This window comes from Shinella sp. BE166 (assembly GCF_051201095.1).
GTDB classification, from domain to species: domain Bacteria; phylum Pseudomonadota; class Alphaproteobacteria; order Rhizobiales; family Rhizobiaceae; genus Shinella; species Shinella lacus.
Window position 1 is genome coordinate 107597 of sequence record NZ_JBPEHL010000007.1, and the last position, 54884, is coordinate 162480.

Genomic DNA, 54884 nt, shown 5'->3' on the forward strand with positions numbered 1-54884 from the left:
TGATGGCTTACAGCGCGAGTGGCGACCAAGAAGACAGATGTTCAGAGATCACGGGTGAGGCATAATCGAGGAGCTTTCGGCCCTCAGACTATCCCCCACCGAAAGTAGTCGAGGCCCGGCGGTGTGCCCCATGCCGGGTCTCGGTTACATAAAGGACGCTGCCAGATGCTTGAAATTTCTCCAGCCTCAGGCAAGTTTCGCATGGAAAGGCATACCGCCGGACGCTCTAGCGGATTCGGCAACCAGCGATGCATGAAGCACCTCGGAGGTTACCTATGGTCTATGAATGGGACCCTGCCCGCGCCGACCGCGCGCGGAAGATAAAACTTGCGTCGCACGTAGCGCTGACGATTTCGGTTTTCGCCATTCCTGCCGCATTTATCCTCGCGGCGATTGCAGTGTGAACCGGCTACCGCTATTTTTGTATGGGCGCACGGCGGAGCTTGACGCAAACGGGTTAGAACGTGGAACAAAAGATATCTTTGGGAATTCGAGCTTCTGATTCTCACCCGAGCGAGGCCCGCGATGTACCAACGTATGAAGCGTCTCCGAGATAATGACAAAACGCTATTAGCTGCTGCAGCGCTGATTGCGGCTGGCCTTATGGCAATCGGCATTCCGCCATACCTGCTCTTTGGGAGCTAAAACCTTGCTTTTTGCGTGCAAGCAAAAAACTTGCGGTAATCTGCTTTCGTGACATGCTGCGTGTACTGCCGGGCTGCCCCATCACCGGCAGTCTCTCCTGGACCCGATAAGCGAAACGACACGCTTATCGGGTCTTTTCGCGTTTATAAACATTACAGGAGCATCGCGCTGTAGCGTGGTTGAGGAGAGGCGACAGTGGGATCTTTGCCAGGCTGTTAATGCTTGTCCTTAGTTGTGAGTATTGAGGGCGTCCGTTAGCGCCCAAACGCAAAAACGCCCCTGCCCGACTAAGGGCAGAGGCGTATATCGGCTTATGCGGGTCATGCCCGCGCAGCGCGGCTTCGAGGCTGCGCTTCATAGAGCCTATCTAGGCGTTCATTGAGTCCATCGATGCGGTTGCCCACCCCCTCGATCGAACGTAGGATTTGCGAAGTCTGTTCTTGCATGCCCGCCTTCGTAACATACGTCTCAGCGGTATGAAGCCGGTGGTCGGCAAGCTCCTGCCGCGTCAGGGCGGCTAGTGCATTGGCGGCAGAAGCAACCGCAGAGGCTTCGGCCTTTGCCTTGTCGACCTTCCCCTCGATCCTCCACCAGATACCCCAGAGGGTGCCGGATACGAGGATGAAGAATCCGATACCGCCGACGAGTTGCGCCCAAAGTTCAGGTGTCATTTACGGCCCCCTATCGCCTTCGCGATCAGTTGGGCACCGGCGACACCACCACCCACATAGAAAATGTTGGCGAACACGATGTCCGCATATTCTTTAAGTTGCGGCGGCAACGCCGCAACGTTGGGCAAGGAGCCGCCAAAGGCGGAGTCCATCATTCCCCAGCCGAACCAGCCGGCGCACGGCACAGCCGCGATGAGCCAGGGAATCCAGAACGCCTTGTGCTGCATGCCCTCGCGCACGACGGCGGCGTTCTCGACCTGTGCAGCCATCTGAGCCTCGATGGCCTTGATGGAGACTTCGGCCTTGATACGGTCAGCGTCGTTGTCTGCCCGGAGTTTCGCTTCCCATGCCCTGGAAAAGGCGGAGGCAAGATCGCCCCCGAGCAGTTTGAGAATCCATTGCAGGATCACGTTGCCCAGCCGAGCTTCTTGGCCGCCGCGTAGGCCATTTCGACGCCAAGGCCTACGCCCGTACCGACCAAGACGAGGAGATCAGGATCCGCCCCAATCTGGCCGGCGATGTCCGGATCCAGCAGACCGGCCGTCACAAGCGCGGCCGCGGCATATCGGAGCAGGATGCGCGCGATTACAGAGGTCATTTCTTGCCCCCCTTGATGAATGCGACGAGGATGGCGATCAGCGCCGACCAGCCGGAAGCGGCCGGTGCGGGGGCCGGAGGGGGAACCGGGATCGGCGCCGGCGCGGCAGGGGCCACGACAGGCATGCCAGCAGCCCTCACGGCGGCGAGGAACTTCGCGTGATAGCCCGCGATGGTCTCAGCCTTGTCCAGCACATTCACGGTGCGGCGCGCGCCGGTCACGTCGCCCTTATCGAGATAGAAGCGAAGCCCCTTCCTTGCGCCGTTCCAGCGACCGTCGAGCAGCCCCTTGATGAGAACGCGCGAGGAGATACTGGGATCGAGCATCTTGTCCGGATCCTTGACAAGATCGACACCAGTGTCGGCGCTCGATTCCTCGTAGTTATCCAGCCACGTGATCTGCACTTGGCCTCGCCCATAATAGACGTGGTTGTACGGTCCTGCCGGCTTCGAGTATTTCGCCACCGCGCTCTTCGGCCCGCGCTTGACAGCGAGCTTGTTGACTGCGGCCCGTGCGCCAGCGTCCGTGGAGGCAAAGCCCTCACGCACCGGAACCATGCGGGTGCCGGTCTCGTGGTAGGCCGTCGCGAGCGCATAGGCCAGCGTGTCCGGCTTGCCGTCGCCATGGGTGGCGAATGCGTCGAGGATTCCCTCGATGCCGTTTACCTGAGTCTGCGACACGCCGCCCTTGAACAGCGACGTGCGCAGCGAAGCGTAAAGCTTGCTACGGTCCATGATAAATCCTTTCAGGAAATTCTAATTCTCGTCCGTGCGCCCATACCGACGCGTGTTCGTCCACTCGGTCGGCGTTGCCGGCGTGCCGTCAGGAGCGTTGTCGGCGACCTTGTCCTGCGATGGCGTGTTGTCGTTCGCCGCGCCATCGGTCCCACCCCCGCTTTTCTTTTTCGCGGACGAACCGTCGTAGAGCTTGGCGCTGATGGCAGTGCGATAGCCCTCGCCCTTGGAGTAGGAGTGCGTGGCCGTGTCGATAATGTACGGCACGCCATCCAAGCCAGGACGCACGCCCTCGAAGATCAGTGGAGCGCCGGCGACGATCGCAGTGTCACCGATGACGGTAACGGATGCCGCACCCTCGCCGCGCTTCAGTTCCTTCGCCTTCGACTGAGCAGCCTTGTCGGCCTCCGCCGCGTCGGCATAGGGCTCGGCGATGCGATAGACGCTATCGCCATCGGCATCGCTGTCCGCCTCGACCTCGACACGCTTGGCCTGGTCCTTGTCCTGGTAATACGAGACGACCTTCTGATATTTCGTCCGGTCGTTCGCCTCGAAGGTGCAGGTGCCTGGGATGATCTTGGGCGGCGAGACGACAACCGAGCCCATGAACGAGCCGGAGGCGGCGTTGCCTGAGCCTCGCTTCGAGAAGACGAGCTTGCCGTCTTTTACCTTGAACAGGCCGTTGTGGCGCTCGGCCAGGCGGCGGAGAACGTGAATTGGCGTCTCGTCCTGCTGGCCAAACCACTCATATTCGTGCTCGCCGATCTCGCTGTCCACGGAGGCAGAAAGGCCGGCATCCGAAGCGAGATCGGACACAATGTCCTTGACCTTTTTGTTGTCCCAGTGCCGTTCCTTGCGCTCTTTCAGCTTGCCGGAGCGCATGTCTCTAGACTTGCCGGAGATCGACATGGAGTACGGCAGGCATTTGGGGACAACTTTGTCGACAACGTAGGTGCCAAGACTGCGCGCGGCGCCGTAGCCGATCCGGATATCAACGATGGCGCCCTTGCGCGGGATGGCGAGAAACTGCGGCGGCCCGTCATTCAGCTCCATCTGGAACGTATCGGACGCCAGCCCCTCCTTGTCCGTCACCGAAATGGAGACAAGTCGCTCGTAAAAGCCGCCGGCAACAGGGTTGCCGTCGACCGTGATTTCGACTTTGGGGTTCATGCTACCTCGAAGGGGGTAGTTGACCGTCACGCACCGACGCTGTTTTCTGGCGTCGGTGGGAGATCTTGTGATGAGTTATGACTGGACCGGGGAACGCACACGCCGCATGAGGATTGCGAGGACGGTTGCTGCAGGAGCGTTGCTGCTCATGCCGCTCCTGGCCGTCGCCGTGACATTGATCAATCCCACAGGCTGACGAGCTTGGAAGCCGTCGTCTTCTTGGCTATGTCGGGCATCACGATGGTGGTGCCGATCGGAAGGACAGGGCCGCGCGCCGCAAGCCCTGGATTGGCGGACAGCACGGTCTCGGTCACCTCTGCCGTGCGGCCATAGTGGGCTCGGCAAGCGAGATCGACCGTCTCGCCCTGCTTGGTCGTGTAAGTCGTTGGCATTTGCACCTACCCGAACAGGTCAAAAATCGGCTTGAAGAACGACGAGCCGCCGCCCGTGTCGCCGTACCGCTTCAGCGTGATCGAATAGGAATTCTTTCGCGGTGCCCCTCGGTGATCGATGAAGCTACGTTCTTCCGACACACCCTGGATGGTGAAAGAGCCGTGGATCACGCCCGCCGACTCGCTGCCTGAAACGAGCATTAGCGGCACGCCCGCGTTTGCCGCGGCGATAATGCCGTCCAGCGAGTCCTGCCCGCCGAACTCCTCGTTGAACAGCACGCCGCTGATCGTCACCTCTTCCGAGGTCGGGCCGGTCCATTGCTGCTGGTTGAGCGTCTGCGCAACGGCGATGTCAGCCCATGGTGTCTGCACGCGGCGCTGAAGGCCGTTGAAGCCAAAGCCGATCGCCTCGAAGGCGAACGACCCCAGCATCATTGGGGTAGGTCCGGACATGGGGGCTCCTGCCTTATCGCAAAACGGGTGCGGCCCGCCGACGGGGGTCGGCAGGACAAAAGAACTGGTGAGTGGCTTTACTTTAGGTGCTGCACCACGGTTCGCGGCGGCCAGACCACGTTCGGGCTAGGCCCTCAGCTACGAGCCTGTCGCCGATCGACTCGGCATTGCGCACCAGGATGCGAAGCGAGCGTCCATACTTGTCGGTGTCCCTGTCCGGCAGCCTTTGCATTTGAAACGGCCCCGCGCTTAGCAACACTTGCAACCGCTTCTTGGCTTTCTCCCCGAGGGCACGCTCGCTTGAGCATTTTGCCTCGCCGATCTCTGGCGTATCTATGTCCGCTATGCGGACCTTCTCACCATCGAGCCAAAAGGTGTCGCCATCTACGACGCAGGTTACACGCTTCGAACCAGTGCATGCCGGGAACGCATCAACGACTCGCCTTTCCGGCGGCTTGGCCTTGTGGTTCAATTGCAGAATAGTGGCATCGTTGACGACGGCAGAGACCTCGGAAGCATTTACCGGTCCAGCGGTCGTTGCCCATTGCCATGCTGAAGCGAGATGATTCCATCCGGCCCCCACAACAATTGTCACACAAAATGCGACGGCTGACACCTTCGCGACCAGCGAGACGAATTTGCGTCGCTGGCGTCGCCGCCCCTCCCCAAACTGCACGATCCCGCTCACAATGCTCTCCCTGTGTCTCCGTCAGGCACCGTCCATGGTAGAGGTTACAAAACGCTGAATCTACCGAGGCGGCAGCTGCGAATGTCGTGACGGCCCGTCTCAGGGCCGTCACTCATCGTCAGTCAGTGTCCGCAGCCTCGATCTCAGCCTTAATCCGCTGACCGAGGCGAGACGCCGCCGCGTCAACTGCATCCTGCGGAGACGAGATGTTAGTGATGGTGACAGGGGCATGCACCGTGATGTTGGGCCGCTCTTTGTTCGTGACCCGAACATCCGATACGCCCCTAGTCGGTCCAAGTAGTTGTCCGATTGTGCCGGCGTCGAGCGACATCGGCTTGCCCTGAAGGCCGGCGAGCAACTGGTCCACCCTGACGGGGGACCCAGTGGTCGCGGCTGGCTTCGTCTCCGGCGTTCGGAGATACGCGTCCATGGACGCACCGCGCCCACCGTCGTCATAGTTACCATCCCGATACGGATGGCTGGAATTATCATTCCCGCCGAGGCCGAGGAGGCTCTTGAGGGCCTGTATGTTCTGCGCAGACTTTTTGTTGTCGCGCTCTTGGCGGGCGGGGTCGTTCTTGAGGTTTTCCGCCCCCCACCCCATCAAGGCCGCGAATCCGGTCACCCCAGCCAGCCCCATGGTCAATGGCGAGAACGGCACGCTTCCCTTAAACTTCCCAGGTGGCTTACCGCCTTTCGGCTTTTTCTTTCCGTCTCCGTCCGGAAGATCGACGCCAGCCAAACCCAGCGCACCTGCAATACCTGCAAGGGCCTTGATCGCGCCAAAGACTGTCGAAGCCCCAGACAATAGCCAGAGAGCCCCGGCGAGCTTGCGTATAGCGCCAGCAACCAGTGCGAAGCCTATCGTCCATTTCAGGACGTCCAGATAATAGGGCGAAAGGTCAGAGAAGAATTTGACGATCGGGTTGTCTTCAAAGTCCTTTTTCATCTGGCGAATCGACTCGCCGTAGCCCTCAAATTGCTTGAAGACCCGTCCGAGCCGATCGGCCGATCCTTCTCCATCGACCTTGCCGAATAGGAGATCGCCGAGGCTCTCGATTGCCTCCTTGACACCGCCATCAAAACCGAGGCCCTGCATGAACCCTTTCAGGCCATACTTCATCTCGTCAAAGATACCGGCGCGAGAGCCGAGCGTATCAAGCACGCTGCCGATTGCGGCAACGCCATCCTTGATGGTGGGAAGCCATTCTGCGCCCATGTCCTCAAAGACATAGGCGATCTTATTCCTGAGAATCTGAAGGGCGTTGGCCGTGGTGCCAGCTCTCGCCACATACTCACGGAAAGCCGAGCCGGAATAGTTCGTCTTGTTGGCGACGGAATCGAGCGCCTGATCGAGCAGCCCGATATTGCCGATGAGCGGCGCGAAGGCCTTCGCCTCGTCACCGAAGAACTGCGAGAGCAGCGCAATCTGCTGGTCCTTCGGAGCCTTCGCAAGCGCCTTAAGGACAGTCTTGAGGGCGGCAGGTGCGTCCTTTTGCATCTGCTTGGCGATGGTCGGGAGATCCAGGCCGAGCGCCTTGGCGGCATCCCGCTGCTCTTTTTTAGCAAAAGACCCCGCCGACATCTTCTTCACGACGTTCTGCATTGCCGTGCCGGCCGTCTCGGCCTGCGCACCAGCTGCAATCATCGCGGAGCCGATCGCCGCAATCTCTTCCTTGGCAAAGCCGCCCATCTCAGCGAGCGAGCCCACCCGGAGCATGTACTCCGTGATGTCCTTGGCCTTGCTGGCCATATTATTCGACAGGTGGTTGATCGCATCGGCCATGTCGCCGGTTTCAGCAACCGAAAGGCCAAGCTGCGTCTTGAGCTTCGCAAGGCTCTCGCCAGCCTCACCGGCCGACATGTCGAAGGCGATACCGACCCGCGACGCCATCTCGGCGAAGGCCTTCAGATCTGTCGTGGCCACGCCAGACTCGCCGGCGGCCGCAAAGAGCTGCGCGATCTCCACCGACGTCATCGGCAGTTCGCGGGACATCGATTTGATGGTCCGCGACATATTCTGGAATTGCTCGTCCGAAGCATCGACGACCTTACGGACATCGGCGAATGCGGACTCGAATTCGATGGCGGCTCCGACAGTTCCGGAGATGCCCTTCGTTACGCCGAGGTAGCCGGCGCCGAAAGCCAGCAACTGGCCGCCAATGCCGCGCATTGGCGCCATCATGGAGGTCTGCTGGCGCTGGAAGTTAGAAAGGACGCCCTGGATGCGGCGAGCCGGACCCGTCACGCCATCCAGAAGAGTAAGTTTGAGGACGCTACTCAGTGAGGCCATTATGCGCCCTCGTCATGGTGGCCAGCAAGGAGGTTGCGCACCTCAATGGCCTTTTCGAAGTAGAGGACAGCCTTCTCAGGAGGCCACCCTTCGATGATGTCCGGGGACGGCCCGGTTATCGCCGCGATGGTGCAGGCGATTAGGCGCCAGTCGTCCCCGCGTCGTTTCCCAGAAGGTCGCTGACTTCGGCCATGATGCGCGTGATGTCGCGGACCTTGATCTTCTTGAAGGCGGGCAGCGGAACCTCGGAAATCGACGCCAGCACGGCCATCGTCTGCGACGTGTCGTCCTTGAACATCGCGGCGGCCATCATGTCGCCGACGGTAGCTTCACGGAAAGTGAGCGTCTGATAGGTCGTGCCGTTGTGCTCAACGGGCGCGGACAGCGTGACGGTCTTCGTCATGGAATTCTCCTCTGGTAAAAGAAAAGGCCCGCCGTGAGGCGAGCCTGAGGTGTCGGTGGTGTCGGTGGTGGTTGCGACTACAGAAGCATCGCACGCTGAATGCCGGCGTACTGGGAGACGCCGCCGATCTTCACGTCGAAGTCGTCCATCTCAATGATGGGGTCGCCGTCGATCTCGAGCTTGTAGTAGTGGACGGCCACCTGATAGTCGTTCTCAGCCTGGTCGCCAGGCTTCCAGCTGCCGGCGTCGCCCTGCTTGAGAAAGCCGCGGATGGTCATGACGGCAGAGTGCTCGTCGCCGTCCTCATCCACCAGCGCGCCGGTGATCATGAACGGGTTTTCAGCGCCAGGCTTGAGGCCGAACAGTTTGAGGACCTGCGGGTCCATGCCGGGCATCTTGAAGCTGAATTCCAGCTTCTCGTAGCCCAGTTTCACCTCGCGCGGCTTGATCATGCCGCTGTTGCGCATCTCCTCCAGCTTTTCCTGCGGGACCGGCGGCGTGATGTCGCCGATCTGGCCCAGCTTGGAATCGCGGTCAGCCCAAAGGGTGCAGTTCCTGAGAAGGAACCGCGGTAGATTGCGGGTAGCCATTTAGGGAATCCTTAAAAGCGGGGAGCCGGTAGCGGGCTCCCCGTGCCATTGGGCTTAGGCAGCCAGCGTGAGCGGGCCGTTGTCGATCTGCGCGCGCACGCCATCCAGCAGCTCCAGGTAGTAGCTGATGTTGCGATGCGTTGTGATGTTGATCTGCTCCATGATGCCGACCGGCTCGAACTCGACGTTCAGGAACACTTTGCCCTGCGCATTGAGCGTGGGGGTGTTCAGATCCGAGAGCCAGACGCGGCCACCAAGGATGTCGTCGTTTTTCGCGAAGACGCGGAGGGCGGCGTTGCCGTCCTCGATCATCATCTTGAGGTTGGCTGCGGTGAACTTGCGGTCGACATACTGGAAGTAGAGGTCTTCCAGCGCCTCGTTGATCATGTCGGCAGTCGCACGAACCGAATCGAATGCCCAGACGAGGTTGTCCGTCGCAAGGCGCGAGCCCCACGTACGGAAGCCGCCACGTTCGTTGATGATCGTGTTGACCGCGTTCTCGTTCAGGTAGTTCGAGTCAGCCGGATACTGGATCGTCCGTGCGACACCGTCGATGGTGCGGATGATCTTGTTCGAGACCGAGCCGGACACGCCCTCCGCCGATGCGACAACGCGAGCGCGGACACCAGCAAAGACCGGGGCGACAGGCTTGGTCACCGGGACGCCGTTGACGTTCTTGAGCGTCTTCGGGTCGATGATCAGGACGCGGCCGCCATTGATCGTGTTGCGGTAGCGGACGGCCTCAGCGTTCGTCGTGTTCGGACCTTCGACATAGGCACGCGCAGCGATCTGCGGGGCAACGGTCGCAAGCGCGGAGATGAAGGCGTTCGCCACGTCGCCGACGTTCGCAACAGCCGCCGCGCCAGTGCCGCCGCCGCTAGAGAAGGAAATGGTCGGCGTCGAGCCATAGTCCTCGCCGGGCTCAGTGACGTTGACCGCGGTGACCGGGCCGCCAAGCGCTGGCGTCAGGATCGCACCGCTGCCACCACCGCCGCTCAGAGTCGCCGTCGGAGGCGTAACGTAGCCGCTGCCCTGGTTCGTGATCGAGATCGCGGTGATCTCGCCACCCGTGACGGTGCACGTCGCAGTCGCCTGCACGCCGCCAGCCGGAGGCGCGGAGATGGCGATCGTCGGGGCCGTGGCGTAGTCATCACCAGGATTGGTGATCGCGATCGAGACGACCTTGTGCTTGTTAATGACTGCCGTTGCGGCAGCATCGCCAGAGCCGGAGATGCCGACAGTCGGAGCCGAGGTGTAGCCAGCGCCGCCGTTCGTGACGGTGATCGAGACCACGCCGTCTTCGATATAGGAGCCGGTATCGCCTTCGGTAACGAGGACGCGCGGCTGAACCCGAAGGAGAGCCTTGGTGCGCAAAGCCGCGTAGATGCCGGTCTTGGCCGAGGCGTCACCGATCAGGTTGGCCTGCGTTTCCTGTGCGTTGGCGCCGACCGCTACACGGTTCACAACGGCATACGAGCCGCCCTCGCCGAAGTAGGTCTCGAGCGCCGACTTCAGCCAGCTTTCACCGAGCAGATTCGCCTGCGACAGGGACGTGACGAGCGTGGGCGTGTTCAGCGGATAGGTGGCCGCATCGGCATTCGGGGCCGTGCCGTTGAACTGCGTGATACCGAAATTGGTGATGCGCAGAAGAGACGGCGTGTCGGGGCTCTCGTTGAGCGTCACGCCGTGTTTGTACGAAAGATCGACCACGCGGGCCTCCTCCTTGAGTGGTGGCGCCCGGCTGCTGGTCGGCAGCGGGCAACAAAAAACCCGCCTTGGTGGGGCGGGTTAGTGCGGTGGGTGATGGTGTCGGGTGGGGCTAGCCGGGTCGCTAGCCGAGTAGGTAGGCGGCCCAGACGGCGGCGTAGGCCAGGATCGGCCCGGCCACGTCGGTCAGGTTCGACCAGCGGATCCACATGAGATACCAAGCCTTCGGCGAGCCGGATGTGAGATCGAGCCCCGTCTCCGTGTCGCGCTTTTCGCGGCCGACGTAGAAGGCAACGCCGAGGGCGCCACCGAGAAGGTAGGCTGGCCAGAGGGCGAACCACGGGCTGAGAATGACCGCCATAACGACGGCGATAAGCTGCGCTTCGAGAATGTGCCCGAAGAAGCTCTTGTCGATCTTGAAAGTGCCGATCATTTAATTTCCTTCTTGGACTTCATGTATTCGAGAGCGCCCTGATTGGTGTCGTACTGCCGGTCGCGCTGGCGTTCGGAGAGCCAATCGGCCGTACCGCAGGCGACGAGAGGCAGGCAGCACAAGGCCACGGCGATGATGCGGGTCATGGGGATGTCCTTCGGCTACGGCCAGTAGGCGTCGTCGGTGAAGTCGAGCGGAGGGCCGTCCTCGAAAGGCGAAACGCCATCCTTCATGTCCCACGAGCGCTGCATCGTGGCCTCGATCCAGTTCATTCCGCTGGAAACCAGCGAGATCATCTGATCCGGCGTCAGGATGTGATTGGCGTCCGCGCCATCGCGAATGACCATGACGGGGGCCGTTATGCCGGCCGCCTTAGCGCCCTGCGCCTTGACCAGTAGAGCAAGAAGAACCGTCTGGTCCCTCACCCGCCCCGTGAGCGGCACGTCGCCATAGCCTGGCACGGCGAACGTTGCGCCTGCCGAGATGCGGCGATCGCGCTCAGCGTTGATCTGGTCGCCGGTGGGCGGTGGAGCGTCTTCAAGCTCGTCGACCCATTGAGGCAGGCCGCCGAATAGCTCGACATGGCGATCGATGGCCACCTTGCCGTCGGGCGTCGGATCGGCTGGCTGGATCGGCCAGTACCCCACACCAACGTACTCGGCAGGGCACGGATCGAGGGCCGCGGAGAGGTCTGCAAGGCTTTCATCCGAGAGCCCCACAAGAGCGTCTGGCACGCCCGACTCGCCGTCTATGGTCGGGCCGGAGAGGATGATGCGTTGGTAGTCCATAATCACCCCTTCAGTCGGATTTGGGCAACGGATCGGTCACTCAGAGCTAGATACAGAAATCGCCCGTCAAGAGAGAAGCAAAAGCTCCCGCTGATCGTTAACGAAGTTAGAAGATTAGAGTAATTCGCAAAGAATACGTTGACAGTTTCATCAACATCTAGCCCGTACCTTGTCGTTAGACGTTCACGTCGAATCCCGTTGTCGTTGCTCTTCCCGCAGCTGAAACGATATCTTCCGTCCGGGGTTTCGAAGAACACTCTATCCAGATCCAGACCGCCGTTGCTTCCAGCACCCAGATCCCGCCAATTTGGGCTTAGAGTAGAAGCAACCTGGCCGTCGTCGCCAAGAGCTCGCGTACCGTTCTGTATGACGCCCAAGAACCTCTCGGTAACGCCCGTATTCCCATAGTTTCGCGAGCTGATAAGAACGGCAGTCTTCAGGTCCCACGGGGTCGTGAGACGGTATGAAAACAAGAAACCGCTGGTGGAGGCGCCTTCTCGCATTGCAACGAAGTATCTTCCATCAGGGCTGAAAGAGAACCCGCCAACATTTGTTAGTGAGGCGACGGGTATCGTTTCAAATTGGGTAAAGTCTGCGGAAGAGAGAGCAAACGGCGTGCGCAAGCGAGCGCGGTACATGTCGTTTTGATAATTGCTGCCACACCAGTACAGAAATGTGCCATCAGCCGATAAGGCTGCTCGTCCAGGGACGACGTTCAAAACATTGGACGCCGTTATCGCAATCAGTCTCGCGCCAGCAACACTGATGTCCCAAGAGCCAACCGTACGCGCTTTTTTCGCTTTGGGTGCAACCCCAATTAGCCGCTTATCTTGCGCAAATTGAAGGCCATGCCGGCTGACGTAACGAGGACGCATGCTAGAAATCCTCAACCTGCCCCGTGAATACGATGCCGCCCGCGAGAGCTACACCGGAGGCAATCCAAATGCTCCAACTGCCTGGGATCCGCAGCGGCGAGCCCTCTGAGAAGTCGGTGAAATATGTAGTCGCCGTCGCCGTCGTCACGGCCAGAGTATGGGCCGCCATGAGGGCGCTCGAGACCAGATACATCGTCACGCCATTATCCGGAGAGACGAACAGCATAAGTTTGCTTGCCGTTACCGTTGCCAGCGGCATGGCCGAGAGAGCCTTGAGCAGGGAGCCGTTGGTTCCTGCATCACACAACTTCACAGCATTGGTGGCATCGTTATAAGTAGTCTTCGCCGCCGTGGCGGTTGCGCACACGGTTCGGCCGCCCTGTGCGAACACAGGTTCGTGGCTGACTGCCATGACAGTCTCCTGAAATTTAGAGGGCTACAGCGAGGGCAATCGCCTGCTTGCGGGCCGTGGCGGCCTGGGTGGTGATCTGTCCGGATAGGACCGTGTCGGCGTTACCGCGAGCGGTTGCCTCGTTCGAGACTGCGGTGGCGCGGGCAGATGCCTCGCCACTAACTGCGGCACTGATCGCCGAATTCGCCGCCGATATCGTGTAGTAGCCGGAAGGATCCCACGTCGCAGCCGCAGCGGCCGAAGCAGCCGCTGAAATCTTCGAAGCCTCGGCGTCTTCGGCCGCAGAAACTGCCGTGTTCTTGGCCGTCACGGTCGTGGCGCGATCGGCCGCAACCGTCGCCTTGTCGGACGTCACCTGTCCGGCAAGCGTCTGCACCGTTCCGAGGAGGGCCTGCTGCGCGACCGTAGCCGCTGCAAGTCCACCGATCTCCCAGTCCGTATGCGGACCAGGATTGCCGGCAACGCTGATGATTTCGACCGTCAGCGCGCCTGTCGTGGAATTGTAGGACAGCAGCCGGGCCAGCGCGTAGTCGGCGATCGTCGCCAGCCGCGTGATCGCAAGGAAGGCGGTCGGCTGGAACAGTTCGCGCCGCGCGCCCTCGTCCACGATAAAGACGAGCTCGTCATTCAGAGCAAGCGTGTGCGAGGTCGATGAGGACGCCGTCATGAAGCCGAGTTCGAGAACGTCTTCAATTTTTTGGAACGCGGGAGCCAGAACCTCGTCAATACGAGCCAGGCCCTGCCGCGTCAGCGTGTCGGTTGCGCTCTCCCAGGAGACCCGCAATTCCTCAAGCGCGGCCAGGCGTTGGTCAACGCGACCGTGGATGAGATTGAAGTATTTCTCATCCAGGTCGGTTTTGCCGTCGACCATCTTCGGCATATTTGGCGTGCCGTGTTCCAAGGACATAGGCTTACTCCGCGGTCTCGGCGATCTTGCCGGCGGCCTTCAGTTCTTCGCGCAGCGCCGGCGACACCCGAAGGCGCCCCGGCACAAGCTTCATTCCAGGCAGGTCATGGGTCTGGGTGAGAACAACCCAGACCATTCCTTCAGAAGGCTTCTTCTTTGCGGTCATGTGGATTTCCTTAGCTGACAGCGACGTCGACGCGCTCAAGGACGAGGTACGGGGGAACGTCCTCTGTGCGAGCGCCGGTGATGTCGATCTTGTAGGTGCTGATGTTGCTGCCAACCGCGAAGGCGAAGCGGGCGCGCTTGGTGCCGGCCGTGTCGTCCACGACCTGACCGGCCGTGCCGGTCGTCGTCGAGGCAAAGCTGCCGCCATGCTTCAGCTTGACTTCCAGATCTTGATCGGGGTCGGTCGGATCGTAGTTGTCGAGCCAGAGATCCACGATGAAGTTCTGCTTGGCCGAGCCGAGCGTCCTTGCCGTGGAGAGGTGGTGGAGTGCCAGACCAGCGCGGCGAACCGTGATGACGTTGTTGCCGAGCTTGATCGCGGCCTGCAGCGACGATGTTCCAATGAACACGCCGCGGAGCTCGATCGTGTCGGGCCGAGACGCGAGAACGTCCGGCTCCTTCAGATCCCGCCACACGCCAGCGATACGGCCTTCCAGATAGAAGCCCGTGCCGTCCGGTTCGTCGGCTTGGATATCGTACTCAAGGGCGTCGATGCCGCCGGCCAACGTGATCGTGGCCAGCGACACTTCGGTGCGCGTGCGCGTGAACTTGTCAGCATAGAGCTTGATCTTCAGGTCGCGGCCGGTCGTCGGCGAAACCCAGTCCTGATCCTGGCCATAGAAGAGCGTGCCTTCCGTAAAGCCGACCGGCGCCGTTTGAATACGGTGGTTGCCGGTTGTGATCAGGATGAAGCTGTAGAGCTTACCCGCCTCAAAAGAGCCGGGCGGAAGGTTCGCCGTGGTCTCCAAGCCGCCGGTCTTCAGGTCGGCGTAAGGCACGGTCACCTTGGAAATGACCTTGAGTTGGTCGGGCTTGGCGTTGTTGGTCTCGCAAAGCAGCACCGTAACGTCGCCAGAAGTGTCAAGCTGGGTCAGGTAGAACCCGACCCGCGAGATCTTCATGGCGCGCGCGGTGCGAAACGTCTGCGCGATGGCGACGCCAGTATGGGTAACAGTTGCCATGGTGGCCTCTCAGTTATCGGACTCTCTTGGCCACGTACTGGGTCTTGTAGGACCCATCAGCCTGCTTGACCTTGGTCTCGCTGATGATCGTTCCAGACGTTCCGCCACCCTTGATCAGCGCGGCCTTGGCGGCAGCGATGGACGTGTACGTTCCGACGGTCGTTTGCTTGGAGCCGCTGCTCTTGACCTCAGTCACAACGCCTTGCGTCTGGTAGGACGAGGCCGACAGATCGCCATTGGAACCCGGCACTTCGAGAAGGATTTCGTACTCGTGCGCCGGCGTGATCCAGTCGGTATCCCAGCGGCGAACCAGCGGGTCGGTCGGATTGAGAAGCTGCAGGTTCTTTTGCGCGGTCGTGCTTTCGAAGCCCAGCGCACCGTTCGCCAGCGTGTGGCCGGCAGCCGAAGACGGGTCAGTCTCGTCATCGGTGGCAAAGTCGTCCGATGCGTAGGCCGAATAGCTGTCCGGAAGGTTTGCAGCTTCCTTGACGCGCGCCAGGTCAACAAGCGCCTCGATGAGATCGCCACGGTTGGCCTTGCCGTTCGTGGTCTCAAAGAGCACCGACATCTGCGTCGTGAGGGCGCCGATCTGCGGCTCCGCACGCTTGCGGAAGTTTTCCAGCTCGATCAGCTGCTCGCCGTGCTTCTTCAGCGACGGGAGCTTGGTCGACTCTTCCATCACGATGGACTCGACCTGGGTCGTGCCGAAGAGGATGCGGGCAACCAGCACGCTGTTCGGCGGAAGGGTCGGAAGCTGCGGGTCGATGTTCGGCGTGCCGACAACTTTCGTGAGGTTGCCCTGGCGAAGCTTCCGCATGGGGACGGCCTGCGGCTCGACCTGATCGCTGTCCGCGTCGATAAGGAAGTCGCGTTCTTCAACCTGGTCGTTGACGTCGTCTTCGCCCGACGCGACGATCGCGATGTACCGCTTGTACTGAACGGGGAGGTTCTCATACAGGTTGAACGGAACCGGACCATCGACATAGTAGACCTTGCCGCCGGTGACAAACGCACCGGCCGCGACCGAAATTGCCGTTGCGCTGGTTGCTGTCGTGGCGAGGCCGGCGTAGCGCGCCTCGTCCGTCACGGCTTCCTTGACGATGCGATCGAGCGACGCGCGGACAATCTCCTGAATGCCATTCAGGTCGGCGGGGTCAAGCTCCTGCCTGTCGCGAAAGACGACTTGCTTTTCCATATTAGCTCTCTACGAGTTGGCCGGCGGTGATGGACCCGGCACGGTGTTGCACTCCAGCGCGTGCCACGCCGGTCGTTTTCGTTGAAATCAGGATCTTGTCGGACAGCCGCTTGTGCGACCGGACCGCACCCTTGACGAGCGCGAGCTCATCCTTGGGCTTGTGCATCAGGAAGCCGGCGACGAACTGCGCCGCGGCAAACGGGTGACGCTTGTAACGAACCTTGATGGTGAGCTCGGCGTGGTGCGGCGGCATGCCCAGCCGGGTATGGCCAAGGAACGTCGAAGCACCCTTCCGCTCCAAGGCACGGCTTGGGTCGTACAGATAAGTGCGGCGATAAACTCGCTCGCGAGCGCGGGAAGCCTGTGTCATGCCGGCGAACCAGGTTGCGCCGGGAAATGCCCTGCCCGCAACAGCCGTGCGCCTCTGCCCGACTTGTCGGACCATCTGCGCCACAACGTCGATGGGCGTCATGGACGGGTAGACCATCCGACGCGCCAGCTGATCCTGGCCGGGGACGACGAGCGTCTCGCGGGTGTGAATCGAGAAGATGCGCTTAGGTGCCGTAGACTTGAGGACGAAAACCTTGCGGTCGCCCAGAGGCCGGTAATGGTTGTCCCTCGCCGACGAACGCTGGCGCAGATCAAGCCGCTCCTGCGTCTCGGCCGTCTCCGTCGAGTACCGCCGCTCCAGAACCGTCAGTTCCGTCTCGTTGCCATGATCCCAGATGAAGGCGCGTGGCAAAGCCCGGAAGAACGCTTCGGTCGGCAGCGGAAAGCGCCGCTCGACAAAAGCATGTTTGGAACCTGGATAAAGGCCCTTCGCCGTGCCCCGGTCTCGGCGGGGATAGATTCGAAGCTGCGGGTAGCGGGCGAGAAACTTCGCACGCTGCTCAGGAGTCGTATTGGGCGACAGGAACGTCTTGGCCGGAGGCACAATCGCTCGCTTGAGTTCACCGCCGGCAATCTCGATCGCCAGCCGTAGGCCTGCCTCTGTGCCCTTCAGGCGGTGCAGGCGGACAGCGGCGTCGATGGCGCGGCGCTTCTGCGCTTCCGACCATTTGTCGTTCCAGATATCCACCGACCACTCGTGTGCCAGAAACGGCAGCAGGTGGGCCGGGCAAGTCCACGGGTCTTTCGACCGGCGGATGATATCGACGTCAAGGGCCTCCCAGCGCTCTGCCGATCCCTGCTCTATCGCCTTTTCGAATGGCTCGGTGGACGCGGCCGGCAGAAGTGACGCTGTCATATCAACTAGCCTTCGTGTTCGAGAACCTGGACGTTGATGCTCGTGCAGATGGCAAGGTCGCCGTTTCCGATGACGAGATCAGCGGCTGGCGAGATCAGGCTGACGCGATCAACCGGGCCGACCGTCGCGGCGGCGATAATTGCCGACTTGGGGACGTCACGCGCCGGGGCGCGGCGGGCAGCCGCCATCGAAGCCAAGCTGGTCTCGATCGCGGCCTTCACGGCGACACGATCAGGGCCGGGTTGCACGTAGGCAATCAGGTCGATCGAGTACGGGACCGTGTAGACCGACCGCACCGCCACCTCGTCGGTGAGTGGCTTGATATCGGGCCGGCTGAGGTAGGCACGGACGGCTTCCACAACTTCAGACGGCGCCGTCGAAGCGCCCTGACGTGCCTGCACCGCGACGCTGACCTTGCCGGGAGCGGGCGACCAAACGTCGACATTCAACACACGGGTGTCGGATGTCAGCGCATGGAAGGCATAAGCGCCGACCGGGCCAGCGGCCGCGAAGGCCTCCGGCGCCAGCAAAGTGCGGCGGCGAAGTTCAGCGTCATTCTCCATGACCGCCGGCATCGAGCCGGAAGCCGCGGTTATGACGCGACGGACAACGCCGAAGCGTGCTGCAAGGTGCTCAAGATCGGAACCAGTAGCGAAAGCCACCATGACGGCGCGAACCGCGTCGTTTACACGAGCATAGGCCAGCAGTTCTCGGTAGGCGTCGTCCTGCGCATGAATGATGGCAGGGTCGGTCTCGAGCGAGGCGACATCGAACTCGATTCCGATGGCCTCGAAGAGTTCAACGAGGCGCGTCTTGCGCTCCGCCATGATCACTTCGTAGTCGATGCCCTTGATTGCCAAAGGCGCCGGGAACCTGGAGAGGTCCAGCGTATCGGCGGAAAAACGGGTCGCCATGGCTACCTCTCAAAGACAACCCGCGCCGTCGCATCCTCCGCGACCGAATAGTCACCGAGATGCCCGCGCGGGAAATATGTGCCGTAAATGACGAGCGCCAGGACGCCGGTGGGCTCGGCGCGCTCTACGGCACCACCGCGCATGCGGAAGCGAGGCTCCCAACGCGCAATGGCCGTGGCGGCTGCCGAGTAGACGGCCAGCACGTTGCGCTGGATCATCTTCGTGTCGACGAGGTCCGGAAGATCCGAGCCGAACTCGCGGCGCATGACGCGCGAGCCGATCGGCGTCGTCAGGATTTTCTTGATTGACTGCTGGACATGCTGCCAGCCCGTGAGCGCAGCGCCAGTGGCCGCGTTCACGCCGGTTGAATCGGCCATGAGGGGTGTCCTTTTTGGACGGAGCCAGGCTAGTGCGGTGTGCTCGTGTCCGAGCCGCCGACAACAACGCCACCGTGAACGTGCGTATCGCCGATGTTCTTGCCGTTGTGCGTGAGCGTGCCACTCTCCAGCGTTATCGCGCCGGCCGAAATCGTCACGCTATCCCCGCCCGCCTGAATGACAGTGGAGCCGATCTTGAGATGAAACGGCGTGTTCCCGGTGTTCTCGCGGGCGTTCGCCTCGGAATAGGTCGACATTTCGATGACGGCGTCCGTCAGATCGCCACTCTCCGAAACAAGGTCGATCTGCTCGCCAGCGGTATAGACGACGTCCATCTTGACGCCGCCCGCCCCGTAGGTCTTTGGCTTCACCCAGGGCGACAGGTACGGCGTGCCGCCCTGCTCCGAGATCTTCACGCGGTACTGGCCCTTGTCGTTGGGGCCTTCGGCGATCGTGCCGGTGCGCTTGCGATTGCGAGCTCGCCGCTCAATCTCAGCCAGGCGGTGGTGCAGATGAGCAATTTGCTCCGGAATCTCTTTCGGGATCATGGCGTACCACCATCCGCAACCGCCGGAGTCGCATCTGACGGAATCACTTCCGAAATCTCGATATCGTCCTCAGCGCCAGCCGGCGGTACGAGAAGCAGATTGTCGGCCTCCGTGCGCGTCATGCCATAGCGGGCGATGTCGAGCTCCCACGAGAATGGCGTGCCGGCAAGCTGCGCCTGCATCAGCGCCACCTGGGCCTCAACGACCGGGTCATCAAGTTCGGCGGCCTTGGCGAAGAACATGGCCAGCGGGTGCTTTGGATTCAGGGTATCGCCACTCGGCGGATCTGGCTTCAGGTCGACAGTCAGTTTCAGCTGGTGGGCAGCCATGCGGGTGCCCTTGTTGTCGCCGCTCGCTCGAGACCGCTCAGTGTCAAGAAAGGAAACGCAAAGCTTGCGGAAGATTTCCGCCCATTCATTCTCAGGATCGACCAGCGCATCGCCGATCTGGCGCATCGTCATGTCGAGCGCAAATTCAAAGCTCGCGTCGGTCGACGGCATGCCCGGAACCACGAAGGACTCGTCCGTTTCAGGATCAACCTCCGTCATGGTCGCCGCGATGCCAGTCTCGAAAAAGAACACCGTGCTGCCGTTGGGCAGTAACGACCGCAGAGCCTGCTGCGGCTGCGAGTCCTTGACGGTCGACCCTTCGGAATAGACCGAAATGAACGGCTTCTTCTGGTTGGTAACGAAATTGCCTTCAGCATCCACATCAAGGGCGCTGATCTGGCTGTCGAGCACATTGTCACCAACCGACGTGCGGCCGAGCAACGCTTGAACGGCCGAAATGCGGGCCGCGATGCGGTGTAGCGACATGTGTGCTCCAGAAAAATCTATGCCTGCGTGAGGCTCAAAACCCAGAGATTGGAATAGCGCCCGGAAATATCCGACACTTCCCAGCGCAGCTCACCGGCCCGGTCCATGGCGCGGACAATGTCCTTCACCGCCGGCGTCGGCCCGTCATACTCGTCTCTGGTCAAAAACAGTTCAGCCTGGCCAGCCGCCAGGCGCGTGCGGTATCCACCGCCGTTCCCCTCGCCCGGCGCGAAGCTGTCATCACCGCCGGTATGCAGGATTGCCCTGCCCGTCCATTGCGGCCGATCGGGGTCGGCCTTGCCGTCCTTAAAGAACGAGAGGCGCACTTCCTCTCCGAAAGAGCGCCTCTCGAGTTTGTCGACGGCACGCTCAAGCTTTCGCCAGTCCATTCGTGCCGTCTCCTGTATCTTAGCCGTTCAGGCGGACAATGCCGGTGGGCGACGGGTTAGCCGCCACTGCCAGGGCCTTGCCGATGAGCGTGTTCGAGGTGGTGGTGGTCGTGCAGTTCTTCGCGGTGTCGTCCCAGTAGATGTCAGCGCCTACCGTCCACGCCTGGGCGGAGACTTTGGCCATCTCGAAGACGCCCTTGGTGCGGATCTCAGCGTCAGCACCCGAAACATAAGTCCCGGTCGCGACGCCAAAGAGCTTGCCGACAAGAGCGCCCGCGCCGGACGCTACGTCGTAGGGTGCGGGAACAGTGACGACCTCACCCGGCTGGATGTAATTTTTAGCCATTGGATTCTCCAGAATGGTTGGCGGGCCGGGGCCCGCCGAGTGGGTGATTAAGCGCCAGCGTTCTTCAGAAGGCCGCGGTGATCGAGCGTCTTGGCGCCGACATCAAGGCGAGCCTTGATTTCCATGCCGTCGACGTCGAAGCCGTAACGGCTTTCCGTGAACAGCCCGCGGTTGCCTTCGAGGTAGGCAATCTCGACAGTGTCGATCTGCGACGGCGAGGCTGCCAGATACCAGGACAGCGAAGAACCGGCGACGTCAGCGCCAACAGCCTTGTTGCTGATGCCGTTGTCGAGGCGAGGCTCGCTGATGATGGTGAGCGAACGCATGGAAGCCGTTGCTGCCTTGCTGGTGTCTGTGACGCCAACGAGAAGCTTGAGTTCCTGTTCCGCCTTCGTTTCCAGGTCGACCGGAACGATGAGGAACTGCGGGCGGATGTTCAGAACGGTCTTGCCGTCCATGCCCACCTGCTTTGCCATGGTAGCGCGAGCAACACCCAGCGAGGCCACAGCGAACGCGGCCGCGGTCGGCAGGTTCTTGTGGTTCGCATGGAAGAGCGCGACGCTGTCACCCATGGTCGGGTTCGACAGAATCTGGTGCCAGACGAGGTCCGACTCAAGCTGCGCAGCCGCTGCGCCGAGAAGCTGGGGAACGCGGCCAAAAGCGTTCATGTCATCGTTGATGATGACCTGACGCGTCACGGCAATGATCTTGCCGAAGGTCGCGATCTTGTAGCTTTCCTTGGACTCGGAGAGAGTGCCGCGCTTGAATTCGCCGCTCTCGTTGACCTTGTCGAAGGCCGGGCCTTCACCGAGCTGAGCGCGGTTGACGGCCTTGAAGTCCGACACGGTTGTCTCGCGGACGATCGGGCGGAAGGTCTGGCCGGCGGCCTCGTAGCCTGCGCGGAGCGTGGTGTTGACCACGTTGCCCAGGATGATCGGGAAGTCAGACGTGGAGTGGAAGCCGCCGGAACGCTGTGCAAGGGCACGAGCAGCGATATCCTCGCGGGAAGCGCCACGGGTCTTCTCGCCGCGAATCTCAAGGGCTTCACGAGCCATGTCCATGAGGGTGAAGCCGCGGTATTCGCGGGCGCCCTCGGACAGCTCGACAGTCGGGTCGGCGCGATGCATCAGGGCTTCGCCCATCAGTTCAGCGCGCTTCTCGAAGTGTTCCTTGCCGACGGTGGCACGAACCGAGTCGGTGGCGGGGGCTTCACGCTTCATGAGTGCCTCCAGAAGGGCCGAGCGGAATTCAGCGACAGACCGACCATCGTCGATCGCGGCGTCGGCGAGCTCGACAGCGGCAGCTTCCTTGCCGAGGGCGCGGATTTCGGCGACGCGCTTACGTTCTGCGGCGACCGCTTCAGCAGCGCGCTTTCCAGCATCTTCGGGAGCGGCAACGCGGGTCTCCACAACGGGAGCGTCGCGGGTTTCAGTCACGGTTTCGACCACGCGGGCCTCCTGAACAGGAACTTCGGGGGTGACGGAAACTTCCGCCGTGTTGTTGGCGTCGGACATTTCCGCCTCCATGTTAGGTGAGATAAATTCGACCTGCGGCATGTCATGCCCGGCAGATCTGAACTGAGAGCCGGCGTCGGCCGGAATGGGAACGGCGCTGATTTCCAGCGGCTCCCAATCGACAACCCGCCAATCTTCGTCGCTTCCGTCATCCTTCACCGTCTTTTCGACGCGGTGGATGGCGTAGCCAACAGAGATATTCCGGATGATCCCGTCCCGGATCTTCGACACGACATCGACGTCGCCTGGCGCATTGGAAAGGCGAACACGGGCATAGCCCTTGCCGCCCTCGATGCGCGCAGTACCAGGCACAACCGAGCCGATAACCGACCGTAGGGACCAATCGTCGTGCGTATCCAGAAGCGGAGCCCCGGCGTTCAGGCGATCGAGCCTTACCGCCCCGGACGTGACTTCCAGGATTTCGTTGTAGTAGGTGCCGCTGCGCCAATCGCGACGGCGAACAGATGCGCCGGTGGTCCAAACGACCTCGACGCTGTTCTCGCCCTCGTCATACGACGCGGCGCGCACCTCGGCGGCACGCCCGAATTTGGGCGGCGCCGTGCTATTCGTCGTCATTGACTACCTCTTTTTCAAGTGGTTCCTGCTGCGTCTGCCCCGCCTGAGACATCTTCCGCGGGTCGCTGTCGAAGATCAGCTTGTTCTTATCCAGCAGCTTGTTCCACTCGACATATCCAGCAATGACCTCGTCCGGCGTGTAGCCAGTCTCGGCAATCGCAGTCAGGGGGTTCAGCAGGCCGGAGCGCATAGCTGCGACGCGAGCTGCGACGTCCTTGGCCTCGTCTGCACTGGGAAAGCGCGGCGGAGACCAGTCAACAGGCACATAACGCTGCTTGATCTTGCCGGCCATGAAGGCGGCTTCGCAGAACCAATCCCAGATCGGCTCAAGGAGCATTGGAATGATGATCTTCCACTGCAACTCTTCGATCGTCCGCTTGTAGGTCTCAAGCCCAAGCTTGCCGCTTGAGTAGTTGACCTTGGACAGGTTGCCACTCAGCAGCGAGTACGGAACCCGGAAGCCAGCAGCGATGTCGTGGAGCTTCGCAATCTTGTATGCGTCGTAGCCACCAGAGGCCGCAGGTTGTGTGAACTTGATGTCACGTCCACCGCGAGCGTGGTAGAAAGCTCCAGGCTCGAACCGCTCGACGATCTCGCCGTCGGAGTTGTACACCCCGGCAGACTCGCCTTCGTCAAGCGCAACGCCAGAAACGCCATCGCCAATCTCGCCGCCAGTCACGACACCAACGACGCACGCCTCGAGCTTCTTGCGAAGCCCCTCGGCTGCCTCGTATTCCGCTAGGTCGCGGATGTGTGTGATGGCGGAAACGCCCCATGGCGTCCCGCGCAACTGCGTCCGCGACTTCTCGAAGCAATGCGCCAGGTCCGAAATCGGAACGGCGACAGACTCCTGCAGGAAGCCCCGAGGCGAGCCTGGGTGTTGGCGATAAAGCCAATACTCGGAAGGCCGGCCCAGCGCATCCCGACCGATACCTTCCAGCACGTCGAGGCCGCCATAGGCGCCGTTCTTCGTGGTGTCGATATGGTCGCTTTCCAGCACCTGCAACTGCAGGGGGGCGGCAAGGCCATCCTCAACGCGACGACGACGCCTGCGCACAAGCCCGTCGCCAGCCTCAAGCATGCCGCGGACGGCAAGCGCCTGGATTCCGTAGAAGTCCAAGTGGCCGTCGGCATCGCACTTCTTCGCCCATTCGGCAAAGAGCTTGTTGACCCGTGCGTCCTTGGCCCTCGGCACGATGCCGCTGCCAACCGCATGGGTCACAAGATTATGGATCGCGTTCGCCGCATAAGGGCTGTTGCGCGTGAGATCGCGCATATTGTCCCGAAGAGCAGGCCCGGCTTTGCTGATCTCGGCGTCGGCCGACGAGCCCCGCGAGTACCACGGGTCGCGATGACGCCCCTTGCCCGCCGCCTCGTAGCTGCGAGCAGCCTCGATTGCCATGCGGCTCCGCAGGCGCTTCACGCCAACGGTCGGAGCAATCCAGCCGATCGCCCTATCCAGAATGTTCGCTTTCGTCATCGGCGCCCCATTCTGAACCCGGCAAAGGTCATCGAGGGCCGCGGAGTTTGCTGCTGCTCGAGAGCAGAGAGCGCTTCCCGCATATCCTTCAGGCTGTGATACTCGACCTCGCGCCGAGTGCCCCCGGAATGGAACACAACACGGCGCGCGCCGGTGGCAATCGCTGCCCGCAAGGCAGCGATCTGCTCGCTATTGTCGATCGCCATGATGATTTCCTAAAGCCAGGTGGACTTCGCTTTGCGCGGAGCCTGACGGTCATTGTCGTTGGCGGCACGCGCCAGCGTGTGCCCGTCGGAGAGCTTTTCACGTCGCTCTTGCCAGTTGATGGTCACCAGCTCTTTCGCCGCCATTGCATAGACGACGCAGTCGAGAGCCTCGTTCCGCCGACCAGAGACAGGCAGCCATTTCCGCACCGGACGACCGCGGTCCATCTTGATGACGGACTGCTCACCCGTGAACTGCTCGTACCAAATTTCCGGCAAATCCTTCGAGAACCGGAAAATCTTGCCGTGCTGGATGCGGTTCAGGATCGTATCCTTGATGGAGTCGACGCCGACGATCCAGAGCGGATCTTTCTTCATCGTCTTCGATCGCAGAATGAACGGTCGTCGACCGCCGTCGCCCTTGATGGCAACCACCTTGTGGCGCAGGCGAGGCTTCACGAAGTCATAGACGTACGACATATGACTGCCGCTACTGGAGTCGATCGCAACCGCATCGATGCCTATCTCACCGCCAAGCGGATGCCGCCAGCGCTGCTTGATGATGGCGTCGATATCCGTCCAGAACTCGTTGTGCTCATACGACCCGTGAACAATGTCGTGGTCAAGCACCAGCAGTTGGCCGGCCTCATTGTGCCCCAGGTACGTTACTTCGCCGCGATCGTCCTGCATGTCGATGCCGACGGTGATGGCGAGAACGTCTTCTGGAAACGGGAACTGCTCCGGCCCGCCCAAGCCAAAAGGCTCGGCAGACTGCTGCAGCTCGAGTTCGTCGATCCTATCCCCGCCGGTGCGCCACGCCTCGCCAAGGATCGTGTTTACGAACGGCTTCAGAAGAAGCGGATCGTTCTTGGCAAGCAGGAACTCTTCGGCGAGAAGCCCCCAGTCCGCATTGGGCAGTGGGCTAGTCAGCGAGTTGATCTTGAACCCGGCGTGCCCCCTGACCTCCGGCTTCGTAATCCGCCACCGGCCGCGCTGGACCATCGTGGACTTGTGCTTGTGCTCGACCTCGCAACCGCAGCCAGGACAGTTCCAAACCGCCTTCTGCGGCTGGCCGTCCGGCCAACTGATATCTTTCCAGAGCACTTCGCTGTAGTCGTCGCACTCGACGCACCGCACCTCGAAGACGCGCTGATCGGACTTCGCATATTCCGCGGCGACGTAGCTGGTCTCCTCCTCGTCCGGCGTGGAGCCGACAACCAGCTTGTAGTCTGCGAACTGCGCCGTACGGCGCTTGGCCAGGGGGATCGGGTGGCCTTCCGTCGTCGGCTTCATGCCGTCGACTTCGTCCATGATCACCACGCGGGCATTGTGCGCGCGAAAGCTACGCGGCGTTTCCGCCGACAGGATCTTGAGCGTGCCGCCAGTGAACTGGCGCATCAGCATCGTGCTGCGGTCTTTGGTACTCGACGACTTGTCGCCGGACAGAACACCCTTCAGAACGGGCGTGTCGGCAAATGTTGGCTCAAGGTCCGAGGTCACGAACGACTTCGCCATGTCGTCATTTGGTAGATAGACGAGTATCAGCGAAGGGTCATTGACCACAAAGTTAGCGACCGCGCCAGTGAGGACGGTGGTATAGCCGATACGCGCCGACTTGAGGACGGAGACCTGCGAGTAAGTCGGATCGCCGATCGCGTCGGCAATGCCTTTTTGCGGAGCGTAGAGCTTGATCTTGCCGGGGACGCCAGAAACCGTACTAGGAAGCCGGATTTCCTTTTCCATCCACTCGGACAGATTGATTTTCTGCGGCGGCCGAAGGGTCGCCATCACCTTCTTCAAGGTCGCCAAGGTCTGCGTCATAGATGTCGGCTCCATCCGCAAGCTTGGTCATCGCATCGCGGATTTCCTCGTCGAGAACGACGGCATCTTCAGTCGATAGCGAGATCCTCTGACGCACTCTGGAGACCACCGCGAGCAAGCCGCTGCGGATGCTGGAAATCTGTTCGGACCAAACGCGCGTCACCTCCGCAACCGGAAGTAACTCTTTGCGAAGTTTCGCGTTTTTCAATTCTTGTGTGTCAGCCTGCTCCTTCTTGAGGCGGGCCTCTTCACGCTCCTTGTCGAAGGTTGCTTCCTTGTCCTTGGCGCGGTTCGACGCGCTGGCGACGTAAGCCTGCACGCTGGCCGGGCCATCAAACTCGCCGTGCGAGGTGCGCACCATGACGCCCTCTTCAGCCAACTGGTTGACGCGCCGCGTCGTCAAGCCGAGCAGCAGCGCAAGCTGCGCCGTCTTCAGGATCATGGCGTCACTCAAAAGGAAGGAAATGGTCCAGCAAAAAACTTGCAGCGAGTCCGTATTCGGGCCATCCTACCCGCAAGGGGGTGGGGTAGGCTTAAAGATCGTTTTGGGAGGGGGGGGTGTGGCGTCCTATGCAGAGGCGCGCCACTCCTCGTCGGTCTTTGCACCTTTGGTCATGTTGTCCGCAGCCCATAGAGGCTGGAGATTATCCAGAGACCAGGCAACCAACAGCTGCTCTGGGTCGTCGAGATCGAACCGACTTAGTGGCTTCTTGTGGTCGATATGGATGCGGCCGCTTCTGAACGCCTCCCACGACATTCCATCCACGAACAACCGTTCAAGGTGGGTATGCAGGTCGGACATCGAATAACCCAAAGCACGCTCGATTGTGTCCAGACCTTTTGGGCCTACATCACCGTAAAGAGCCTGCCTCATACGCCACATGGCATTGAAGCCAAATCCTTTTCGCCTAACGCGCTGTCTTGTTCGCTCCTTTAGAACGAATTCGTTGTCGTTGGCATAGCGTATCCTAAACTTTTCACCACTACTCAGCCCCGGCGCATTCCATGGCTTCTTATGCAGCGCTCGCCACCGCCTCAGATACATATCAATCCGACGCCCGTTGGCGCGCCTTTCGGCTGACCGTCGTCTGTTTGCGCGTTCAATAAGTCGAATGCGCTTGCTCTTGATACGGTCAATGCCTCGCACTTCATCGCGCCGTGCGTACTCCTGCGACCGATCCCGCATCGCTCGAAGTGCCGCTCGGCAATCTTTGCACTCGCTCGCCCGACCCATGCCACCCTTGGCGGCCAATGAGAAATCAGCGAGCGGCAAATCACACTCACATGCAGTGCATTTCTTCGTGTTATTGTTGTCGTTGGCTGCGACAAAATCAAACGGCTTCGAGTACGGGTCGATCCATCCGTTATGCCTGCGTTCGTTTACCGTTGTGCAGTCTTGGCATACATAACCCTGACCATATTCGGCATTCAGCATGTGGGTGCCGCAGCCCTTGCAAGACTTCTTGTCGGTCTTTCCTCGCGCATGCTGTCGGAATTCAGAGCATGCCAAGCAGAATTTTGGCTTTCGTCGGCGATACGCTAGAACATGCTCGCCGCAACCCTTGCAGTCAAAGTGATGGGCCTTCAGAACCGCTGGATGCATGACGTCTCCCCTCGTCTTGCTAACTAACAACACCTCTTGTGAGGTGCCTCACCTCATGCTCGATGCGAGGCTGCAGTCGTCTCGCGCCCTGCTGCCATGCGGCTGCGGTCGCGCCCTGCACCATCTCGATCGGGATGAACAGGCCTGACTTCTGCTTGGTGAACTTGGTGCCGACACGCTTGGCACCCTTGGACTTCAGACCGTCATAACTATGACCATCACCGTTACGGGCGAACACCTGCCCATTCCAATTCGACTTCACGACGCGCTTGGGCCACCAGCCAGCCTTCATGAAGGTCGACGGGTAGAGCGTGCGCTTGTTCCAAGGATTGGCTGTCACGCCCTTGCGCGTCTCTCGGGGTTTGAAGTAGCGCAACGAGATATCGCCGCCCTGCCCGTTGATGGTGTAGGACAGCGTAGCTGGCGTGGCACGTTCTACGTCCCGACGCACCGCTTTTATGCCCGTCCTGCGAGGCAAACCCGTCTGATCGGCAAGAGCCCTGCCCGCCTCATTGCCTACCGTCTGGCCAGTGCGGTTGATGGCACGGGTGAAGGCTCGTCTGGCCTTGGCTTCGCTGCCAAGGCTGCGGGTTGCCTCCTCCAGCAAGGCAAGGCCATTGCCTTGGACGGTGATGAGGATGACCATGTGTTCAACCAGACCAGTTAGTTTGGCGGAAGACTGAGGGATCGAACCCCTGACCTTGCGGTCCCCTCGGTTTTCGAGACCGATTGCCCACCATTGAGCGGCGCCTTCCAATTGGCGGATGGTGCTGGATTCGAACCAGCGCATCCTTTCGGATGTATGGTTTAGCAAACCACTGCGTTACCGCTGCGCCAACCATCCTCAAGAAATGCCTTGCCCAAGGGACGTCCAATCCACCCATGGCGCTTGCTCCGATTCGGCAGCACAAGCGGTCATTCCGGCGGCATCTGCGCAGGACAGACGCGGGCTCTCTAGGATAAGAAGGCCACGATGCATGACTGCACCATCGGGACACTCCGAACGCTTGCGGATGGCGCAGCGGCGGTGGCCGTGTCGTGATCGTTCGGAATTCGAATCCGAGGCGGATCGCTACTTGCCGGGAACACGGCATTTCGAAACCCGTCTATTGTTCCCTCAACCTTAAGCCTCTCAGTCAACGATCAAAACAAAAGCGGCCGCTCAACCCCGCATCGCAGGGGAGCAGCCGCACGATCACCTGTCGCCGAGGAGAGAGGAGGCGCCAGGGGATGGGAATGAGGATGGACATTCGCCAACAGTCGTGCAGGAATATGCAAAAAATCACCGGGGGTTGCATGCTGCGTTGCGTCATGGCGATATGCGCCGCCTTAGTCCTGTCGTCACCCACCTTCGCCTGCTCAGAGGCTTCCGTTCCTTATTGCGCGGAACGACATAGCGAGTTCGACGACGAGTGGGAATTCGACCGCTGCAAACGCGACATGGAAAGCTACAAGTCAGAGGTTGAGGAGTACCTGACCTGTCGCAACGCAGAAGCGGAAGAAGCGATCGAGGAAGCAAAACGCGACAATGAGGAGGCCATCGACGCCTACAACGACGCCGTCGCCAGCTTCAACCGACGCGCTGGAAGATAGTCTCTCCTCATGTCCGCGATGGGTTTCGAGGCTGTCCCGATGATCTCGCGAGTTTCGAACGTCCGCGTCTCGACCGGCGCCTCAAACAGAAAAGGCCGCACGCGGCGGCCTTTGGGAAATCTATCCCTTCAATGATATACGGAACGTCGATCGTCCCCACCGGATATCAGGCGGCGATTTTTTCCAATTCCGGTGCAACTTTCGTTCTAGCGGTTTCGTCGATGGCGATCAGCGCGTCGATCGCGGCGTCAATGAGGATGGGTCCGGCTCTCTCGGCATAAGCCGGCGCCTTATTCATCTCGATGCCAATTTTCTTCGCGCTGGCGTCCGTTATGGCCATATCAAGCACTTTGGCGTGCTCTCCTAGCAGTCTGCGCAGATGGGTGATGTAGTCGAGTGTCTCGATCCGGCGAACAACCTCCGGCTCGCCTCCTGCTGCCTGCGAGATTTCCCCAAGAGGCTTCGGCTTTTTGATGCCTCCGACCCATTGCGGACCGGCAACCAGGGCGTCCGGGCACAGGGTCGCGGAAACCGGCAGTTGGTCGAAGGCGACCGACCCGTCAACTCCCAACTCCTGCAGGATTGCCCGTGCCTCCTCGACACCGAACCGTCCGTGCCGGTCTTTCGCGTTCGGCTCCTCGCGTGGCAGGGGAGAATAGCAATCGCCGATCGCACGCTCTGCCGACAGTGGTGTACGATACGGCTTTGCCGCCATTGGGGAGGCTCCAGCGGCTGGCAGCTTTATGTAGGACCAGATCGCAGCCTCAGTTCGCCCTGGCGACGCTCCGCCCTTCACGCCACGCGGTCGATCGACCGGACGAAGACCCGCGCCCTTCTTTGTCTCACCCCATTTGATCAGATTGCCGTCGCGGAAGACGAGGTCGCCGATCTGCGTGTCGGTTCCGCCAAGCCGGTTTCGCTTGCTGACAGGGGTCGCGTCGTTGGCAGCGTAGATGTTCACCACCTTGCCGGTGTGCGCCCATCGCTCCTTGCCTATCACGCGCCAGCCGATGGCGCCGAGCAGCTCCGCTTCTGACGGGCGAATCTCCATCTCAAGCTCTTCAGTCTCGTCTTCATCGACCGCGGGAACAAATTCCGAGCCGGGATAGCACATGTTACGCCAATGCCTCAGCGCGTACACCCTCGCCTCGTCCCGGCGATGCGCGAGCCGCTCGAGGGTCGGCCACGCGAGGACGTCGGCGACCTTGTTATCGTTTGCAGGGACTGGGGCGGACTTCCTTACAGGTTGCGCCTTAGTCTCCGGCTTCGCAGGGGCTGCCGCTGCTTTGGCAAGGAGGTCGGAGAGTTGGGAGAAATCGCGGTTGCTCGGCATGTGGTGCCTCCTAGATCGTAAACTTTGGCTTGGGGTCCGGAATGCACTCGATCGCGTACGACATGGGGTTAATTGATCCGTCACGGTCCTCTGCGAGTGCGGCCGCCTTTCCGCGTGCCAGCCTGAAGGCCGCTTGCCTCGCCTCCTCGGCTGCGGTCCTCGTCACGCACAGCGAGAGCTTGTATGCGCTGTCTCTCTTCACCCTTTCGAGTTCCGCTTCCAGTTCGGTAATCCGCAGTCGAAATCGCTCGATCACGACATGCGCGTCGGCGAGGCAGGAGCGGTAATGCCGACCCTGAAGCCTCGGATCCCGTGGTGCCATCTGGTCGGCTATCTGGAGCGACAACTGGCCCGGCCCGGTGCGGCGCTTCATGCTTCCTCCTCTTCCTGCCGGGGGTTGTCCCTCGTCGCGAGCGCCGGCCACGCATCCGGATCGTTCAGTCGCTCGAACTTGGCCCTCTCGTCACGAGGAAGATGAAGGGGTCTCGTCATGGCGGGAGCTGCTCCCCTGCCGGGGAATGCGCCGCCGATGTTCTGGATTCGGGTTCTGATCATGATTGACTCCTAGTTCTGGTAAGCCACCCATTTCGCACCACGGCGTCGGGCGTACCGCGTGTCATCGCGACCGCCGGCGATGGTCTGGATTTGCATGACGCCGGGATCGATGCGCTGAAAGACGTCGATGCATCCGGTCATCTCCGTGCAGTCGCCTTCCTCAATGTGGACGATGCCCAGCTTGGTGACGAAGTCGTAAGCGATACCGAGGACGTCACATTGGAGTTCAGGGTGATAGGTCGCCATGATGGTTCCTCCATTCACACTTTGATGATGAGCAATTCCTTGCTCGCTCTCGTCACGGCCGTGTACAGCCATCTGAAACGCTGCTCCCGAAAGACGTCGCTTTCGTCGAAAATGCATATCCGCTCCCATTCAGACCCCTGCGACTTGTGGGCGGTGATGGCCCAAGACCATTGAGCGTGCACAAGAGGTTTGGCAGCGAGTTCCTCGATCCGCTTTCGTGCGCCGAACTCTTCCTCGCCGTCAAAGGGGAGTTTCCAGAGTGACGCACCCTCGATCCGCGTTGGCCTGCCGTCCAGACGAGTGATTGTCACCGGATGGTCGATGGTGCGATCGTCCCGATAGTAGGGCTTGATCTCTCCCTCACGTGCCGGATCCACCTCGACGCTGATCTCCGCCCCGTTCGCGATGAAATGGTCGTCGATGAAGATGTTGCGGAGGACGATGAGTTTTTCATTCGGCACCCCGATGGGGAGCGCGTTGCGAATGCCGTGCCGCTCCTTCATGAAGTCGTTGATGGCAAATCGGGTCGCATTCTTCCCGCAAATGATCTGGTCGAAGTATTCCGGATGATCGACCCCGACCTTGTCAAAAATCCTCCTGATATCTCCCCGACAGCCCCTTCCATCCGCATACTCCACGCTGTCGACCTCGGCCGCGCCGAACCCGAAATGCTCATGGCGCCTGATCATTGTCGCCAATTCAAGGATGGTTGAATCCCCCTCCTGGCGGACAACCGTCTCCAACATGACGTCAGGGGCATCGACATCCGTCACCAGCAACGGTGGCGGGTTAGGTCCCTCGACAGGTGGGAGCTGACCGGGGTCGCCGACCAGCAGCAGTGGCAGTTGCAAGGAGAGCAGGTCTCTGTACATGTCGTTTTTGATCATGCTGCACTCGTCGACGATGATGATCTTGACGCCTGAACCGATCGCCCTTGTGCCTTTGAACGCAAACTCAGGCTTAGCCGCAGTCGAACTGTCGTTCATCTGTGCCTCGACCACCTCAAGCCGCCGCTCATAGGCCGCGCGGTTTTCCAGTACGCGAAAACCCAGCTTGGCTCTGATCGAAATCGCCTCCCGCTCAAGCGCCTCGAAAACCGAGTCGTCCTCTCCAGTCTGGGTGTAGAGGGCCTTATGGATGGTCTGGGCGGCGTGCCCCTTGCCGATCAGCACCGCGGCAGCCTTTCCGGTCGGAGCAAGGAACAGGACCTGAGACGGCGAGACATCGAGCTCGTCTAGCAGAGCCTGCTGTACCGTCGACTTACCGGTGCCGGCGTATCCGAAGAGCCGGAACACCTGTTGGGCTTCGCGGCCGTGAAGGAACCATGCCTTCGCCTTGGCGATCGCTGCGTTCTGGTCGGGTGAGAGCGTGATGGACCTTTTCATATTCACTCCTCCAATGGCCCAGTTCCCAAGTTCCCGATTTCCCGCGCATTAGGGAAAAGGGTAGGAAAAAGGCCCAAAATCACGGTTTTCGGGAATTTTGGGAAATTGGGAACTGAGGTAAAAAGTACATGAGAAATAATATCTATATTATTGATATTAGTACATATTCTCTCTGTCTTTTCAGTTCCCAAATTTTGGGAACTGACGGGACAATTGGGAACTAGACGCCCGTTTTTGCCCCTCCAGTTCCCAAGTTCCCGTCACTGTTCCGCTTCTTGGGAACTGATCATCACCTTCGAACCATCCCCTCCATCTGATATGTCGACGACATCCCCGGAGGCATAAAGCCACGCCATGGCGGCCGAATACTCTTGGATCGACGCATGCTTGATCCCCGAGAGCCTCATGAGCCTGCTTCTGAACATCACTCCCCCTTTCGCCTTGCTCAGCGCTTTGATGATCTCATTCCGGAGCTCCTCTTGCTCGGAGCCCGCCATGTTCTTGACGCCGGCATCCATTATCGAGATCGACCGATGGACGAGCGCCCACCCCCACTGAACGTCTTCTACGGTGACGAGTGGTTTCCAGGGGTTCCGGCTTATGGCCCTGAGCGTCGCGAGGCGGATTGCGTTTTCGGCGGCGCGCCCTCGGATTTTGCTCTCCGTCTCGTCCCACGCCCGGCTGTGCTGCCACAGGAAGATCTCCTCCCACGCCTTGTGGGCTGGACTTTCAAGCCCTCCATCGAACGGGACGCGGTGCTTCACCTTCGCTGACTTGCCCGGCGCCGGAGCCGCTACAGGAAAACTGGTCACCGCCTTCTGTAGGTCGGCCACGATCTTCGCTGGCGGCGAGTTATCCGCCCGCAGGTCGGGAGGCTTGATGCCTTCTGGATTGGGAGAAGCCTCCACAAAGACGAAGCGATTGAGAAACCCGTCTGTGACGCTTTCTCGCGACACCCCTTTGTATAGCGTCTCGGCTGTCGTCATGGCGAGCACCGTCAGGGCCGGGCCCTCGATGGGGCTGTCGTCCTTCTTCGTGTCGGCGCTGGCATAGGCCTTGCCGTCAAAGCTCGAGTTGGCTTGATCGTAGATCGCCAAAAGAAACTTCCGGATCGATGCCGCTGCCGGGTCCTGTTTTTTCGAGTTCACGCCCTGAAGCGTGAGTCCAAACTCGTCCATCACCGTGACGACCGACGAGTTCTTTCGAAGGATGCGCTCGAACGCCGCGTAGCTGGTCGGATCACCATTGGACACGGCGCCCGGAACCGCCTTATCCGCCAGAGCCCGTATCGCATTCGGTGGACGGCCCTTACCGCCGGCGGTTTTTACGATCGTGGTTGCGTAGATGTTGACGCCGGAATTCGTTGGAGTAAGTGCCCGGCTGCCGAATACGCCGGCCAGCAACGCGATTGAAGATGCAAGCGAGAGTTCTGCTACCTTCACGACAGACGTGCTCGTGATCCAGCGCGCAACGTCCCCGATGAGACCGGGGACCGCATTGGGATTGTACGGGTCTGGATGCATAATGGGCGTCGGTGGCAGTTCGAGCTTGTTGTCGTTGGCTGCAACGAGCTCCCTTGTAGGGCGCTCCGATGCACTCGTCGATTCAGGACGATGGTGCTTAGCCCTACTTTTCGCAATCATGCCGCCGTACTGGTACGGATCGGCGGGCGGGCGCTCATCGCCAACACGCGCCCGCAACCAATCTGCTGCCTCAGCGGGGCTGATGCCAAGCGCAACTGACGCCATGTCGATGGGATTGTAGCCGCGGTTGCCGTCGGCGTAATCGACAATGCCATGCGGCGCGAAGCATATGGAAAGACCTCGTTTGGCGCCGGTCTTGCCGGTTGACGAGGTTGACGGGCGGAAGTCGGCGCGGGCAAGATAACCCTGCTCATAGGTGCGCGTTCCCGATAGACCAAGTTCCGGCACCCACGCCCCAAGGTTAGCCATCGCCCGCGCCTTCAGCTCCGCCCAGATGCCGTCACCGGCAGGAGCGCGCTGCTGGGTCGGCTGATACTCGGCGTAAGTCGACTCAGCACGTGGCTTGATCACCGGCTCCCCGGTGGCGGCAAGATAGGCTTCCGCCTGTGCGATGAACTCATCGATCGCATCAGCGTCAATTTCAGGGAGATCGGCGAATGGCGTATCGAGAGGCGATGCGCCCAACCACTCATAGGGCTTGCCGGTGTCGGGATGGACGCCAAAGCCGAGCACCTGCTGACCGTCGCCCATTACTTCAACTTGGCATTTTTCTCCACGGATGATGTAGGCCTTGGTGGAGCGCTTCTTCCTGACCTCTGAGGCCCGGAAGAACAAGCAGATCTTGGGCGCCTTCCCGACCCGTTTCAGCGCCTGCTCGATTCCTGGCAGAATTTCAGCCATGGCGAGCAAATCCTCGGCAGCCTCGGCGTCCGGAGCGTCGATGTCCACGGCGACGAGCGAGCCGCAAAGCAGGCCGGTGTTCGCGTACGCAGCATTGGCATAGGTGAGTTCGGTGATTTCCTGTTGGGACTGGACCGGCGTGCGCCAGCCAGTGACGTCCGACACCTTGCCGCGCGCCAAGACTGGGGAGTAGCCGTTGGCAAAGAGGGCGAGGCGCAGACCGAGAACAGAAAGGTCTTCAGGAGCTTGTCTTGATGCGATCATTGGACTTCCGGTCCCTTTCAAGTTCACGAACAGCTGTCTCGGTGATCTGGGCCGCGGCCTCTTTAGAAAAGGTCACGCTGCGCTTTGATCCCGCGTTCGGCCCATATGACAGCCGGGTGCCGTCAGCGGCCTCGACAAGCCGCATCCCCGAGACGCGAACATGCGGCGACAACTCGATATCGAAAGTAGCTATCGTGCTGTAGGTGGCATCCTGAACGGGTGATGCGCGTTCCATTCTTAAAATGCGCAAAGGGTCTCCTTCTGCTTTGAACAGTGGTCAAATGGGTAGTGCTGATGAAGAGGGCGCGACGCTAAGCCGGCGGCGCCACGACCAATATCTGGTCGGCGCCGTTACGTCCCAATGTCATTAACTTCATCGCGCCTGAAATCGTAAAGGGCGAGTGAAATCAGAACCGGCGGCCATTCTTAACGTAGGGGTCGCCGGTTCGTATCCACGGCAATGATTGGCAACGAATGGACGTTTTCAGGCGAGTTTTCGCGCCACAAACGATCGCAAGAAATGCCGGTTTCTCAGGCTTTCGGGGCTCATTCTTGTTGTTCGGGACGTGGGGGTCGAGTGTTCGAATCACTCCACTCCGACCAGCTTGAACCGCTTAAAATTCAGGCGGTTCAGACCTTTCCCGAAAACTTCACGAAAACCATATTTATGCGTAACGGCCCGGTTGCGGACCTTTTCGGAATGCGTTCGCCGTACTCTCGCTTGGTCGGCTTGCCAGCTCCATGGGGCTGATGCGCTACGACGCGCCCGGGATGTCACCTTTCGGCTGTGCCCTTCTGGTGCGTTTGGCAAGCGTGATCTTGATAGCGACCAGCACGGGAGCGGCAAAGAGGAAGAGTAGGGCAACGGCGGCGAAGGCGGTGTCGAAGGCGATCACCGTCGACTGGCCGGTTACCGACCTGCCGAGAAGGCTCGTCGCCGCCCGGCCGGCGGCGGCCGCATCGAGACCCTTCGCGCTGAACAGGGCCGTCGTGGCAGTCAGCCGTTCGACGACGGCGGGCGTTCCTGCCGTGACATTGGCGCCGATGACGGCAGTGTTGGCCACCGTGGCGTGGTCGATCAGCGTCTGGAGCCCGGCAACGCCCATCAGCCCGCCAAGCTGGCGGCCGGTGTTGAAAAGGCCGATGCTGGCGGCGAGATTGCGTGCGTCAAGCCTGCTGAAGGCGATCAGGGTGATCGACAGAAACAGGAAGCCGAGGCCAAAGCCGCGCAGCAGGATCGCTGCCATCATGTCCGGCGCGCCGCTCTCGCCGCTCGACCCTGACAGCATCCACATCGCCGCCATGATCATCAGAATGCCGAAGGGCACGGTGGCGAAGGGAGGAACGCCGCGCACCTGCACCAGAAAGGCAGCGATAAGCAGTGCGACGACGAACAGCGCGCCACTCGGCAGCAGCAGCAGACCGGCATCGGTGGGCGTGAAGGCGAGCACGGAGACGGCGAAGGACGGGATCAGGAAAGCGCTGCCGAAAAGTGCGGCGCCCGCCACGAAACTGACGATGAAGGCGAATGTAAAATCCGCGGACGCGAACAGGGTTGCATCGACGAGGCCCCGCTCCGCGGCAAAGAGCTGACGGCCGAGGAACGTCACCAAGGCAGCGGCGGCGATCACCGCCAACCACAGGAGATGCGGTGCCTCGAACCAGTCCCAGCGACTGCCCTGGCTGAAAACATACGTGAGGCAGAACAGTGTGATGGCAAGGAGCGTGAAGCCTATCCAGTCGAAGGGACGGCGTGCCATCTTCGCCGTGATCGGATCTTCGGCGGCGAGGAGAAGTCCCGTCGCTGTCAGCGCAACGGGCACGACGCAGAAGAAAATCCATGCCCAGGAATGGCTGTCGAGCAACCAGCCCTCCAAGGCGGGCGCGATCGTCGCGGGGGCAACGACGGAGCCGATGGCGAACAGGCATTGCAGGACAGGTTGGCGGGATGCCGGATAGGCGAGGAAGATCGCCGCCTGGCCCGCCACCAGCAAGACGCCGCCGGAAAAACCCTGCAGGAGCCGGAGGGCGATCAAGACATCGAGGCGCGCCGTGACGGCAGCGATCGCACACGCGCCCCCCATGACAAGGGTCGCGCCGAGGATAAGATTGCGAAGATTGAAGCGGTCCATCAGCCCGGCCGCGGCCATGAAGCCGATCAGCTTGAGCGCAGTGTAGCCGACGTCCAGCCACGCGAACTCGTCAGGCGTGGCATAGGTGTCGCCGATCATGTCGGCACGGCCAAGTGCCAGGACAGTGCTGGCGATCGCTTCGGTCAGCGCGGCCAGCGCGATGCCGCCGACGAACAGTGGCCCGGCCATCGACCGGCCGCGGGACGGCATATCGGCGAGGATGACGGTCATGGCCTGTCTCCAAGATCGACGGCGACACGGGCGGAAAGGCCGGGTACCAGGCGGCCGGGCAACGGATTGCCGGCAAAACGGATTTTGACGGGAACGCGCTGCACGACGCGGACGAAGTTTCCGGTCGCATTGTCAGCGGGAAGCAGACTGAAGGCCGAGCCGCTACCCGGCGCGAAACTGTCCACAACGCCCTCCAGCGCCTCGTCCGGATAGCCATCCACGGTGATGCGGACCCGCTGGCCCGGACGGATATGTTCGAGCTGGGTCTCCTTGAAATTCGCCACCAGCCAGACGTCGTCGACCGGAACGATATCGAGCAGCGAGACGCCGGGCGCAACGAGCCGACCAACGCGCACCTGGCGGTTGCCGACGACGCCGCCGACCGGCGCGCGAACGACAGTGCTGTCGACGTCGATCTCGGCAAGATCTCGCGCGGCCTTGGCCTGCGCCACGGCGGCGACGGCGGCTTCGCGCTGGGCGGCGAGCACGACAGTGCGCTGCTGCTGGGCCTCGACCAGTGCGGAAGCCGCAGCAAGGTTCGCCTCCGCCCGCGCCCGCGCGGAATCGCTTTCATCGACGCGCGCCTGGCTGACGGCATTGCTGAGAATAAGGCCGCGCTGCCGGTCGGACGCCTTGGTCGCGAGGTCCAACTCGGCAATGGCCGACCGACGCTGGGCCTCAGCCTGCCGAATGAGCATGCCTTGAAGCCGCACCTCGGCGTCGACATTGGCGAGGCGGGCATCGGCCGCCTCGACATTGGCCGCCGCCTGCGCCAGCCGTGCGCGATAATCGCGGTCATCGATCCGAAACAGCACGTCGCCAGCCGCGACCGTCTGATTGTCGCTAATCTCGACCTGCGTGACATAGCCGGAAATCTTCGGCGCAAGCGAGGTGACGTCGCCGCGCACATAGGCGTTGTCGGTCGAGGCCGTATCGCCCGAGCGGGCAAAGACCCAGCCTCCGGCCCCGATTGCCACAGCCAAAAGGCACAGCATCAGGCCGGCGATCTTCCTTCCCTTCCCGGACTTCGTCGCTGGCGTGGCGGCACCTTCTTCTTGAAGCTGTTCCGTCATCTCAGTTTCCCCCGGCCTGCTGGCCAAGCCAGTCTGTAAAACCGATCGTGCCAAGGCGCGGATTCCGGCCTGGCGTCAGCGAGCGGTCGTCGAGAATGGCGCCGAAATAACGCGCACGGATATCGGCTATGACCTTGCGTCTGTCGCCCGTCGCCTGCGCGAAGCCGCGAACCGCTTCATCAAGCGGGATGGCCTGCGGGCCGGCAACTTCAATCGTGCCGTTCACCGGAGGCGCCAGCGCGAGGTCGGCGAGCGTATCGACAACGTCGTCAGATGCGACGGGCTGGAACAGCGCTGGCGACACGCGGATTTCCTCGCCGTCGGCGATGGACTGCGCAATACCGCCAACGAACTCGAAGAATTGCGTGGCGCGCAGGATGGTGTAGGCGATGCCGGAGGCCTTGATCAGGTTTTCCTGCGCGACCTTCGCCCGGAAATAGCCGTTGCCGGGCAGCCGTTCGCTGCCGACAATCGACAGGGCGACGTGGTGGCGAACGCCGGCGGCAGCCTCTGCGGCGAGAAGGTTGCGCCCCGAGGTCTCGAAAAAGTCGAGCACGGCCGCGTCCTCCCAGACTGGCGCATTCGCCACGTCGATGACGACGTCTGCGCCATCGAGCGCTTCGGCGAGCCCCTTGCGGGTGATGGTATTGACGCCCGTGCTGGGCGAGGCGGCAAGTGCCTCATGGCCTCGTTCGACAAGGGCCTTGACGAGCTTCGATCCGATGAGGCCACTGCCTCCGATCACAACGATCTTCATGGCATCTCTCCACATGTTCCGACCGCTGCATTGCCGTCGACGTAAACAACGAGTGCCTGCCGGCCGCCTCGAAGTCCTTGGCGCGCGCTTGAATTCCTCTTGAAGAAGTCTTGGTTATTCGTCCAAGGATGCGGGTCGTGTTTGGAGACCGGGCAAAAATCGCCGCCGTGGGCTGACCTGCGCGAGACGGCTCCGATGGAGCGAAGACGCTTTGGTGGGTCAGCGAGCTCTTCGCCCGTTATCCCTTGGAAAGGAGCGAGCGTGACCTTTTGGCAAGGCCACGACGCCGGTTGCCTGTTCCCTTCATTCTTGCCGCCGTGGTCATTCGGGCAAGCCCGCCAGACGCAAACCCTCTGTCATGCGCAGAAGGTCTTCCGAGCGATGGATCGGCAGCCAATCCTTAAGGTTGGAGAGGCGGGCGGCAGGCTGCAAGTGGCGCAGGCGCCGCATTGCCTGCTGCGCCTCGATCGAGCGCCCTGTGAGCGCATGGCTTGCCGCCAGGAGTGTAAGGGCAATAAGGAGGTCGGGCAGGTTCCCCAAAGCCTTTTCCGCGGTGGCCGCAGCCGCGTCGAAGTGGCCGGCGCAGAAATGCGCGAGTGCGATGCCAGCCTGCATGCGAAACATCTCCGGATCGAGCGGGCTCAACCGGACGGCATGAGCGAGATCCTCCATCGCCTGTTCCGTTTCGCCGCGGAAAATGCGCAGGAAGGCGCCGAGGAACCAGGCGGGGGCGAAATTGGGATTGAGCAGCCGCGCCTTGTCGATGATTGCGATGCCGCCGTCGAGATCGCCGGCGAGGTGGCCGAGTGCATGGCCCGCGCGCGTCAGCGCCACCGCATCGTCGCGCCCGAATTCCACCGCCAGCCGCGCCAAACGTACGCCTTCGTCATTCTCCGCGGCCGGATTGCCCATCCAACCGTTCAGCTTACGCCAAAAATGGCACCATGCCGCACCGCTATAGGCAGACGCGAATTCCGGATCGCGTTCGATTGCCTGATGGAACAGGGGCAAGGCCGCCTCGATGGCGTCGCGCGTGCCATTGTGTAACCGGGCCATGCCGCGCAGATAATAGTCGTAGGCGTCGAGGCTCTCCGTAGGCTTGCGCTTGGCGCGCTCGATCTCGGCCCGTTCGAGTTGCGGCGAGATCGCGCCGACGACGCTTTCGGCGATCTTGTCCTGGAGTTCGAAGAGGTTACCGAGTGTACCCTCGAAACGTTCGGCCCAGAGATGCGCGCCGGTCGCGGCCTCGATCAGTTGCCCGGTGATGCGCACCTTGTCGCCCGCCTTGCGCAGGCTCCCCTCCAAAACATAGCGCACGCCGAGCGCGCGGCCGACCTCTTTCACATCGACGGCTTGTCCCTTGTAGGTGAAGCTCGAATTGCGGGCGATGACGAACAGCCATCGCAGACGCGACAGTGCGGTGATGATGTCCTCGACCACGCCGTCGGCGAAATAGTCCTGCTCTGGATCGCCGCTGAGGTTGTGAAACGGCAGCACGGTGATGGAGGGCTTGCTGGGCACGACAAGAGCGGGGACCGGCTCCACGATTTCCGCGGCAGGGTTTTCCACGGGGCTTGGCACACGGATGGAAATGTCGCCGACAAAACAGAATCCCTTACGGGCAACGGTGCGAATGAGGCGCTGCGCCTCGCCGCTGTCGCCGATTGCCTTGCGCACCGCATTAATATGGCTGGCAATAGTCGATTCAGAGACGATCCGCCCACCCCAAACCGCCTCAAGCAGATCATCCTTGCTGACGACGCAGTCGCGGTTCTTGACGAGATACAGCAGGAGATCGAAAACCTGCGGCCCGACAGCCACGACCTCGCCACACCGGGTGAGCTCCCGGCGCGGTTGGTCGAGCAGGTAGTCTCCAAACATGAACTGCACGATCGGCATCCTCGCGCGATTTCCGTCCACGCCCTGCGCTACACGAGCGGGTTTCCAGCATTGTTACCACACTACCGCCTAGCGTGCCCGTTTGCTGGCTGCAAGCGTTTCGGCATTGGATGAAAATTCAAGGCATTTAAGAAGCAATTCGCGTCCACAACCAAGGACTTCCGGCGGCTCGCAGAGAGACGATCCGCTTTGTCCGGCTTGACGAAAAACCGGGACATCCCTTAGCCTTCTGGTTAAGGCCGGGGGACACACCAGGGGATAGCAGTACTGCGCGGGCTGAACATCCAATTTACGTTGGCAAGGGCGGCAGCGATGATCATCATTGCGATGTTCATTTCGCTGCTCTTCATGCTCGGCCTGTGGCTCAACACAAGTTATCGGGACGCGGTCCGCCGTACCGAGGAACGGGCCATTGCGGCCTCCAAGATTGTCGCAAGCAACGTTTCGCTGCTCGATTCCCTGGCACGTCAGGCCCTTCGGCGCATCGACGAGACGCTTGGCGAAGACATCGTGCCGCCGGCATCGACCGAGGTGCGCAACATCGCCGAGGCCGTCGCAGACTTGCCCGGCCAGGTGAAGGCTTACGTGGTCGACGATAGCGGTCTCACCCTCTATTCGACCGATCCCATGGTGAAGCCGATCAGCATCGTTGACCGACCCTATTTTTCGGATCTGGCAAAGGGTGCCAGGCAGCACATTTCAAGCCTCCTGATGAGCCGCCTCAACGGCGAGCAGATTTTCGCCTTCAGCCGCAGGCTGGAGCGGAATGGCCGCTTCGCCGGCGCCGCAGTCGTTTCTTTCGAGGCCAAAGTCCTTGCTGATGTCTGGGAGGCCGTCGATCTCGGCCCGAACTCCACTGTCAGCTTCGTCCGCTCTGATGGCCAGTTGGTCGCCCGCTACCCGCTCGCCGAGGGGCCGCTCGATATGAGCAAATACGTGCTTTTCACGGATTACTTACCCAAAGCGGAGGCCGGCACCTATGACGCCATTTCGCCCGTCGATAGCGCCCACCGCATCGTCGCTTACAGAACAGTCGAGGACACAGGGCTGATCGCACTCGCTTCGGCCGACTACGATTTCGGCATCCAACGCTTCTGGCGAGATGTGACCGTGGCGATTTCGGTGCTGATCCTGGCCAGCATCAGCCTTCTTGCCGCCGGCCAGTGGATCCGCCATCTGCGGCAACGCGACGCCGCGCAATCGCAACTGCTCCGCAATGCGCTCGCGGACAATCAGCTGCTCCTTCGCGAGATCCATCACCGCGTCAAGAACAACCTGCAGGCCGTCCAGAGCATCGTGCAGCTTCAGCGCCTGCCCTCGGACGTTCAACAATCGCTAACCGATCGCATCTCCTCCATGGTCGCCGTGCATGAGCAGATCTATCGGCATGACGAATTTTCACGTCTGCGCGCGCGGGACCTGATGACATCCGTGGTGGAGAAACTGATCAACGCCTATGGCGCACCCGTGACGGTGGACTATGACATCGACGATATCGCCGTCTCGGCCGACAATGCCACCCCCCTCGCCCTGCTGACGAACGAACTCCTGACCAACACCCTCAAATATGCCTTTGCCGATGGCCGCACAGGCATGGTTTCCATCGCGCTCAAGGCTACTGGGGGACGGCGAGCCCGGCTTACCGTCAAGGACAACGGCATCGGCTTTGATTCACAGACCATAAAACAGGGTATGGGAAGTCGCTTGGTCCGTGGCGTCGTCAACCAACTGAACGGTACGTATACCTTCGACGGAAGCAGCGGAGCGACCTTTGTGGCTGAGCTTGATATCGTGGATATATGAGCACCGCGCGCGCCGTTCGCAGACAACATTGAGGCACCAGTGCAGGCCGTCGGATCGATAAACGTATGCCCGACCCGACGCCATCGATCAGCGGACGGGTTCCCAGAAGATCGACAGCGACGGCGACCACGTCGCGTGAGAAACAACGCTTACCCATCCGGCAAGCGACCGTCAGACTCTTGATCCCGCATCGGGAACATAGGTCAGCCTAATCACATCATCGTCAATCCGATCGTTCGTCAAGAGACGGAGCGGCGGGCGGGGACCGGCGAAATAGGGTTTGCCGTGGCCGAGCACGACGGGGTGCAGGTAGATTCGATATTCGTCGATCAGGCCAAGCTCGGTGAGGCTTTTCGCCACGTCCGGGCCGGCAACTTCGATTTCACCCTCGTGCGCGGCCTTCAGCGCGCGGATCTCGCCCTCAAGATCATCTCCGAGAAGCGTGGCATTGGGGCCGACCGACGTCAACGAACGCGAGACGACCCACTTGGGCTGGGCCCGCCACGCCGCGGCGAAGGCACGTCTATCTGCGTCCCACTCCGGATGATCGTCATCCCAGTAACGCATGATCTCGTACATGCGCCGACCATAGATACTGCCCGCCTGCCCCCGCGCCTCCTCGATGAAATGGCGGAACAGCGTAGGGCTCGGCCCGAAAGACATATGGTCGACATAGCCGTCGAGGGACTGGTTCATTCCAAACACGAGCTTCGCCATGCCAGTTCCTTCCTCGCGCGGCACATTCCCAAAGTGCTGATTGCGATATGCAACCGGTTAAAGGCTAGATCGAGTGGTTTCATATTGCAACCGGTTTTTTGAAGTATGTATGATCGCTCAAGGGCGACCGGTCGCTTTTCGGCAACTCAACCGCCGCTTTTTCGCCATCTTGACCACGCGTTTCCACTCCCTATATTGCACTGCAACAAAGGAGCGAAACATGAACGTAGCGCCGAGAAATCCAATCACCGACCTTCGCGCAAGCACTGGCTACACCATCGAAGAGTTGTCGGTGGTTTCCGGTCTCACCGTTATCGAGATCATGAAAATCGAGAGCGGCGAGTTGGTCGACCCTGCAAAGGTAGCCCGCCTCTTTGCGGCGGCGGGGTTAAAGCAGGTGTAAATAGCGCATGACATCTACCTCCAAGACAGCTTGGTTGGACATTAAGGGGGCTTTTGCCCCCTTTGTTTTGCACGCCCCCATGCGGCTGGACTTGAGCAACTTTTACTGGAGCGCTCAATCACTATGCTCGAATGAAAAATACTCCGGCTAGCAGCACCAAGGCGGCCGCCTGCAAAAACCACATTGGCCATTCTGACGACATGACAATTCCTCCTGTAACGGAAGGCGTGTAGAAGGGTTTGGTTCCGCAAAAGCGGCACTGGGCACGCAAAGGGGGTAGGGAAAATGTCGGTTCATGAAATCACAGCCAAGATAAACAATAGCAGCATTCTCGGCATGGGGTCGAAGCCCGATTCGAACAGTACGAACCGGCACAACACGCTTTCGGCGACGCACCGGCTGAAAAACTCCTTCGTACACACCAAAGCAACGGTGAACGCCACCAGCAACCGGCTTTCTTTTGTCGATGCCGCCAGCTCTATCGACTTCAATTCGAGCTTCACTTCCAGGACGACTGGACGACCTGCGGCACCCTGGACGTAAACCGCCGCCTTGTTGCGAGCGGCAACTTCAGCGGCTGCACCTACAAGGTCTTCGATTCCGGCTCCGGCGCCTTCACCTGCCTGCATATTGCACGGCCGTCGGGCAAAGGTGCAGATGCCCTTGTTGGGCTCGCCGACGATTATGCGGCTCAAAAGAAGTGGACGCTGGTGCGCGAGGTCAAGACCGTCGGCCATATCGGCGTCAATGGGTGCAAGGAAATCTTCCTGATTTCCTATCTCTCGCCGAACAAGGAGATCCACACGATCCGCGTGAACCTCAACAATATGGGCCTCGTCGTCGACAAGGAATTGTTTGTCGACAAGGTTTGATACGCGCGCCGAATCAACGGCGTCGGGCTGGCGAGCCGGGCATCCAGGCCGCCAGCCCGACGCCCTCCGGCCTGACGATATCTCGAAAAACTCCACAAAAGCCTGGTTTTTAGCCCTGCGGTCAGTCAGTTCGCGCCTTCATGCGCAATACTGCCCCGATAAGCAGAAGTATGACCAAATTTGTTCTTCCGTGCATGAATAAGGCTTCTTGCAGGAACGTTTCCCAGTCCTATGATACCAGCATTCGAGGGGCGGGAGTGCGTCCGACGCAGGCACAATGCGTGCGGACCGGGGGAAATACTCGCCTTCCAGCAGAAATCTAGAAATTTTGGTCGAAGGGGCAACACGCATGACCGGCACAGGCAAGACTACAAAAACGATCGTCGCGACGGGATCGCAGTTCATTGACGCGGTCCTCAGCGGAAACGCCTGGGGCGGCACGAACATCACTTATGCATTCCCGACATCCACCAACAACTATTCCTACACGAACGAGACGAGCAACAATTTCGGCTCCGTCTCGCTCATGCAGAAGAATGCGGCCCTCTTCGCCATGGAGAAGAGTTTCGGCGGCACTGCGAATGACGGCTTTTCCGTCGAAGGCTTTACCAACCTCAATTTCAGCGCCGGCTCGTCGAGCACCGCAACGCTGCGCTTCGCCCAGTCCGATGCTGCGAACCCGACGGCCTATGCCTATTATCCGGGCGGGTCGGCCGAGGCCGGCGACGTCTGGTTCAGCACGGCCTATGCCGGCACGATCAACGACTACCGCACGCCACAGGCCGGCAACTATGCCTGGCACACGATGATCCACGAGCTCGGCCACGCGCTGGGTCTCAAGCACGCGCATGAAACCGATACGTTCGGCGCCATCCAGCCCGAGTGGAACAGCCCCGAATATACCGTGATGACCTACAACGCCTTCGTCGGCGATTCGGGCGGGCCCTATCAATATGAAGAGTTCGGCGGACCACAGACCTTCATGATGGCCGATATCTACGCGCTCCAGCACATGTATGGCGCGGATTACACGACCAACAAGGGCACGACCGTTTACAAGTGGAAGCCCGGTAGCGGCGACACCTTCGTCAACGGCAAGGTCGCGATCGACGCCGGCGGCAACCGCATCTTCGCGACGATCTGGGATGGCGGCGGCAACGACACCTACGATCTTACGGCCTACAAGACGGGTGTCGAGATCGACCTTCGCGCCGGCGCCTATTCGATGTTCAGCAAGACCCAGCTTTCGTTCCTCGGCGGCGGGCCGAACGACGGCTATTCCCGCGGCAACATCTTCAATGCGCTGCTGTTCAACGGCGACAAGCGCTCTCTCATCGAGAATGCCAAGGGCGGCTCGGGCAATGACAGCATTCTTGGAAACGAGGCCAAGAACAAGCTGTACGGCAATGGCGGCAACGATACGCTGAACGGCGGAGGCAACACCGACAGGCTCGACGGCGGCGCCGGCAACGACAAGCTGACCGGCGGCTTCGGCGCGGATATCTTCGTGTTCAAAAAGGGTTATGGTCGCGACACCATCACCGACTTCAAGAACAATATCGACGATATCGACCTGCGCTCATACAATTTCTCCAAGATCAGCCAGGTGCTGAGCAAGGCGGACCAGGTCGGCAGCGATGTGCATATCGAGCTCGGCGGCAACGACGTGCTGATCCTGAAGAAGTTCAACATCGACAATCTCGACAAGTCGGACTTCATTCTCTGAAGCCTCTCCCGGCGTGCCCTGGCCCATTCGCGGTCGGGGCACGCCCTCACGCTTGCGCGCCGTCGACGCGAACTGTTGCAAATCCGCACGTTTGACGCCTCTTCGATGGGGATGACGGGAAAGTTCGCATGGTGGCGATTCCCCTTTTGCGCGCGCTGCGCTATGGCGAATCCAGGCTCCCATTCACAGCCACACCAAAGCTCCCAAGGAACTGGCACACATGAACTCCCGCATTGCAATTCTGGCAGGCGTCGCGCTTGCCCTCGCCGGATGCACCACCGCAATCGTCGCGTCCAACCCGCTGCAGGCCCGCTGGAACGGCAAGACCGCCGGCAGCTTCTTCGCGGCCTACGGCCCGCCGATCTCCGACGTGAGCGGCGCGGGCGGCACGACGCTCTACAAGTGGCGCGGCGGCTTCTCAAAGGGCAAGTCCTGCACGGTGGAGCTGACCGTGAACGACGCCTACCGGATCAACAACATCCGCGCCGTCGCCGACCGCGTCGACCCGAAGGGCGGCCCGACCCATTGCGAAAAGGTGCTGGACGCCGCGTCGTAAAAACACGGCGCGCGATCGACATTTTCGAAGGCCGCGCATCCCTGTGCGGCCTTTTCCTTTTTGGGAGGACGACATGGACGAGGACCGCCTCTACCACGACCCGGCGCTTGCCGATTTCTACGATCTGGAAAACGGCTGGGAGCGCGCGCCGGATTTCGATTTCTGCCTAAAACTTGCAGCAGGCGCCGCAAGCGTGCTCGACCTCGGCTGCGGCACCGGCGAACTCGCCGTGGCGCTTGCCGGCGACAGGACGGTCGTCGGCGCCGATCCGGCGCCGGCCATGCTCGCCATCGCGCGGGGCAAGGCGGGTGCTGATGGCGTCGAATTCATCGAGGGCGATGCCCGCACGCTGCGCCTCGACCGCCGTTTCGAGCTCGTGCTGCTGACCGGCCACGCCTTCCAGGTCTTCCTGACGCGAGAAGACCGCCGGGCAGCCCTCGCCACCATCGCCGCCCACCTCGCCCCCGGCGGCCGCTTCATCTTCGACAGCCGCAACCCCGCCTGCCGCGAATGGGAGGAATGGGGGCCGGAGGAATCGTTCCGCCTCCTCGACCACCCCCGCTTCGGCCCCGTCGCCGCCTGGAACGACGTCGCCCACGACCCCGCCACCGGCATCGTGACCTACGGCACCCATTACGAAATCCGCACCACCACCCAACGCCTCTCCGCCACCTCCCACATCGCGTTTCCGGAGAAGGCGGAACTGGAGGCACTGATCGTGGAAGCGGGCTTGCGGGTGGATCGGTGGCTGGGGGATTGGGAGGGCAATGCCTGGCAGCCCGGTGCCAAGGAGCTTATTCCGTTGGGTGGGCTCATCTAAAGCAGAAGCCCGCCAAACCTCTCCGGCGGGCTTCTTCGTTCAATCAATCCAGCAGGTCGGCCGGGACCTTGCCGCCGTTGTCGGCGAGGGCTTTCAGCAGGGCCTTGTGCAGCCAGATGTTCATGCTGGCGGAGTCGTTCTTGTCGCCGGTGAAGCCGAGTTCGTCGGCGAGTTCCTTGCGCTCCTGGAGGCTGGCATCCATGCCGAGGGCCTTCATCAAGTCCACGATGGAACGGCGCCAGTCGAGCTTCTGGCCATTCTTGGCAACGGCTGCATCGAGGATCGCCGCGACGTCGACCGGCTGGCTCGGCGTGGCCGCAACCGGCTGGCTTTCGGTGGTCGCCACGACCGCCTCGTTGCTGATCGTCGGCGTCGCGGAAACATCCGCCGTCGCCGGCTTTACGGCGTCGGCCGTGATCGTTTCTACCGGCTTTTCTTCCTCTGCCTTGCCGAAGAGCTTTTCCTTGATGGAACTGAAGATACCCATGTGTGACTGACTCCCTGTTGATCTCTACCGGCTCTGACTCGGCGAGACGGAAAATAGAGGCGTTCCTCTTCATTTCAATGAAGGCCATGGCACAGATAAGCGCAAGCAAAACCTGGCTTTCGCCGGCGTTTAAAAACCGCTTGTATTTGTTATGGAAAAGGGCCGTGGCTGGGGCGCCAGGATTCGAACCTGGGAATGCCGGTACCAAAAACCGGTGCCTTACCGCTTGGCGACGCCCCAACATGGCGGGAGCCTGATAGCAAAGGCGGGAGGCGTGGACAATGCTTAACTTCCGCTTGGACTGATTATTCTCCGTGCGCGGCTCTCGAATTGCGCGGGCTTCAGCCTTGGCAGGCGGGCGTGGCGGGGATAGGGTCCGGGCATTCGACCGTCCTTCCGGCGGCGGCTTGCCCATTTGACCGGGCGCACCAGCCGCGCCGATTCTCACGAGGAGCCGCCATGTCCCAGTTTCGCGCCCGCCCGCCGGCGATGCCGACCGTTCTTCTCGATGATGCGGTGGTGCGGGTCACGCGCTGGGATTTCGAGCCGGGCGCCGATACCGGCCATCATGTGCACGGGCTCGGGTATGTCATCGTGCCGATGACGGATTGCGATTTTCTCATCGAGGAGGAGACCGGCGAGCGGCGGGTGCACAGCAAGGCGGGCGCGGTCTACCGGCGCGAGGCGGGGGTGGCGCACAATGTCGTCAATGGCGGCGACAAGCCGATGAGCTTTATCGAAATCGAATACAAGTGACAGCCGTGTCCAATTCCACACAAGACGACAGCCAGGAAGCCCCGCATTTCGACCTGGAGTTCAAGCCGGCGCATGGCGAGGCGGTGCCGGTGGCGCGGCGCGTGCAGCGCATCACCGTCAACAATCCCGGTCCCTTCACCTTCCACGGCACGAACAGCTACATCGTCGGCGACCGTTCGGTGGCGGTGATCGACCCCGGCCCGGAGGACGAGGCGCATTTCCAGGCGCTGATGAAGGCGCTTGCCGGACGCGAGGTGACGCATATCGCCGTCAGCCACACCCACCGCGACCACTCGCCGCTGACCCGCCGTCTCAAGGCGGAGACGGGCGCGATCGTCGTGGCGGAGGGGCCGCACCGGGCGTCGCGACCGCTGCATGCCGGCGAGGTCAACCCCTTCTCCGAAAGCTCGGACATGGATTTCGTGCCGGATATCGCGCTCGGCGACGGCGAGACCTTGGAGGGCGACGGCTGGGCGCTGACGGCGCTGCACACGCCCGGCCACACGGCCAACCACGCGGCCTTCGCGCTCGACGGGCCGGAGGGCATCGTCTTTTCCGCCGACCACGTCATGGCTTGGGCGACGACCATCGTGGCACCGCCGGATGGCGCCATGGCGGACTACATGGCCTCGCTCGACCGGCTGCTTCAGCGCGACGACCGCCTGTACTTCCCCGGCCATGGCGGGCCGGTCACCGAGCCGGCCTCGTTCCTGCGCGGGCTTCGGACCCATCGACGCATGCGCGAGCGGGCGGTGCGCGAGCGGGTGCGCGCCGGCGACCGGCTGATTGCCGACATGGTGAAGGTGATCTACCGCGAGACGGACCCGCGCCTGCATGGCGCCGCCGCCCTTTCGGTGCTGGCGCATCTGGAGGATCTTGTGGGGCGCGGCGAGGTGGTGACCGAAGGGCCGCCCGCGCTAAAGGGGCTCTACTTCCCCGCGCCCGGCCTCTGATCAATCCCCCGCGATGCCGAGCAGTTCGGCGTCGAGCGCCTTCAGGTAACCCTCCACCAGCTCGGCGCCGATGCCGAGATCGTGCGGGCCGTAGCGCGAGGCGGCGCGCATGTCGACCAGCGTCGTCTCCGCCTCTTCGCGCAGCCGGATGACCACATCGAAGCGGAAGCCGAAGAGCGGCGAGCGCCATTCGCCCTGCAACAGCACGTCGCCGGGGCCGCCGATGCGCGGGATCACCGGCGTTTCCAGCGGGCGGGCTTCGGGGATCGGCACGTCGCCGAGCGGCTCCTCGCTCGCAGAGGCTTTGTTGGGGTCGACGACGAGGTCTTCGAGGTCGGCGAGGATATTGTCGAGCCCGTTCTCGGCGGTGATGGTGATGCCGTAGGCAGTCGCCACCTTGCGCACGCCCTGATAGACGCGGTCGAGTGCGCCGTCGTAGCGCCGGCCGGAAAGGCCGGGATAGGCTTCGAGCTGCACCGCACGGTCGCGGGCCGTCACGATACCGACGCGCGGCAGCCAGTCCTGCTCGGCAGAGGGTTCGGAAAGCCAGGGCGGGGCGGCGGCGGTATCCGTCGTCACATCGTAGAGCGCCGGCTTGTAGAAATAGGCGTAGGCGCTGGCGCCGGCCACGCCGAGCGGCAGGAGCGAGAAGAGCAGCGCCGTCAGGGCCGCCTTGCCGCCGCGCGCGCCCACATGCCAGAGGCGCGCCAGGCCCACGGCCGCCAGCAGCACGGCGAGCCCCGCCATCACCGCGGCAAAACCCGCCAGCACCAGGAAATGCGGCGTGGTCAGCGGGCCGAAGCGGTGCGACAGCACGGCGGCGATGAACAGCAGGCAGGAAAACAGCGCCATGCGCCGCGCCCAGTGCGCCGCATGCGAAACGGGCCGTTCGTACTGGATCGTGATTGCCATGGCCTCACCGGATGCGCCTGCCGTTCCCTCTCCCTAGCGCAGTGTCGCGGATTTTTCCATCGGCTTGGTGCGGCATCTTGACCGGGGGTTTTGCGGCGCGGCCGCGGAAAATCCTTGCGTGCCGCAAATTCGCCACGCTCGTTAACGACTTTTCACACACGGGGGTTGAGAAGGAGCAAGATGATGTTGCCGATGCAGACGGCTGCCGACACGGCGATTGCCACCACCGCTGGCGAACCCGCCCTCCCCCTGGAGCTTCTGGAACTCGAACTTTCGCTCGACGGTTTTTCCGGCGACGAGGCGGGTTTTGCGGGCGCGGTGCGCGCCGCCGCCGATCAGGTGGGCGGGGATTTCCTGTTCGACCTTCCCGCTTCCGGGCTTGCGGAAGATTGCCGGCGCATCGCCGCACTGCGCGTGCCGCAGGGTGACGACGGCGCGCTTGCCGTGGTTTTCGCGCTGCTCGATGCGGAAGGTGCGGCCATCCGGGTGGAGAACCCCGACGAGAAGACCAAGGACCTGAAGCGTTTTGCGGATGCCTTCGTCGACGTGCTGGAGCGCATCTGAGGTCTTGCGAGCGCGCGCCGACGGGCCTTTTTTGCTTCTGCGCAATTCCGGACGCAAAACCGCTTCGCACTTTTGCTGGAATTGCTCTATCCATGGCGCGTTACAGATCGCCGGAGCCCGCATGTCCAAGATGCTCATTCGCCTCGCCGCCCTCGCCGCCACCGCACTCGTCCTCGCCGGCTGCCAGACGGCAGCCGAAGTGCGCGCGAACGACGAAAACAGGTGCCGCTCCTACGGGTTCCGCATGGGCACGGACGCCTTCGCCGAATGCCTCCAGCGCATCGACTTAGACCGTCGCGCGGATTTTCGCGCCGCGCGCATGGAATCGCCGCTGTGGGATCGGCCGACCTACATCTACGTGCGTGGACGGCGCCACTGATCCTCAGCTCTTGCTGCCATTGAACGCCGCCTGCGCCGCCGCGAGCCTTGCGATCGGCACGCGGAAGGGCGAGCAGGAGACGTAGTCGAGGCCCGCTTCCTCGCAGAAGTGGATCGAGGCCGGATCGCCGCCATGTTCGCCGCAGATGCCGAGCTTCAGGTCGTTGCGGGTGCGCCGGCCACGCTCGGCGGCGATGCGGATCAGTTCCCCCACGCCATCGAAATCGAGCTGCACGAACGGGTCCTGCTCGACGATGCCCTTCTGGATATAGGTCGACAGGAAGGCCGACGCGTCATCGCGCGAGATGCCGAAGGTCGTCTGCGTCAGGTCGTTGGTGCCGAAGGAGAAGAACTCGGCCGATTCGGCGATGACATGGGCACGCAACGCAGCCCGCGGCAGCTCGATCATCGTGCCGACGAGATAGTCGATGGTCATGCCGGTCTCGGTGATCACCGCCTTGGCGACCTCCTCGATGCGGGCCTTGACGTAATCGAGCTCCGCCTTGAGGCCTACGAGCGGCACCATGATTTCCGGTACGACGGCGGCCCCCGTGGTGCGCGCGGCTTCCGCCGCCGCCTCGAAGATGGCGCGGGCCTGCATTTCGGCGATCTCGGGATAGGAAATCGCCAGCCGGCAGCCGCGATGGCCGAGCATCGGGTTGAACTCATGCAGCGTATCGACGCGGCGGCGCAGCACGGCCTCGTCGATGGCGAGTGCGGCCGCCACCTCGGCGATCTCCTCGTCGCTCTTCGGCAGGAATTCGTGCAGCGGCGGGTCGAGCAGGCGGATCGTCACCGGCAGGCCGTGCATGATCTCGAACAGTTCCACGAAGTCCGAGCGCTGCATGGGCAGGAGCTTTGCGAGCGATGCGCGGCGGCCGGCCTCGTCCTCCGCCAGGATCATCTCGCGCATCACATTGATGCGGCTGCCCTCGAAGAACATGTGCTCGGTGCGGCAAAGGCCGATGCCCTCGGCGCCGAAGGAACGCGCCGCGCGGGCATCCGCCGGCGTCTCGGCATTGGTGCGCACCTTCATGCGGCGCGTGCGGTCGGCCCATTCCATGATCTGGCCGAAATCGCCGGAGAGTTCCGGCTGGAGCATGGGGATCTCGCCCTTCAGCACCTGGCCGGAGGAGCCGTCGATGGTGATGATGTCGCCCTTGGTGAGCGTCAGGCCCTGGGCGATCAGCAGTTCGTTGCGCAGATCGACGCGCAGCGTGCCCGCGCCGGAGACGCAGGGCGTGCCCATGCCGCGCGCGACGACGGCCGCATGGCTCGTCATGCCGCCGCGGGTGGTCAGGATGCCTTCGGCCGCGTGCATGCCGTGGATGTCTTCCGGGCTCGTCTCGATGCGCACGAGGATGACCTTGCGGCCCTCCTCCTCCGCCTGAACGGCATCCTCGGAAGTGAAGACGATGGCGCCGGTCGCGGCACCCGGCGAGGCCGGAAGCCCCGAGCCGATGACATCGCGGCGCGCGCGCGGATCGATCGTCGGGTGCAGGAGCTGGTCGAGCGAGGCGGGATCGATCCGCGCGACGGCCTCGCCCTCGCTGATCAGCCCTTCCGTCGCCATGTCGACGGCGATCTTCAGCGCCGCCTTGGCGGTGCGCTTGCCGGACCGGGTCTGGAGCATCCAGAGCGTGCCGCGCTCGATGGTGAATTCGAGGTCCTGCATGTCGCGGTAGTGCCGCTCCAGCCGGTCGCAGATGGCGCGGAACTCGGCAAAGGCCTCCGGCATCAGCTTTTCCAGCGATGGCCGGTCGGAGCCGGACGCGATGCGCGCCTCTTCCGTGATGTTCTGCGGCGTGCGGATGCCGGCGACGACATCCTCGCCCTGCGCGTTGACAAGGAACTCGCCATAGAGCTTGTTTTCGCCCGTCGAGGGATTGCGCGTGAAGGCGACGCCGGTGGCCGACGAATTGCCGAGATTGCCGAAGACCATGGCCTGGACGTTGACGGCGGTGCCCCAGATGGCGGGGATGTTGTGCAGGTGGCGGTAGGTGACCGCGCGGGCATTCATCCAGCTCGCAAAGACCGCGCCGATGGCGCCCCAGAGCTGGACTTCCGGGTCCTGCGGAAATTCCTCGCCTAGTTCTTCGCGAATGATGTCCT

63 protein-coding genes and 2 tRNA genes (1 of these 65 cut by a window edge) are annotated in these 54884 nt (G+C 61.7%); 12 read left to right on the forward strand and 53 right to left on the reverse strand.

Annotated features, from left to right (window positions below; all coding sequences use genetic code 11):
* Window positions 1-275: 275 nt before the first annotated feature.
* Window positions 276-404: a hypothetical protein gene (locus J2Y63_RS18630; RefSeq protein WP_435267315.1), complete on the forward strand. Its 129-nt coding sequence runs from the start codon at window positions 276-278 to the stop codon at window positions 402-404.
* Between the two features lie 561 nt (window positions 405-965).
* Here J2Y63_RS18630 and J2Y63_RS18635 read toward each other — a convergent pair.
* The 36 genes from J2Y63_RS18635 to J2Y63_RS18810 all read right to left on the reverse strand — a co-directional run bounded on the left by J2Y63_RS18635 (window position 966) and on the right by J2Y63_RS18810 (window position 28817).
* Window positions 966-1316 carry a hypothetical protein gene (locus tag J2Y63_RS18635; protein ID WP_435267316.1) on the reverse strand — a complete coding sequence of 117 codons (351 nt, stop codon included), beginning with the start codon at window positions 1314-1316 and terminating at the stop codon, window positions 966-968.
* Window positions 1313-1726: a hypothetical protein gene (locus tag J2Y63_RS18640; protein WP_435267317.1), complete on the reverse strand. Its 414-nt coding sequence runs from the start codon at window positions 1724-1726 to the stop codon at window positions 1313-1315. The genes J2Y63_RS18635 and J2Y63_RS18640 overlap by 4 nt, the downstream gene beginning before the upstream one ends.
* On the reverse strand, window positions 1723-1914 hold the full coding sequence (locus J2Y63_RS18645; protein WP_435267318.1) for a hypothetical protein: 192 nt from the start codon (window positions 1912-1914) through the stop codon (window positions 1723-1725). Before J2Y63_RS18645 ends, J2Y63_RS18640 begins: the two co-directional genes overlap by 4 nt.
* Entirely contained in the window at window positions 1911-2648 is a 738-nt protein-coding gene (locus J2Y63_RS18650; RefSeq protein ID WP_435267319.1) for a glycoside hydrolase family 19 protein, read from the reverse strand. Before J2Y63_RS18650 ends, J2Y63_RS18645 begins: the two co-directional genes overlap by 4 nt.
* A gap of 21 nt (window positions 2649-2669) precedes the next feature.
* Complete coding sequence (locus J2Y63_RS18655; RefSeq protein WP_435267320.1) at window positions 2670-3818, reverse strand: phage late control D family protein; 1149 nt, start codon at window positions 3816-3818, stop codon at window positions 2670-2672.
* A gap of 179 nt (window positions 3819-3997) precedes the next feature.
* Window positions 3998-4210: a tail protein X gene (locus J2Y63_RS18660; RefSeq protein WP_435267321.1), complete on the reverse strand. Its 213-nt coding sequence runs from the start codon at window positions 4208-4210 to the stop codon at window positions 3998-4000.
* Window positions 4211-4216: 6 nt separating this feature from the next.
* The gene (locus J2Y63_RS18665; RefSeq protein ID WP_435267322.1) at window positions 4217-4663 is read right to left on the reverse strand and encodes a phage tail protein; all 447 of its coding nucleotides are present in this window, start codon (window positions 4661-4663) and stop codon (window positions 4217-4219) included.
* 82 nt (window positions 4664-4745) lie between these two features.
* Window positions 4746-5351, reverse strand: a complete 606-nt coding sequence (locus tag J2Y63_RS18670; RefSeq protein ID WP_435267323.1) for a thermonuclease family protein — start codon at window positions 5349-5351, stop codon at window positions 4746-4748.
* Window positions 5352-5469: 118 nt separating this feature from the next.
* Complete coding sequence (locus tag J2Y63_RS18675; protein ID WP_435267324.1) at window positions 5470-7644, reverse strand: phage tail tape measure protein; 2175 nt, start codon at window positions 7642-7644, stop codon at window positions 5470-5472.
* A gap of 139 nt (window positions 7645-7783) precedes the next feature.
* Window positions 7784-8047, reverse strand: a complete 264-nt coding sequence (locus J2Y63_RS18680; RefSeq protein ID WP_435267325.1) for a phage tail assembly protein — start codon at window positions 8045-8047, stop codon at window positions 7784-7786.
* A gap of 77 nt (window positions 8048-8124) precedes the next feature.
* Window positions 8125-8637, reverse strand: a complete 513-nt coding sequence (locus tag J2Y63_RS18685) for a phage major tail tube protein (protein ID WP_435267326.1) — start codon at window positions 8635-8637, stop codon at window positions 8125-8127.
* Between the two features lie 54 nt (window positions 8638-8691).
* Window positions 8692-10347 (reverse strand): phage tail sheath subtilisin-like domain-containing protein, encoded by a 1656-nt coding sequence (locus J2Y63_RS18690; protein WP_435267327.1) that lies wholly within the window; start codon window positions 10345-10347, stop codon window positions 8692-8694.
* A gap of 121 nt (window positions 10348-10468) precedes the next feature.
* Window positions 10469-10777: a hypothetical protein gene (locus J2Y63_RS18695; protein ID WP_435267328.1), complete on the reverse strand. Its 309-nt coding sequence runs from the start codon at window positions 10775-10777 to the stop codon at window positions 10469-10471.
* Window positions 10774-10923, reverse strand: a complete 150-nt coding sequence (locus J2Y63_RS18700; RefSeq protein ID WP_435267329.1) for a hypothetical protein — start codon at window positions 10921-10923, stop codon at window positions 10774-10776. Before J2Y63_RS18700 ends, J2Y63_RS18695 begins: the two co-directional genes overlap by 4 nt.
* A 15-nt stretch (window positions 10924-10938) precedes the next feature.
* Window positions 10939-11565, reverse strand: coding sequence for a hypothetical protein (locus tag J2Y63_RS18705; RefSeq protein ID WP_435267330.1), 627 nt, complete (start codon window positions 11563-11565; stop codon window positions 10939-10941).
* Between the two features lie 2 nt (window positions 11566-11567).
* Window positions 11568-12440 (reverse strand): hypothetical protein, encoded by an 873-nt coding sequence (locus J2Y63_RS18710; protein WP_435267331.1) that lies wholly within the window; start codon window positions 12438-12440, stop codon window positions 11568-11570.
* 1 nt (window position 12441) lies between these two features.
* Window positions 12442-12852, reverse strand: a complete 411-nt coding sequence (locus tag J2Y63_RS18715) for a hypothetical protein (protein WP_435267332.1) — start codon at window positions 12850-12852, stop codon at window positions 12442-12444.
* A 16-nt stretch (window positions 12853-12868) separates the two neighbouring features.
* On the reverse strand, window positions 12869-13759 hold the full coding sequence (locus J2Y63_RS18720; RefSeq protein WP_435267333.1) for a hypothetical protein: 891 nt from the start codon (window positions 13757-13759) through the stop codon (window positions 12869-12871).
* 4 nt (window positions 13760-13763) lie between these two features.
* Window positions 13764-13925 carry a hypothetical protein gene (locus J2Y63_RS18725; RefSeq protein WP_435267334.1) on the reverse strand — a complete coding sequence of 54 codons (162 nt, stop codon included), beginning with the start codon at window positions 13923-13925 and terminating at the stop codon, window positions 13764-13766.
* A gap of 10 nt (window positions 13926-13935) precedes the next feature.
* The gene (locus tag J2Y63_RS18730) at window positions 13936-14946 is read right to left on the reverse strand and encodes a hypothetical protein (RefSeq protein WP_435267335.1); all 1011 of its coding nucleotides are present in this window, start codon (window positions 14944-14946) and stop codon (window positions 13936-13938) included.
* A gap of 13 nt (window positions 14947-14959) precedes the next feature.
* Window positions 14960-16141 carry a hypothetical protein gene (locus tag J2Y63_RS18735; protein WP_435267336.1) on the reverse strand — a complete coding sequence of 394 codons (1182 nt, stop codon included), beginning with the start codon at window positions 16139-16141 and terminating at the stop codon, window positions 14960-14962.
* A 1-nt stretch (window position 16142) separates the two neighbouring features.
* The gene (locus J2Y63_RS18740; protein ID WP_435267337.1) at window positions 16143-17387 is read right to left on the reverse strand and encodes a phage tail protein I; all 1245 of its coding nucleotides are present in this window, start codon (window positions 17385-17387) and stop codon (window positions 16143-16145) included.
* A 5-nt stretch (window positions 17388-17392) separates the two neighbouring features.
* Window positions 17393-18301, reverse strand: a complete 909-nt coding sequence (locus J2Y63_RS18745) for a baseplate assembly protein (RefSeq protein WP_435267338.1) — start codon at window positions 18299-18301, stop codon at window positions 17393-17395.
* Between the two features lie 2 nt (window positions 18302-18303).
* On the reverse strand, window positions 18304-18678 hold the full coding sequence (locus J2Y63_RS18750; protein ID WP_435267339.1) for a GPW/gp25 family protein: 375 nt from the start codon (window positions 18676-18678) through the stop codon (window positions 18304-18306).
* Between the two features lie 29 nt (window positions 18679-18707).
* The gene (locus tag J2Y63_RS18755; protein ID WP_435267340.1) at window positions 18708-19226 is read right to left on the reverse strand and encodes a phage baseplate assembly protein V; all 519 of its coding nucleotides are present in this window, start codon (window positions 19224-19226) and stop codon (window positions 18708-18710) included.
* A complete protein-coding gene (locus J2Y63_RS18760; RefSeq protein WP_435267341.1) occupies window positions 19223-20041 on the reverse strand; it encodes a hypothetical protein in 819 nt (272 codons plus the stop codon). The genes J2Y63_RS18755 and J2Y63_RS18760 overlap by 4 nt, the downstream gene beginning before the upstream one ends.
* Before the next feature lie 17 nt (window positions 20042-20058).
* Window positions 20059-20430, reverse strand: coding sequence for a hypothetical protein (locus J2Y63_RS18765; protein ID WP_435267342.1), 372 nt, complete (start codon window positions 20428-20430; stop codon window positions 20059-20061).
* 19 nt (window positions 20431-20449) lie between these two features.
* Complete coding sequence (locus J2Y63_RS18770; RefSeq protein WP_435267343.1) at window positions 20450-20776, reverse strand: DUF2190 family protein; 327 nt, start codon at window positions 20774-20776, stop codon at window positions 20450-20452.
* Between the two features lie 47 nt (window positions 20777-20823).
* Complete coding sequence (locus J2Y63_RS18775) at window positions 20824-22866, reverse strand: prohead protease/major capsid protein fusion protein (protein ID WP_435267344.1); 2043 nt, start codon at window positions 22864-22866, stop codon at window positions 20824-20826.
* Complete coding sequence (locus tag J2Y63_RS18780) at window positions 22853-24346, reverse strand: phage portal protein (protein ID WP_435267345.1); 1494 nt, start codon at window positions 24344-24346, stop codon at window positions 22853-22855. Before J2Y63_RS18780 ends, J2Y63_RS18775 begins: the two co-directional genes overlap by 14 nt.
* Window positions 24343-24552, reverse strand: coding sequence for a phage head-tail joining protein (locus J2Y63_RS18785; protein WP_435267346.1), 210 nt, complete (start codon window positions 24550-24552; stop codon window positions 24343-24345). The genes J2Y63_RS18780 and J2Y63_RS18785 overlap by 4 nt, the downstream gene beginning before the upstream one ends.
* 9 nt (window positions 24553-24561) lie before the next feature.
* Window positions 24562-26370: a phage terminase large subunit family protein gene (locus tag J2Y63_RS18790; RefSeq protein WP_435267347.1), complete on the reverse strand. Its 1809-nt coding sequence runs from the start codon at window positions 26368-26370 to the stop codon at window positions 24562-24564.
* The gene (locus J2Y63_RS18795) at window positions 26267-26812 is read right to left on the reverse strand and encodes a hypothetical protein (protein ID WP_435267348.1); all 546 of its coding nucleotides are present in this window, start codon (window positions 26810-26812) and stop codon (window positions 26267-26269) included. Before J2Y63_RS18795 ends, J2Y63_RS18790 begins: the two co-directional genes overlap by 104 nt.
* 126 nt (window positions 26813-26938) lie before the next feature.
* Entirely contained in the window at window positions 26939-27805 is an 867-nt protein-coding gene (locus J2Y63_RS18800; RefSeq protein ID WP_435267349.1) for a hypothetical protein, read from the reverse strand.
* Window positions 27806-27992: 187 nt separating this feature from the next.
* Window positions 27993-28763 carry a hypothetical protein gene (locus tag J2Y63_RS18805; protein ID WP_435267350.1) on the reverse strand — a complete coding sequence of 257 codons (771 nt, stop codon included), beginning with the start codon at window positions 28761-28763 and terminating at the stop codon, window positions 27993-27995.
* Window positions 28732-28817: transfer RNA gene (locus J2Y63_RS18810), tRNA-Ser, on the reverse strand. The genes J2Y63_RS18805 and J2Y63_RS18810 overlap by 32 nt, the downstream gene beginning before the upstream one ends.
* Window positions 28818-29209: 392 nt before the next feature.
* Here J2Y63_RS18810 and J2Y63_RS18815 point away from each other — a divergent pair.
* The gene (locus J2Y63_RS18815; protein WP_435267351.1) at window positions 29210-29566 is read left to right on the forward strand and encodes a hypothetical protein; all 357 of its coding nucleotides are present in this window, start codon (window positions 29210-29212) and stop codon (window positions 29564-29566) included.
* 166 nt (window positions 29567-29732) lie between these two features.
* Here the strand turns inward: J2Y63_RS18815 and J2Y63_RS18820 are convergent, their stop codons facing one another.
* From J2Y63_RS18820 to J2Y63_RS18870, 11 genes are all read right to left on the reverse strand, one after another.
* Window positions 29733-30899, reverse strand: a complete 1167-nt coding sequence (locus J2Y63_RS18820) for a hypothetical protein (protein WP_435267352.1) — start codon at window positions 30897-30899, stop codon at window positions 29733-29735.
* A 10-nt stretch (window positions 30900-30909) separates the two neighbouring features.
* Window positions 30910-31272: a hypothetical protein gene (locus tag J2Y63_RS18825; RefSeq protein ID WP_435267353.1), complete on the reverse strand. Its 363-nt coding sequence runs from the start codon at window positions 31270-31272 to the stop codon at window positions 30910-30912.
* The gene (locus J2Y63_RS18830) at window positions 31269-31454 is read right to left on the reverse strand and encodes a hypothetical protein (RefSeq protein WP_435267354.1); all 186 of its coding nucleotides are present in this window, start codon (window positions 31452-31454) and stop codon (window positions 31269-31271) included. The genes J2Y63_RS18825 and J2Y63_RS18830 overlap by 4 nt, the downstream gene beginning before the upstream one ends.
* Window positions 31455-31463: 9 nt before the next feature.
* The gene (locus J2Y63_RS18835; protein WP_435267355.1) at window positions 31464-31700 is read right to left on the reverse strand and encodes a hypothetical protein; all 237 of its coding nucleotides are present in this window, start codon (window positions 31698-31700) and stop codon (window positions 31464-31466) included.
* Window positions 31701-31714: 14 nt separating this feature from the next.
* Window positions 31715-33085 (reverse strand): ATP-dependent DNA helicase, encoded by a 1371-nt coding sequence (locus J2Y63_RS18840; protein WP_435267356.1) that lies wholly within the window; start codon window positions 33083-33085, stop codon window positions 31715-31717.
* A gap of 260 nt (window positions 33086-33345) precedes the next feature.
* On the reverse strand, window positions 33346-35733 hold the full coding sequence (locus J2Y63_RS18845) for a bifunctional DNA primase/polymerase (RefSeq protein ID WP_435267357.1): 2388 nt from the start codon (window positions 35731-35733) through the stop codon (window positions 33346-33348).
* Window positions 35708-35983, reverse strand: coding sequence for a hypothetical protein (locus tag J2Y63_RS18850; RefSeq protein WP_435267358.1), 276 nt, complete (start codon window positions 35981-35983; stop codon window positions 35708-35710). The genes J2Y63_RS18845 and J2Y63_RS18850 overlap by 26 nt, the downstream gene beginning before the upstream one ends.
* A gap of 505 nt (window positions 35984-36488) precedes the next feature.
* On the reverse strand, window positions 36489-38096 hold the full coding sequence (locus J2Y63_RS18855; RefSeq protein WP_435267359.1) for an MFS transporter: 1608 nt from the start codon (window positions 38094-38096) through the stop codon (window positions 36489-36491).
* Window positions 38093-39169, reverse strand: coding sequence for an HlyD family secretion protein (locus J2Y63_RS18860; RefSeq protein ID WP_435267360.1), 1077 nt, complete (start codon window positions 39167-39169; stop codon window positions 38093-38095). The genes J2Y63_RS18855 and J2Y63_RS18860 overlap by 4 nt, the downstream gene beginning before the upstream one ends.
* Before the next feature lies 1 nt (window position 39170).
* The gene (locus tag J2Y63_RS18865) at window positions 39171-39926 is read right to left on the reverse strand and encodes an SDR family oxidoreductase (RefSeq protein ID WP_435267361.1); all 756 of its coding nucleotides are present in this window, start codon (window positions 39924-39926) and stop codon (window positions 39171-39173) included.
* A gap of 321 nt (window positions 39927-40247) precedes the next feature.
* The gene (locus J2Y63_RS18870; RefSeq protein ID WP_435267362.1) at window positions 40248-41816 is read right to left on the reverse strand and encodes a winged helix-turn-helix domain-containing tetratricopeptide repeat protein; all 1569 of its coding nucleotides are present in this window, start codon (window positions 41814-41816) and stop codon (window positions 40248-40250) included.
* 321 nt (window positions 41817-42137) lie between these two features.
* On the opposite strand from J2Y63_RS18870, the gene J2Y63_RS18875 reads away from it, so the two are divergent.
* Entirely contained in the window at window positions 42138-43628 is a 1491-nt protein-coding gene (locus J2Y63_RS18875; RefSeq protein WP_435267363.1) for a sensor histidine kinase, read from the forward strand.
* A gap of 171 nt (window positions 43629-43799) precedes the next feature.
* Here the strand turns inward: J2Y63_RS18875 and J2Y63_RS18880 are convergent, their stop codons facing one another.
* On the reverse strand, window positions 43800-44345 hold the full coding sequence (locus tag J2Y63_RS18880) for a dihydrofolate reductase family protein (protein ID WP_256118664.1): 546 nt from the start codon (window positions 44343-44345) through the stop codon (window positions 43800-43802).
* Window positions 44346-44565: 220 nt separating this feature from the next.
* On the opposite strand from J2Y63_RS18880, the gene J2Y63_RS18885 reads away from it, so the two are divergent.
* Complete coding sequence (locus J2Y63_RS18885) at window positions 44566-44748, forward strand: hypothetical protein (RefSeq protein ID WP_256118663.1); 183 nt, start codon at window positions 44566-44568, stop codon at window positions 44746-44748.
* Between the two features lie 293 nt (window positions 44749-45041).
* On the opposite strand, the gene J2Y63_RS18890 is transcribed toward J2Y63_RS18885, so the two are convergent.
* Window positions 45042-45485, reverse strand: coding sequence for a hypothetical protein (locus J2Y63_RS18890; protein WP_435267364.1), 444 nt, complete (start codon window positions 45483-45485; stop codon window positions 45042-45044).
* Here J2Y63_RS18890 and J2Y63_RS18895 point away from each other — a divergent pair.
* From J2Y63_RS18895 to J2Y63_RS18910, 4 genes are all read left to right on the forward strand, one after another.
* Window positions 45459-45620, forward strand: a complete 162-nt coding sequence (locus J2Y63_RS18895; protein ID WP_435267365.1) for a hypothetical protein — start codon at window positions 45459-45461, stop codon at window positions 45618-45620. The genes J2Y63_RS18890 and J2Y63_RS18895 overlap by 27 nt on opposite strands.
* A 349-nt stretch (window positions 45621-45969) precedes the next feature.
* Complete coding sequence (locus J2Y63_RS18900) at window positions 45970-47346, forward strand: M10 family metallopeptidase (protein WP_435267366.1); 1377 nt, start codon at window positions 45970-45972, stop codon at window positions 47344-47346.
* Between the two features lie 220 nt (window positions 47347-47566).
* Window positions 47567-47902, forward strand: a complete 336-nt coding sequence (locus tag J2Y63_RS18905; protein ID WP_256118660.1) for a hypothetical protein — start codon at window positions 47567-47569, stop codon at window positions 47900-47902.
* Between the two features lie 73 nt (window positions 47903-47975).
* Window positions 47976-48722, forward strand: a complete 747-nt coding sequence (locus J2Y63_RS18910; protein WP_435267367.1) for a class I SAM-dependent methyltransferase — start codon at window positions 47976-47978, stop codon at window positions 48720-48722.
* Window positions 48723-48765: 43 nt separating this feature from the next.
* Here the strand turns inward: J2Y63_RS18910 and J2Y63_RS18915 are convergent, their stop codons facing one another.
* Both J2Y63_RS18915 and J2Y63_RS18920 read right to left on the reverse strand, forming a co-directional pair.
* Window positions 48766-49209 (reverse strand): DUF3597 domain-containing protein, encoded by a 444-nt coding sequence (locus tag J2Y63_RS18915; protein ID WP_256118658.1) that lies wholly within the window; start codon window positions 49207-49209, stop codon window positions 48766-48768.
* Between the two features lie 165 nt (window positions 49210-49374).
* A tRNA-Gln gene (locus J2Y63_RS18920) sits at window positions 49375-49449 on the reverse strand.
* Between the two features lie 219 nt (window positions 49450-49668).
* Here J2Y63_RS18920 and J2Y63_RS18925 point away from each other — a divergent pair.
* Together J2Y63_RS18925 and J2Y63_RS18930 are read left to right on the forward strand one after the other, a co-directional pair.
* Window positions 49669-49965, forward strand: a complete 297-nt coding sequence (locus J2Y63_RS18925; RefSeq protein ID WP_435267368.1) for a cupin — start codon at window positions 49669-49671, stop codon at window positions 49963-49965.
* Between the two features lie 5 nt (window positions 49966-49970).
* Window positions 49971-50918 carry an MBL fold metallo-hydrolase gene (locus J2Y63_RS18930; protein WP_435267369.1) on the forward strand — a complete coding sequence of 316 codons (948 nt, stop codon included), beginning with the start codon at window positions 49971-49973 and terminating at the stop codon, window positions 50916-50918.
* Here the strand turns inward: J2Y63_RS18930 and J2Y63_RS18935 are convergent, their stop codons facing one another.
* Entirely contained in the window at window positions 50919-51824 is a 906-nt protein-coding gene (locus J2Y63_RS18935; RefSeq protein ID WP_435267495.1) for a DUF1499 domain-containing protein, read from the reverse strand. It lies immediately after the preceding gene.
* Between the two features lie 186 nt (window positions 51825-52010).
* Here J2Y63_RS18935 and J2Y63_RS18940 point away from each other — a divergent pair, with 186 nt between their 5' ends.
* Together J2Y63_RS18940 and J2Y63_RS18945 are read left to right on the forward strand one after the other, a co-directional pair.
* Window positions 52011-52394: a hypothetical protein gene (locus tag J2Y63_RS18940; RefSeq protein WP_435267370.1), complete on the forward strand. Its 384-nt coding sequence runs from the start codon at window positions 52011-52013 to the stop codon at window positions 52392-52394.
* 121 nt (window positions 52395-52515) lie between these two features.
* Complete coding sequence (locus J2Y63_RS18945) at window positions 52516-52773, forward strand: hypothetical protein (RefSeq protein WP_435267371.1); 258 nt, start codon at window positions 52516-52518, stop codon at window positions 52771-52773.
* Window positions 52774-52776: 3 nt separating this feature from the next.
* Here the strand turns inward: J2Y63_RS18945 and ppdK are convergent, their stop codons facing one another.
* Window positions 52777-54884 carry the 3' portion of a pyruvate, phosphate dikinase gene (ppdK, locus tag J2Y63_RS18950; RefSeq protein ID WP_435267372.1) on the reverse strand. 562 nt of this gene lie beyond the right edge of the window, so the window shows 2108 of its 2670 coding nt (coding positions 563-2670); the start codon falls outside the window, past its right edge — the gene reads right to left on this strand; the stop codon is at window positions 52777-52779.

Coding starts and splice junctions, on each gene's coding strand:
- J2Y63_RS18630 (WP_435267315.1), top strand. CDS start 276: ATGGTCTATGAATGGGACCCTGCCCGCGCCGACCGCGCGCGGAAGATA.
- J2Y63_RS18635 (WP_435267316.1), bottom strand. CDS start 1,316: ATGACACCTGAACTTTGGGCGCAACTCGTCGGCGGTATCGGATTCTTC.
- J2Y63_RS18645 (WP_435267318.1), bottom strand. CDS start 1,914: ATGACCTCTGTAATCGCGCGCATCCTGCTCCGATATGCCGCGGCCGCG.
- J2Y63_RS18650 (WP_435267319.1), bottom strand. CDS start 2,648: ATGGACCGTAGCAAGCTTTACGCTTCGCTGCGCACGTCGCTGTTCAAG.
- J2Y63_RS18655 (WP_435267320.1), bottom strand. CDS start 3,818: ATGAACCCCAAAGTCGAAATCACGGTCGACGGCAACCCTGTTGCCGGC.
- J2Y63_RS18660 (WP_435267321.1), bottom strand. CDS start 4,210: ATGCCAACGACTTACACGACCAAGCAGGGCGAGACGGTCGATCTCGCT.
- J2Y63_RS18665 (WP_435267322.1), bottom strand. CDS start 4,663: ATGTCCGGACCTACCCCAATGATGCTGGGGTCGTTCGCCTTCGAGGCG.
- J2Y63_RS18675 (WP_435267324.1), bottom strand. CDS start 7,644: ATGGCCTCACTGAGTAGCGTCCTCAAACTTACTCTTCTGGATGGCGTG.
- J2Y63_RS18680 (WP_435267325.1), bottom strand. CDS start 8,047: ATGACGAAGACCGTCACGCTGTCCGCGCCCGTTGAGCACAACGGCACG.
- J2Y63_RS18685 (WP_435267326.1), bottom strand. CDS start 8,637: ATGGCTACCCGCAATCTACCGCGGTTCCTTCTCAGGAACTGCACCCTT.
- J2Y63_RS18695 (WP_435267328.1), bottom strand. CDS start 10,777: ATGATCGGCACTTTCAAGATCGACAAGAGCTTCTTCGGGCACATTCTC.
- J2Y63_RS18700 (WP_435267329.1), bottom strand. CDS start 10,923: ATGACCCGCATCATCGCCGTGGCCTTGTGCTGCCTGCCTCTCGTCGCC.
- J2Y63_RS18705 (WP_435267330.1), bottom strand. CDS start 11,565: ATGGACTACCAACGCATCATCCTCTCCGGCCCGACCATAGACGGCGAG.
- J2Y63_RS18710 (WP_435267331.1), bottom strand. CDS start 12,440: ATGCGTCCTCGTTACGTCAGCCGGCATGGCCTTCAATTTGCGCAAGAT.
- J2Y63_RS18715 (WP_435267332.1), bottom strand. CDS start 12,852: ATGGCAGTCAGCCACGAACCTGTGTTCGCACAGGGCGGCCGAACCGTG.
- J2Y63_RS18720 (WP_435267333.1), bottom strand. CDS start 13,759: ATGTCCTTGGAACACGGCACGCCAAATATGCCGAAGATGGTCGACGGC.
- J2Y63_RS18725 (WP_435267334.1), bottom strand. CDS start 13,925: ATGACCGCAAAGAAGAAGCCTTCTGAAGGAATGGTCTGGGTTGTTCTC.
- J2Y63_RS18730 (WP_435267335.1), bottom strand. CDS start 14,946: ATGGCAACTGTTACCCATACTGGCGTCGCCATCGCGCAGACGTTTCGC.
- J2Y63_RS18735 (WP_435267336.1), bottom strand. CDS start 16,141: ATGGAAAAGCAAGTCGTCTTTCGCGACAGGCAGGAGCTTGACCCCGCC.
- J2Y63_RS18740 (WP_435267337.1), bottom strand. CDS start 17,387: ATGACAGCGTCACTTCTGCCGGCCGCGTCCACCGAGCCATTCGAAAAG.
- J2Y63_RS18745 (WP_435267338.1), bottom strand. CDS start 18,301: ATGGCGACCCGTTTTTCCGCCGATACGCTGGACCTCTCCAGGTTCCCG.
- J2Y63_RS18750 (WP_435267339.1), bottom strand. CDS start 18,678: ATGGCCGATTCAACCGGCGTGAACGCGGCCACTGGCGCTGCGCTCACG.
- J2Y63_RS18755 (WP_435267340.1), bottom strand. CDS start 19,226: ATGATCCCGAAAGAGATTCCGGAGCAAATTGCTCATCTGCACCACCGC.
- J2Y63_RS18760 (WP_435267341.1), bottom strand. CDS start 20,041: ATGTCGCTACACCGCATCGCGGCCCGCATTTCGGCCGTTCAAGCGTTG.
- J2Y63_RS18765 (WP_435267342.1), bottom strand. CDS start 20,430: ATGGACTGGCGAAAGCTTGAGCGTGCCGTCGACAAACTCGAGAGGCGC.
- J2Y63_RS18770 (WP_435267343.1), bottom strand. CDS start 20,776: ATGGCTAAAAATTACATCCAGCCGGGTGAGGTCGTCACTGTTCCCGCA.
- J2Y63_RS18775 (WP_435267344.1), bottom strand. CDS start 22,866: ATGACGACGAATAGCACGGCGCCGCCCAAATTCGGGCGTGCCGCCGAG.
- J2Y63_RS18780 (WP_435267345.1), bottom strand. CDS start 24,346: ATGACGAAAGCGAACATTCTGGATAGGGCGATCGGCTGGATTGCTCCG.
- J2Y63_RS18785 (WP_435267346.1), bottom strand. CDS start 24,552: ATGGCGATCGACAATAGCGAGCAGATCGCTGCCTTGCGGGCAGCGATT.
- J2Y63_RS18790 (WP_435267347.1), bottom strand. CDS start 26,370: ATGACGCAGACCTTGGCGACCTTGAAGAAGGTGATGGCGACCCTTCGG.
- J2Y63_RS18795 (WP_435267348.1), bottom strand. CDS start 26,812: ATGATCCTGAAGACGGCGCAGCTTGCGCTGCTGCTCGGCTTGACGACG.
- J2Y63_RS18800 (WP_435267349.1), bottom strand. CDS start 27,805: ATGCTGAATGCCGAATATGGTCAGGGTTATGTATGCCAAGACTGCACA.
- J2Y63_RS18805 (WP_435267350.1), bottom strand. CDS start 28,763: ATGCGCTGGTTCGAATCCAGCACCATCCGCCAATTGGAAGGCGCCGCT.
- J2Y63_RS18815 (WP_435267351.1), top strand. CDS start 29,210: ATGAGGATGGACATTCGCCAACAGTCGTGCAGGAATATGCAAAAAATC.
- J2Y63_RS18820 (WP_435267352.1), bottom strand. CDS start 30,899: ATGCCGAGCAACCGCGATTTCTCCCAACTCTCCGACCTCCTTGCCAAA.
- J2Y63_RS18825 (WP_435267353.1), bottom strand. CDS start 31,272: ATGAAGCGCCGCACCGGGCCGGGCCAGTTGTCGCTCCAGATAGCCGAC.
- J2Y63_RS18830 (WP_435267354.1), bottom strand. CDS start 31,454: ATGATCAGAACCCGAATCCAGAACATCGGCGGCGCATTCCCCGGCAGG.
- J2Y63_RS18835 (WP_435267355.1), bottom strand. CDS start 31,700: ATGGCGACCTATCACCCTGAACTCCAATGTGACGTCCTCGGTATCGCT.
- J2Y63_RS18840 (WP_435267356.1), bottom strand. CDS start 33,085: ATGAAAAGGTCCATCACGCTCTCACCCGACCAGAACGCAGCGATCGCC.
- J2Y63_RS18845 (WP_435267357.1), bottom strand. CDS start 35,733: ATGATCGCATCAAGACAAGCTCCTGAAGACCTTTCTGTTCTCGGTCTG.
- J2Y63_RS18855 (WP_435267359.1), bottom strand. CDS start 38,096: ATGACCGTCATCCTCGCCGATATGCCGTCCCGCGGCCGGTCGATGGCC.
- J2Y63_RS18860 (WP_435267360.1), bottom strand. CDS start 39,169: ATGACGGAACAGCTTCAAGAAGAAGGTGCCGCCACGCCAGCGACGAAG.
- J2Y63_RS18865 (WP_435267361.1), bottom strand. CDS start 39,926: ATGAAGATCGTTGTGATCGGAGGCAGTGGCCTCATCGGATCGAAGCTC.
- J2Y63_RS18875 (WP_435267363.1), top strand. CDS start 42,138: ATGATCATCATTGCGATGTTCATTTCGCTGCTCTTCATGCTCGGCCTG.
- J2Y63_RS18880 (WP_256118664.1), bottom strand. CDS start 44,345: ATGGCGAAGCTCGTGTTTGGAATGAACCAGTCCCTCGACGGCTATGTC.
- J2Y63_RS18885 (WP_256118663.1), top strand. CDS start 44,566: ATGAACGTAGCGCCGAGAAATCCAATCACCGACCTTCGCGCAAGCACT.
- J2Y63_RS18890 (WP_435267364.1), bottom strand. CDS start 45,485: ATGGCCGACGGTCTTGACCTCGCGCACCAGCGTCCACTTCTTTTGAGC.
- J2Y63_RS18900 (WP_435267366.1), top strand. CDS start 45,970: ATGACCGGCACAGGCAAGACTACAAAAACGATCGTCGCGACGGGATCG.
- J2Y63_RS18905 (WP_256118660.1), top strand. CDS start 47,567: ATGAACTCCCGCATTGCAATTCTGGCAGGCGTCGCGCTTGCCCTCGCC.
- J2Y63_RS18910 (WP_435267367.1), top strand. CDS start 47,976: ATGGACGAGGACCGCCTCTACCACGACCCGGCGCTTGCCGATTTCTAC.
- J2Y63_RS18915 (WP_256118658.1), bottom strand. CDS start 49,209: ATGGGTATCTTCAGTTCCATCAAGGAAAAGCTCTTCGGCAAGGCAGAG.
- J2Y63_RS18925 (WP_435267368.1), top strand. CDS start 49,669: ATGTCCCAGTTTCGCGCCCGCCCGCCGGCGATGCCGACCGTTCTTCTC.
- J2Y63_RS18940 (WP_435267370.1), top strand. CDS start 52,011: ATGATGTTGCCGATGCAGACGGCTGCCGACACGGCGATTGCCACCACC.
- J2Y63_RS18945 (WP_435267371.1), top strand. CDS start 52,516: ATGTCCAAGATGCTCATTCGCCTCGCCGCCCTCGCCGCCACCGCACTC.